Source organism: Streptomyces sp. P9-2B-2 (genome assembly GCF_030406865.1).
Taxonomy (GTDB): domain Bacteria; phylum Actinomycetota; class Actinomycetes; order Streptomycetales; family Streptomycetaceae; genus Streptomyces; species Streptomyces platensis.
The window spans coordinates 8519289-8575413 of the sequence record NZ_CP129126.1 but is presented as its reverse complement, the minus strand read 5'-3'; the positions used below and the strand labels follow the sequence as shown (position 1 = coordinate 8575413).

52 protein-coding genes (1 of these 52 running past the window's edge) are annotated in these 56125 nt (G+C 72.9%); 21 read left to right on the top strand and 31 right to left on the bottom strand.

Going from position 1 to position 56125, the window contains the following annotated elements:
* Positions 1 to 116 precede the first annotated feature (116 nt).
* Together QT196_RS37750 and QT196_RS39505 are read left to right on the top strand one after the other, a co-directional pair.
* On the top strand, positions 117 to 1151 hold the full coding sequence (locus QT196_RS37750) for a questin oxidase family protein (RefSeq protein ID WP_168483167.1): 1035 nt from the start codon (positions 117 to 119) through the stop codon (positions 1149 to 1151).
* A 79-nt stretch (positions 1152 to 1230) separates the two neighbouring features.
* A complete protein-coding gene (locus QT196_RS39505) occupies positions 1231 to 1368 on the top strand; it encodes an alpha-amylase family glycosyl hydrolase (RefSeq protein WP_356948508.1) in 138 nt (45 codons plus the stop codon).
* A gap of 352 nt (positions 1369 to 1720) precedes the next feature.
* Here the strand turns inward: QT196_RS39505 and QT196_RS37745 are convergent, their stop codons facing one another.
* The 3 genes from QT196_RS37745 to QT196_RS37735 form a co-directional block, all read right to left on the bottom strand.
* On the bottom strand, positions 1721 to 2710 hold the full coding sequence (locus tag QT196_RS37745) for an ornithine cyclodeaminase family protein (RefSeq protein WP_266737001.1): 990 nt from the start codon (positions 2708 to 2710) through the stop codon (positions 1721 to 1723).
* 161 nt (positions 2711 to 2871) lie between these two features.
* The gene (locus QT196_RS37740; protein WP_266736999.1) at positions 2872 to 3414 is read right to left on the bottom strand and encodes an AAA family ATPase; all 543 of its coding nucleotides are present in this window, start codon (positions 3412 to 3414) and stop codon (positions 2872 to 2874) included.
* Between the two features lie 154 nt (positions 3415 to 3568).
* The gene (locus tag QT196_RS37735) at positions 3569 to 4897 is read right to left on the bottom strand and encodes a serine hydrolase domain-containing protein (RefSeq protein ID WP_290356543.1); all 1329 of its coding nucleotides are present in this window, start codon (positions 4895 to 4897) and stop codon (positions 3569 to 3571) included.
* 341 nt (positions 4898 to 5238) lie between these two features.
* On the opposite strand from QT196_RS37735, the gene QT196_RS37730 reads away from it, so the two are divergent.
* The gene (locus QT196_RS37730; protein ID WP_168483161.1) at positions 5239 to 5496 is read left to right on the top strand and encodes a WhiB family transcriptional regulator; all 258 of its coding nucleotides are present in this window, start codon (positions 5239 to 5241) and stop codon (positions 5494 to 5496) included.
* Between the two features lie 147 nt (positions 5497 to 5643).
* On the opposite strand, the gene QT196_RS37725 is transcribed toward QT196_RS37730, so the two are convergent.
* The 4 genes from QT196_RS37725 to QT196_RS37710 are packed head-to-tail and all read right to left on the bottom strand — an operon-like array spanning position 5644 to position 10123.
* A complete protein-coding gene (locus tag QT196_RS37725) occupies positions 5644 to 6303 on the bottom strand; it encodes an NAD(P)H-dependent oxidoreductase (RefSeq protein ID WP_168483159.1) in 660 nt (219 codons plus the stop codon).
* Positions 6304 to 6340: 37 nt separating this feature from the next.
* Positions 6341 to 8590, bottom strand: coding sequence for a xanthine dehydrogenase family protein molybdopterin-binding subunit (locus QT196_RS37720; RefSeq protein WP_266736996.1), 2250 nt, complete (start codon positions 8588 to 8590; stop codon positions 6341 to 6343).
* Positions 8587 to 9585, bottom strand: a complete 999-nt coding sequence (locus QT196_RS37715) for a xanthine dehydrogenase family protein subunit M (RefSeq protein ID WP_168483155.1) — start codon at positions 9583 to 9585, stop codon at positions 8587 to 8589. The genes QT196_RS37720 and QT196_RS37715 overlap by 4 nt, the downstream gene beginning before the upstream one ends.
* 1 nt (position 9586) lies before the next feature.
* Positions 9587 to 10123 (bottom strand): (2Fe-2S)-binding protein, encoded by a 537-nt coding sequence (locus QT196_RS37710; protein ID WP_168483153.1) that lies wholly within the window; start codon positions 10121 to 10123, stop codon positions 9587 to 9589.
* Between the two features lie 177 nt (positions 10124 to 10300).
* Between QT196_RS37710 and QT196_RS37705 the strand changes: the two genes are divergently transcribed.
* The 3 genes from QT196_RS37705 (at position 10301) to QT196_RS37695 (ending at position 12959) form a co-directional block, all read left to right on the top strand.
* Positions 10301 to 10759 (top strand): Rrf2 family transcriptional regulator, encoded by a 459-nt coding sequence (locus QT196_RS37705; RefSeq protein ID WP_290356541.1) that lies wholly within the window; start codon positions 10301 to 10303, stop codon positions 10757 to 10759.
* 191 nt (positions 10760 to 10950) lie between these two features.
* Positions 10951 to 12306 (top strand): acyl-CoA dehydrogenase family protein, encoded by a 1356-nt coding sequence (locus tag QT196_RS37700; protein ID WP_290356540.1) that lies wholly within the window; start codon positions 10951 to 10953, stop codon positions 12304 to 12306.
* A 131-nt stretch (positions 12307 to 12437) separates the two neighbouring features.
* A complete protein-coding gene (locus QT196_RS37695; protein WP_248001525.1) occupies positions 12438 to 12959 on the top strand; it encodes a hypothetical protein in 522 nt (173 codons plus the stop codon).
* Positions 12960 to 13004: 45 nt separating this feature from the next.
* Here the strand turns inward: QT196_RS37695 and tgmB are convergent, their stop codons facing one another.
* The 10 genes from tgmB to sigK form a co-directional block, all read right to left on the bottom strand.
* Positions 13005 to 13928, bottom strand: coding sequence for an ATP-grasp ribosomal peptide maturase (gene tgmB, locus QT196_RS37690; RefSeq protein WP_168483150.1), 924 nt, complete (start codon positions 13926 to 13928; stop codon positions 13005 to 13007).
* A 3-nt stretch (positions 13929 to 13931) separates the two neighbouring features.
* Positions 13932 to 14123, bottom strand: coding sequence for a putative ATP-grasp-modified RiPP (tgmA, locus tag QT196_RS37685; protein ID WP_026169961.1), 192 nt, complete (start codon positions 14121 to 14123; stop codon positions 13932 to 13934).
* A 275-nt stretch (positions 14124 to 14398) separates the two neighbouring features.
* Entirely contained in the window at positions 14399 to 15109 is a 711-nt protein-coding gene (locus QT196_RS37680) for an alpha/beta fold hydrolase (protein WP_168483148.1), read from the bottom strand.
* Positions 15106 to 15933, bottom strand: coding sequence for a DUF1295 domain-containing protein (locus tag QT196_RS37675; protein WP_266736984.1), 828 nt, complete (start codon positions 15931 to 15933; stop codon positions 15106 to 15108). Before QT196_RS37675 ends, QT196_RS37680 begins: the two co-directional genes overlap by 4 nt.
* Entirely contained in the window at positions 15930 to 17225 is a 1296-nt protein-coding gene (locus QT196_RS37670; protein WP_290356538.1) for a cyclopropane-fatty-acyl-phospholipid synthase family protein, read from the bottom strand. Before QT196_RS37670 ends, QT196_RS37675 begins: the two co-directional genes overlap by 4 nt.
* Positions 17222 to 18538: a cyclopropane-fatty-acyl-phospholipid synthase family protein gene (locus QT196_RS37665; protein ID WP_290356537.1), complete on the bottom strand. Its 1317-nt coding sequence runs from the start codon at positions 18536 to 18538 to the stop codon at positions 17222 to 17224. The genes QT196_RS37670 and QT196_RS37665 overlap by 4 nt, the downstream gene beginning before the upstream one ends.
* The gene (locus tag QT196_RS37660; protein WP_290356536.1) at positions 18535 to 19302 is read right to left on the bottom strand and encodes a DUF1365 domain-containing protein; all 768 of its coding nucleotides are present in this window, start codon (positions 19300 to 19302) and stop codon (positions 18535 to 18537) included. The genes QT196_RS37665 and QT196_RS37660 overlap by 4 nt, the downstream gene beginning before the upstream one ends.
* Positions 19299 to 20570 carry an FAD-dependent oxidoreductase gene (locus QT196_RS37655; RefSeq protein WP_168483140.1) on the bottom strand — a complete coding sequence of 424 codons (1272 nt, stop codon included), beginning with the start codon at positions 20568 to 20570 and terminating at the stop codon, positions 19299 to 19301. The genes QT196_RS37660 and QT196_RS37655 overlap by 4 nt, the downstream gene beginning before the upstream one ends.
* A gap of 218 nt (positions 20571 to 20788) precedes the next feature.
* A complete protein-coding gene (locus QT196_RS37650) occupies positions 20789 to 21535 on the bottom strand; it encodes an anti-sigma factor (protein WP_168483139.1) in 747 nt (248 codons plus the stop codon).
* Positions 21532 to 22119 (bottom strand): ECF RNA polymerase sigma factor SigK, encoded by a 588-nt coding sequence (gene sigK, locus QT196_RS37645; RefSeq protein ID WP_085926039.1) that lies wholly within the window; start codon positions 22117 to 22119, stop codon positions 21532 to 21534. Before sigK ends, QT196_RS37650 begins: the two co-directional genes overlap by 4 nt.
* A 213-nt stretch (positions 22120 to 22332) precedes the next feature.
* On the opposite strand from sigK, the gene QT196_RS37640 reads away from it, so the two are divergent.
* The 3 genes from QT196_RS37640 to QT196_RS37630 all read left to right on the top strand — a co-directional run bounded on the left by QT196_RS37640 (position 22333) and on the right by QT196_RS37630 (position 25879).
* A complete protein-coding gene (locus QT196_RS37640) occupies positions 22333 to 23523 on the top strand; it encodes a lycopene cyclase family protein (protein ID WP_290356535.1) in 1191 nt (396 codons plus the stop codon).
* Between the two features lie 65 nt (positions 23524 to 23588).
* Positions 23589 to 24317 (top strand): class I SAM-dependent methyltransferase, encoded by a 729-nt coding sequence (locus QT196_RS37635; RefSeq protein ID WP_290356534.1) that lies wholly within the window; start codon positions 23589 to 23591, stop codon positions 24315 to 24317.
* Positions 24314 to 25879 carry an NAD(P)/FAD-dependent oxidoreductase gene (locus QT196_RS37630; RefSeq protein ID WP_168483137.1) on the top strand — a complete coding sequence of 522 codons (1566 nt, stop codon included), beginning with the start codon at positions 24314 to 24316 and terminating at the stop codon, positions 25877 to 25879. The genes QT196_RS37635 and QT196_RS37630 overlap by 4 nt, the downstream gene beginning before the upstream one ends.
* 79 nt (positions 25880 to 25958) lie before the next feature.
* Here QT196_RS37630 and QT196_RS37625 read toward each other — a convergent pair whose 3' ends face one another.
* The 10 genes from QT196_RS37625 to QT196_RS37580 form a co-directional block, all read right to left on the bottom strand.
* Positions 25959 to 26972 carry a DUF5914 domain-containing protein gene (locus tag QT196_RS37625; protein ID WP_290356533.1) on the bottom strand — a complete coding sequence of 338 codons (1014 nt, stop codon included), beginning with the start codon at positions 26970 to 26972 and terminating at the stop codon, positions 25959 to 25961.
* On the bottom strand, positions 26969 to 27958 hold the full coding sequence (locus QT196_RS37620; RefSeq protein WP_266736965.1) for a phytoene/squalene synthase family protein: 990 nt from the start codon (positions 27956 to 27958) through the stop codon (positions 26969 to 26971). Before QT196_RS37620 ends, QT196_RS37625 begins: the two co-directional genes overlap by 4 nt.
* Positions 27955 to 29490, bottom strand: coding sequence for a phytoene desaturase family protein (gene crtI / locus QT196_RS37615; RefSeq protein WP_290356532.1), 1536 nt, complete (start codon positions 29488 to 29490; stop codon positions 27955 to 27957). Before crtI ends, QT196_RS37620 begins: the two co-directional genes overlap by 4 nt.
* Positions 29487 to 30782, bottom strand: coding sequence for a polyprenyl synthetase family protein (locus tag QT196_RS37610; protein ID WP_266736961.1), 1296 nt, complete (start codon positions 30780 to 30782; stop codon positions 29487 to 29489). Before QT196_RS37610 ends, crtI begins: the two co-directional genes overlap by 4 nt.
* Positions 30783 to 30903: 121 nt before the next feature.
* Positions 30904 to 32133, bottom strand: coding sequence for a beta-ketoacyl-[acyl-carrier-protein] synthase family protein (locus QT196_RS37605; protein ID WP_266736959.1), 1230 nt, complete (start codon positions 32131 to 32133; stop codon positions 30904 to 30906).
* Positions 32133 to 32396 (bottom strand): acyl carrier protein, encoded by a 264-nt coding sequence (locus QT196_RS37600; protein ID WP_266736957.1) that lies wholly within the window; start codon positions 32394 to 32396, stop codon positions 32133 to 32135. Before QT196_RS37600 ends, QT196_RS37605 begins: the two co-directional genes overlap by 1 nt.
* Before the next feature lie 281 nt (positions 32397 to 32677).
* The gene (locus QT196_RS37595) at positions 32678 to 34288 is read right to left on the bottom strand and encodes an MFS transporter (protein WP_290356531.1); all 1611 of its coding nucleotides are present in this window, start codon (positions 34286 to 34288) and stop codon (positions 32678 to 32680) included.
* A complete protein-coding gene (locus tag QT196_RS37590; protein ID WP_085926049.1) occupies positions 34285 to 35070 on the bottom strand; it encodes an alpha/beta fold hydrolase in 786 nt (261 codons plus the stop codon). The genes QT196_RS37595 and QT196_RS37590 overlap by 4 nt, the downstream gene beginning before the upstream one ends.
* Before the next feature lie 283 nt (positions 35071 to 35353).
* Positions 35354 to 35983: a dihydrofolate reductase family protein gene (locus tag QT196_RS37585; protein WP_168483133.1), complete on the bottom strand. Its 630-nt coding sequence runs from the start codon at positions 35981 to 35983 to the stop codon at positions 35354 to 35356.
* 147 nt (positions 35984 to 36130) lie between these two features.
* Positions 36131 to 37546 (bottom strand): MFS transporter, encoded by a 1416-nt coding sequence (locus QT196_RS37580; protein WP_168483132.1) that lies wholly within the window; start codon positions 37544 to 37546, stop codon positions 36131 to 36133.
* Between the two features lie 287 nt (positions 37547 to 37833).
* Here QT196_RS37580 and QT196_RS37575 point away from each other — a divergent pair, with 287 nt between their 5' ends.
* The 5 genes from QT196_RS37575 (at position 37834) to QT196_RS37555 (ending at position 42816) form a co-directional block, all read left to right on the top strand.
* Positions 37834 to 38802: an alpha/beta hydrolase gene (locus tag QT196_RS37575; protein WP_168483131.1), complete on the top strand. Its 969-nt coding sequence runs from the start codon at positions 37834 to 37836 to the stop codon at positions 38800 to 38802.
* On the top strand, positions 38795 to 39958 hold the full coding sequence (locus tag QT196_RS37570) for an acyltransferase (protein WP_168483130.1): 1164 nt from the start codon (positions 38795 to 38797) through the stop codon (positions 39956 to 39958). Before QT196_RS37575 ends, QT196_RS37570 begins: the two co-directional genes overlap by 8 nt.
* 10 nt (positions 39959 to 39968) lie before the next feature.
* Positions 39969 to 41333 (top strand): sensor histidine kinase, encoded by a 1365-nt coding sequence (locus QT196_RS37565; protein ID WP_248001523.1) that lies wholly within the window; start codon positions 39969 to 39971, stop codon positions 41331 to 41333.
* Positions 41330 to 42001, top strand: a complete 672-nt coding sequence (locus QT196_RS37560) for a response regulator transcription factor (protein ID WP_168483128.1) — start codon at positions 41330 to 41332, stop codon at positions 41999 to 42001. The genes QT196_RS37565 and QT196_RS37560 overlap by 4 nt, the downstream gene beginning before the upstream one ends.
* A 227-nt stretch (positions 42002 to 42228) precedes the next feature.
* Complete coding sequence (locus tag QT196_RS37555) at positions 42229 to 42816, top strand: hypothetical protein (RefSeq protein WP_266736947.1); 588 nt, start codon at positions 42229 to 42231, stop codon at positions 42814 to 42816.
* A 94-nt stretch (positions 42817 to 42910) separates the two neighbouring features.
* Here QT196_RS37555 and QT196_RS37550 read toward each other — a convergent pair whose 3' ends face one another.
* Positions 42911 to 43621 carry a TetR/AcrR family transcriptional regulator gene (locus tag QT196_RS37550; RefSeq protein ID WP_266737167.1) on the bottom strand — a complete coding sequence of 237 codons (711 nt, stop codon included), beginning with the start codon at positions 43619 to 43621 and terminating at the stop codon, positions 42911 to 42913.
* 197 nt (positions 43622 to 43818) lie between these two features.
* Here QT196_RS37550 and QT196_RS37545 point away from each other — a divergent pair, with 197 nt between their 5' ends.
* The gene (locus QT196_RS37545) at positions 43819 to 44775 is read left to right on the top strand and encodes an NAD-dependent epimerase/dehydratase family protein (protein WP_266736945.1); all 957 of its coding nucleotides are present in this window, start codon (positions 43819 to 43821) and stop codon (positions 44773 to 44775) included.
* Positions 44776 to 44857: 82 nt separating this feature from the next.
* On the opposite strand, the gene QT196_RS37540 is transcribed toward QT196_RS37545, so the two are convergent.
* On the bottom strand, positions 44858 to 45394 hold the full coding sequence (locus tag QT196_RS37540; RefSeq protein ID WP_168483125.1) for a DUF4232 domain-containing protein: 537 nt from the start codon (positions 45392 to 45394) through the stop codon (positions 44858 to 44860).
* 470 nt (positions 45395 to 45864) lie between these two features.
* Between QT196_RS37540 and QT196_RS37535 the strand changes: the two genes are divergently transcribed.
* A complete protein-coding gene (locus QT196_RS37535; protein ID WP_248001714.1) occupies positions 45865 to 48051 on the top strand; it encodes an FUSC family protein in 2187 nt (728 codons plus the stop codon).
* Positions 48052 to 48097: 46 nt separating this feature from the next.
* On the opposite strand, the gene QT196_RS37530 is transcribed toward QT196_RS37535, so the two are convergent.
* On the bottom strand, positions 48098 to 49069 hold the full coding sequence (locus QT196_RS37530; RefSeq protein ID WP_290356530.1) for an NAD-dependent epimerase/dehydratase family protein: 972 nt from the start codon (positions 49067 to 49069) through the stop codon (positions 48098 to 48100).
* 92 nt (positions 49070 to 49161) lie between these two features.
* Between QT196_RS37530 and QT196_RS37525 the strand changes: the two genes are divergently transcribed.
* The 3 genes from QT196_RS37525 to QT196_RS37515 all read left to right on the top strand — a co-directional run bounded on the left by QT196_RS37525 (position 49162) and on the right by QT196_RS37515 (position 54122).
* Complete coding sequence (locus QT196_RS37525) at positions 49162 to 50388, top strand: GDSL-type esterase/lipase family protein (protein WP_290356529.1); 1227 nt, start codon at positions 49162 to 49164, stop codon at positions 50386 to 50388.
* 286 nt (positions 50389 to 50674) lie between these two features.
* Positions 50675 to 53074 (top strand): IPT/TIG domain-containing protein, encoded by a 2400-nt coding sequence (locus tag QT196_RS37520; RefSeq protein ID WP_290356528.1) that lies wholly within the window; start codon positions 50675 to 50677, stop codon positions 53072 to 53074.
* A gap of 166 nt (positions 53075 to 53240) precedes the next feature.
* Positions 53241 to 54122, top strand: coding sequence for a hypothetical protein (locus QT196_RS37515; RefSeq protein ID WP_168483120.1), 882 nt, complete (start codon positions 53241 to 53243; stop codon positions 54120 to 54122).
* A gap of 66 nt (positions 54123 to 54188) precedes the next feature.
* Here QT196_RS37515 and QT196_RS37510 read toward each other — a convergent pair whose 3' ends face one another.
* The gene (locus QT196_RS37510; RefSeq protein WP_168483119.1) at positions 54189 to 54920 is read right to left on the bottom strand and encodes a ribonuclease H; all 732 of its coding nucleotides are present in this window, start codon (positions 54918 to 54920) and stop codon (positions 54189 to 54191) included.
* Positions 54921 to 55129: 209 nt separating this feature from the next.
* Here QT196_RS37510 and QT196_RS37505 point away from each other — a divergent pair, with 209 nt between their 5' ends.
* Both QT196_RS37505 and QT196_RS37500 read left to right on the top strand, forming a co-directional pair.
* Positions 55130 to 55585 (top strand): hypothetical protein, encoded by a 456-nt coding sequence (locus tag QT196_RS37505; RefSeq protein ID WP_290356527.1) that lies wholly within the window; start codon positions 55130 to 55132, stop codon positions 55583 to 55585.
* 112 nt (positions 55586 to 55697) lie between these two features.
* Positions 55698 to 56125: the 5' portion of a hypothetical protein gene (locus QT196_RS37500; protein WP_290356526.1), read on the top strand. The gene runs 214 nt beyond the window's last position; only the first 428 of its 642 coding nucleotides appear in the window; its start codon is at positions 55698 to 55700; its stop codon lies off the right edge, out of view.

Genomic DNA, 56125 nt, shown 5'->3' with positions numbered 1-56125 from the left:
TACAATCCCGGACGACACACCTCGCACCCACTCCGGAATCCGGCCAATATGGCGGGCCATATTGCTGAACTGCCCGCCGCGTTCTTCCATGAAGAGGAATCGATCTAGGGGGCACAGTGAACGACCTGGACGGCGCACTGAAGTACCTCAGCAACTCGGGCCCCGAGTTCGGCCCCGGGGTGAGCAATCACGGCCCCATGGCGGCGGAGGCCCTGGGACAGCTCGGGCACACCGCGGCGATCGGGGCCTGGGTGAGTTCGTACCGGAAGGTGCTCTACGAGGACACCTACGGACGATTCCAAGAGATCACCCACGACAACTGGCGCCCCGCCCTGGGCAATATGCGGCTCCTAGGGGACTGGACCGAATTCTTCCGGCGGGAACTGGACGGCGCCGCCTGGACCGATGTGCTCGCCCGCTGGTGGCCCCGCCTGCTGCCGGGCTTCGCCGCGGGCGGCGGCCATGGCGTCATCCGCACCGGACACGCGGTACGGATGCTCAAGGAATCCACCGGCCCCTGGCGCATCGAAGAGCTCGCCCGTGGGCTCGGCTACTGGGCCGCCCGCTACCAGGAGCTCCCCGAGGAACCGTCCACCCCGCGCAAACGCGATCTGGCGCAGGCATGGGAAGCGGTCCCCAAGCTGCGCAGCGACCAGGGCATGGGCATGATCTTCCGGATCCGGCTCGAAACGATCTGGCTCGAACCGGACTTCGCCCCCGCCGTGGATTCCCTGCGCCCCGACGACAACGCCGACCGCGCACTCAGCCGGCTCACCAGGGCCGCCGCCGGAAGCTACCTCACCGACGACCACAAAACCCCGATGGCCTTCGTCCACGCCCTCACCACCCCCGCCGCCGTACGCCTCGTACTGCCGAGCCTGCCCACCGAACTCCACTGGCCCAGCGTCACCGCCGCCGTCCGCTTCTCGGCCGCCATCCGCAGCGCCTACGGCACGGGCCAACGCGAGCACCACCCCGAGGAACCGGCCCAGGACTACCTCACCCTCGCCGAACGCGCCCTGGCAACCGAGGACCCACACGCCATCAAGTACGTGGAGGCCTGCCGCCGGGAGGACCGGCTCAGCCCCGACCCGTCGTACGCGATCGCCGCAACCGACTGGGTCCGACGCTGCGAGACCGGATCCTTCTGAAGGCGAGCGGGCGAGGGCAGCACCCCGCCTGAGCGGCCTGGTGGCAGGACGCGGTCCCCCATGGAGAATTCGGTGACAACTGACTCACCTGATCGGCGAATCCGCCTGGACATGGGACGCCGGCCGCGGCCAGTACTCTCCGCATTCCTTCCTTTCCACCATGCCGGACCTGAATTGGCGGAACCAGGCAGTCATGGACGCCATCGGCCCCGAATGAAACCCCGGCGGCCAACGAAGACGGATTTGGCCGCGCCTCACCAGGCGGGTGAGAATGCCACAACGCCAGCCCCCACTCACCGTCACTCACTCCCCCAACGGGAGGGGACGGGCCGGAGGGGCCTGGTGTGTGGACGTAAAGCGAAGCAGTCCACACACCAGGCCCCGGAGGCCCGTCACCGCACCCGACAACCACCCAGCCCGCCGCAGGCGCAACGGCGAGGTCCCAGACGACGGGACGGCCGAAAACGTGGGCCGAAAGCAAAGCGCAGCGCTTGGCGCAACGGCGAGAAACCCCCACGGCGGGAAAGACGAACACGCGGGGAGGAAAAATCCACCTCTCACACCACCTCTCACTCCAGCCCGATCTCCGCCCCGACCGACCGCTCCTGGGCGGCCGCGACGACCAGGGCCGCGGCCGCGGCGTCCTGCACCGCCACCCCGACGGATTTGTAGAGGGTGATCTGCTGGTCCGAGGAGCGGCCCGGCTTGTCGCCGGCGAGGAGTTCGCCCAGCTCGGCGTGCACATGCTCTTCGGTGATGACGCCGTCGCGGAGGGGGCGCAGCAGATCGTTGCTGCCCGCGGGAAAGGGGGCCAGTGCCGCCTGCCGCGACTCGACGCACACCAGCGCTTCGGCGACGGTGGCATCGTCGATCTCCCGGCCGTCCGGGTTGAAGCCCACCGAGGTCACATGCACTCCTGGTGTCAGCCAGGAACGGCGGATGACGGGCTCGACGGAGTGGGTGGTCGCGGCGGCGATATCGGCCCCGTCGAGCGCCTCGGCCCAGGTGGCCGCCGCCTCGACGGGGATCTGGAGTGCGGCGGAGAGTTCGTCGGCCAGCGCGGCCGCCTTCGTCCGGTCGCGGCCGGCCACCCGGATCTGCCGGATCGGGCGCACCCGGCACATCGCCTCGGCATGCGACCGGGCCTGTGCGCCGGTGCCCAGAACGGCCAGCACCGAGGCGTCCTCACGGGCCAGCAGGCGCGCCGAGAGCGCCGAACCGGCGGCGGTCCGGGCCGCGGTGATCGCCGTACCGTCCAGCAGCGCGGTGGGCTCTCCGGTGTGCGGATCGAAGGCGACGATCAGCGCCTGGTGGGTCGGCACACGAGTGCCACCGTTGTGCGGGAAGACGGAGACCAGCTTGCTCATGAGCACTCCGGCCGACGGAACATGGCCGGGCATGGCCGCCAGGAAGCCGTCCCGTTCCGGTACCGTCACGGCGACGCGGTCCGGGGCGGAAGCACGGCCCGCGCTGAGATCCGTCATCGCCGACGCCAGCGCGTCGATCAGCGCATCCATTTCGAGCAGCGCCTCGACCTGCGAACGCCCCAGTACCAGCATCCGGCTCCACCTCCTGATCAGAGCTGCCCGACCGACTCCGCCGGGCCGAGCAACCGACCGTAGTCCCTCCGCGCGTTCCCGTCTGCGCGCAGGCCGCCCCGGGCTGCTGACCCGGTTCCGCGCGTGGAACCGCTCTACGTCAGCCCCAGCGACCAACTCCCTCAGCGGGTGGCCCTCAGAAGGGCCGCGAGGGCCGGGACATCGACGGGCCGGGTGGTGTCCACGCGGTGGACCGTGCCCAGGCCGAGCGGTTCGGCTCCGATAGCCCACACGTCCCAGTCGCCGTCGTGCGTGCCGGAGCTTTCGCGGTGCACCGGGTGGCGGTTCGCCGCCCGGGCGGCGAAGCGGGCACGGGCCACCTCCAGCGGTACGTCGCACCACACCTCGGTCACCGCCGTCACCCCCGCCCGCCGCAGACCGGCCCGGACGACGGGACGCAGCGGCGCCGGCCAGAGGGACTCCAGGACGGCCGCGCCCCGGGCGTCGGCGAGAAGCGTCCACAGGCTCTCGCCCGCGGCGGCGCCCAGGATCCGGCTCCACTCACGAGGGGTGCACACGTGGGGGCGTACCGCTGCGAGGGTGTCGGCCAGGGTCTCCTTGACCGCGTCCTTGCTGAAGAGCGGGAGCGTCAGGGCGTCCGCCAGTGCCCGCGCAAGCGTCGTCTTTCCGGCTCCGGGCAGGCCGTTGACGAGAACGGTGACCATGACGCAAACCTAGCGGCCCACACCGCGCCGCACCGGTGAGTCACCACCCGCCACCTGCCACCCGCCACCCAAAGCAACCCGGCCGACGGCCACCACCACCGGCACAAGGGGCACTACAGCCGCAATCGCTGAGGCGCCCTGCGGGGACGGCCGTTCAGGCCGGGGACAGGGTGCAGGGGTGGCTCAGGAAGTTGCCGAGCCGGCCCTCGGTGTCGCCGTTCTTGTAGGCGTGGGCCTCTCCGGTCAGCGTGCCGTCGGCGAGCCGGAGGGCCAGTCCCAGCTCCGGGCTGCCGATCCGGGCGTCGGCGGTCGGTAGCTGCAGCGGGAAGGAGGCGCGCAGGTCCCAGGCCGCCGTGGCGGTCGCCGGGACGGTGGCGGGCACGCCGTCCAGCCGGAGGGCGACCTGACGGTCCGGCAGCACGCGGAGGGTGAGCGGCACGTCCCGTTCGGGTGCGCTGATCCGGCCCCTCCAGTCGCCCTCCGGCAGCGTCATCGGGCGTGCCGGATCGGCGATCAGGGGCGTGATCGACTCGGGGGTGCAGTCCGGGGCCAGTTCATCCAGCACGCACCGGAGGATCGCGTCACGGGCCGCCTTGTGGGTGGAGTTGGTGAGCACCGCGACGGAGAGCTGCCGCTCGGGGATCGCGACGGCCATCGCGGCCACGCCGGGCCCGCCACCGCCGTGGCTCTGCACCAGCGGTCCGTCACCTGAGGACAGGCACCAGCCGAGCCCGTACCCCAGATGCTCGTTGACCGGCAGTGCGTGCCGTACGGCCGCCGCGGTCTCCGGCTTCAGCAGCCGGTCGTAGGACTGGGCGAAGAGCGCCAGCTCACCGGCCGGGGCCCAGCCGAGGGTGGCGCCCGGGTGGCTGCAACCGTAGTCGGGGTAGGCACGGCCGTCGGGCGTGTACCGCTGCGCCGACGGTGCCGGGCCCGGGTACAGCCGCGCGAGGTCGCAGGCGGTGAGCCCGAGCGGCGCGAAGACCCGTTCGCGGACGCAGGCGCCCAGTTCCTGGCCGGTGGCCTGTTCCAGCAGCCGGCCGAGGAGGCGGTAGCCGAGGTTGGCGTAGCCGAAGCCGGTGCCCGGCGCGCGGTAGGGCACGGCGTAGCGGTCCGGGTCGGGCATCCGCTCGCCGTCGCCGTAGTCCCAGTCGTAGTACGCGCCCAATCCGCCCCGGTGCTGGAGCAGTTGGCGTGCGGTGGGAGCCGGATGGCCGTCGGCGCCCGGGAGCGGCACGGGGGCGTCCAGGTCCAGGAGTCCTTCGTCGGCCGCGTGGCAGACGGCGGTCGCTGTCATCGGTTTGGTGATGGACGCCAGCCCGTACACCGTGTCCGGCGTGGCCGGGCGGCCGGTGGCGAGATCGGCCGTCCCGTAGGCGGCGGCGTGCACCACCTCGCCGCGGTCGGCCACCGCGACGGAGACCGACGGACACCCGTGCTCCGCCAGCGCCCCGGTACAGAACTCGCTCAGCCCGTCCAGCATGTCGCCCCTCCCCGTTGCAACTCCTCCACATCAGTTCACGGTTGTTCACGGGAGTCAAGAGACCTGGTCGCAGGGTGTCTTGACCACGCGCCCTGGCTGCTCCAGGCCGTTCGGGGGCGTGCCGGGTGCGGTCCCTGGCCGTGGCCGCGCCGGGCCGAAATGTGATCGATTCGGGGAGAAATGTGTTCGTTGAGGACGGAGGTGCATTGTGGGCGCGGGATCGGGCACGCGAGGACAGCAGGCGTCCGGGTAAGGAGGCTGCCGAAGCAGCCGGCCGACCCGGTGACGCCGTGCCGCACTGACCATCAACCGCGCCCCGCCGCGGAGAACGGAGGTTACTCATGGACTGGCGTCACGACGCGGTGTGCCGCGAAGCGGACCCGGAACTGTTCTTTCCGGTCGGCAACACCGGTCCCGCGCTGCTCCAGATCGAGGAGGCCAAGGCCGTCTGCCGGCGCTGCCCGGTGATGGGGCAGTGCCTTCAGTGGGCGATGGAATCCCGGCAGGACACGGGCGTCTGGGGCGGTATGAGCGAGGACGAGCGGCGCGCCATGCGGCGCCGGGCCGCTCGGCACCGGGCTCGGCTTGCCTCCGCCTAGGGAGGCCGTGGGGGCACTCGTTCCTACGGGCGCCACTCCGGTACGGCGTCCCCGTACGTGCCAGGGGGCGGTGGCGGCACGAGGTCCGCTGCCGCCCCTTGGTCACGGCACCGGCAAGGAGCAGGCGAGCCGCCGTCGGGCGTCCGCTCAGCACTCCGCCCGCTGGGTGACGGGGGCCCCGGTGAGGTCCCCCGGGAACTCGTACCACCGGCGCTGGAGACAGACATAGCGCGCATCGGCCTCGACGAGCCGGAGGAAGGCGGTGACGGTCTCCTCCAGGCGCGTTTGCAGTGCGGGATCGGCCAGCTGCCCGTCCTCGGTGAAGCCCTGGTGGGCCGAGGCCAGGCTGAACATGTCCGGGTAGACGCGGGTGCCGAGATGTTCCAGCGGAACCCGTAGCGCCCACAGTCCCCGGTTGCCGCCGACCAGGGACGGGGAGGCGGAGACGAGCAGCGCGTGCTTGGTCTTGAAGGGCTGCGGACGGACCCGGGAGACCCAGTCGATCGCGTTCTTCACCACTCCCGGCACGGAGGCGTTGTACTCGGGTGAGGAGAGCACGAAGGCGTCGCACCGCTCCAGCCGGTCGCGGAGCGCCAGTGCGCCGTCCGGCAGCCCCTGCGTCTCCTCCACATCGCCGTCGTACAGCGGCATGGCGAACTCCCGCATCCTGGCGAGATCCACCGTGGCGCCGGCCGCGGTCATCATCCCGGCCACGAGGGAGGCCAGGCGGGCGTTGCTCGATCCGGTGCGCATCGAGGCGCCGAGCACGAGTACGCGCAGCGGGCCGGGGTGTGCGTCCGTGGGCATGGTGACGTCCTTCCGTCGCCGGGGGGGGCGGTCTCCCCTACAGCAGGTGCTCGATCCTGATCGGCAGTTCCCGTGCCCGGTATCCGGTGGCGTGGAAGACGGCGTTGGCGATGGCCGCCGCGGCGCCGACCATGCCGACTTCGCCGAGGCCCTTGACGCCGAGCGGGTTGACGACGCTGTCCGGCACTTCCACAAACTCGACGGCGACGTCGGGGGCGTCGGCGTTGACCGGCACCAGGTACTCACCGAGGCTCGCGTTCGCCCAGCGGCCGTCGCGGGGGTCGACCATGCTGCCTTCGAGCAGCGCCTGGCCGAGGCCCCAGAGCATGCCGCCGACGACCTGGCTGTGGGCCGTCTTGGCGTTGAGGACCCGGCCGGGGGCGAAGGCACCGACCATGCGGCGCACCCGGACCGTACCGAGGTCCGGGTCGACGGCGACCTCGGCGAACTGCGCGCCGAAGGTGGCCAGCCCGTACGGGAGATCCTGCGGTGGCGGGCTCCAGCTGCCGAGTGCCTCCAGGTCGGTCATGAAGTGACGCTCCATCAGGGCACGGTAGTTCTCGCCGGTGTCGGGCCGGTCCCGGAGCTGCATCCGGCCCTCGCGGACGACGACGGTGGCGGGGTCCGCCTGGTGCAGCGGGGAGTTGGGGTCGGCGATCGCCTGCTCGATCATCTGGTCGCGGAGCGTGGTGGCGGCCGTGTACACCGCGGCGCTGATCATTCCGGCGCCGGCCGAGCCGACCGCGGCCGCGACGTTGGGCAGGTCGGTGTCGCCGTACTCGAACCGGACGTTCCGCAGCGCGATGCCCAGACCGTCGGCGGCGACCTGGGTCATGACGGTGCCCGCTCCGGTGCCGAACTCCTGGGTGCCGGCCTGCACCACCGCGGTGCCGTCGGCGTAGAGGCGGGCCCGGGCCCGCTGCGGCTGCATGGGGAAGAGCACGGGGTAGCCGGCGGTGGCCATGCCTTTGCCGATGAGCCGGTTGCCGTCCCGTTCGGAGCGGGGTTCGGGGTTGCGCGACTGCCAGTCGAAGCGGGCCGCGCCGCGCCGGTAGCACTCCTGCGCACCGTCGCTCGACCAGGGGTGGCCGGTGTGCGGGTCGGCCTCGGCGTGGTTGCGCAGCCGTAGCTGCACCGGGTCGACGCCGATGCGGTGGGCGAGTTCGTCCATCACGCATTCCATGGCGTACATGCCCGTGGTCTCGCCGGGTCCGCGGGTGAAGGTGGGGGTCATGGTGTTGCTGCGGATCAGCCGGTAGACGCCCTCGTAGTGGGGGCAGGCGTAGGCCTGTCCTGCCATGCCGAGCGAGGGTTCGGCCCATTCGTCGAAGGGCGAGGTCAGCGAGAGTTTGTGGTGGCGCAGGGCGGTGAGCCGGCCGTCGTCGGTCGCCCCGAGTTCGATGCGCTGTTCCTGCTCCTCGCGGTGGCCGCAGGAGGTGAACATCTGCTCCCGGGTGAGCGCCAGTTTGACGGGCCGGCCCACCTCCCGCGCGGCCAGCGCGGCCAGGGTGACATGCGGCCAGATCATGGCCTTGCAGCCGAATCCGCCGCCGACGAACGACGCCCGGACCCGCACCTTGGACGACGGGATGCCCAGCAGTGCGGCCACGGTGTTCTGGGTCGCCACGATGCCCTGGGTGGCGTCGTAGAGGGTGAGCCGGTCGCCGTCCCAGACGGCTGTGGTGGCCGATGGCTCGATGGGGTTGTGGTGGTTGGCCGCGAAATGGAAGGTGGCATCGAGGCGTTGGGTCGCGGCCTTGAATCCGGCCTCGACATCGCCGCGCACCGTGCGTGCGGGAACGAACCCGGCGAAGATCGCCTCGGGTTCATAGGCCTGGTCCCGGCCCTCGTCCAGGGTGGTGACGGACGGACGCCGGTCGTAGTCGACATGGAGCTGCCGGGCCGCGAAGTGGGCGCGTTCGAGCGAGTCCGCGATCACCACGGCGACGGGCTGGCCGAAGTAGTGGACGACATCGTCCTGAAGCGGGAAGAAGCTCTCGCCCGGGGCGGCATGTCCGGCCAGGGACGGCAGCAGATGGGGGTGCCCGGCGATCTTCGGCAGGTTCTGGTGGGTCAGCACGGCGAGCACACCGTCGGCGCGCTCCGCGGCGTCCGTGCGGATGCCGGTGATCCGCCCGCTGGCCGTACGGGCGCCGACCAGGGCGGCGTACGCGGTGTTGGGCAGCGTGATCTCCGCCGAGTAGCGGCCGTGGCCGGTGACTTTGGCGGGGCCGTCGACGCGATCGACGGGCCGGCCGATGGCTTCGAGGGTGGCGCCGGTGGTCATGCCGTCCCGCCTCCGGTCGTGGCAACGGTGCGCAGGGCGCGGACGAGGGTCCGCCGGGCGAGTTCCGCTTTGAACGCGTTCATCGGCCGGGTGGTGGCGGGGGCCAGTTCGGCGGTCGCGGCACGGGTGAACGCGGCGTCGTCGGCGCGCTCGCCCATGAGGACGTCCTCGGCCCGGCGGGCGCGCCACGGCTTGGTGGCCACCCCGCCGAGGGCGAGCCGGACCTCGCGGACCACTCCGTCCTCCAGGGCCAGCGCGGCCGCTGTGGAGGCGAGGGCGAACTCGTAGGACTCGCGGTCCCGCACCTTCAGATACAGCGATCGGCGTGCCATGGGGAGCGCGGGCACCTCGATCGCGGTGATGAGTTCGCCGGGCGTGAGCGGGTGTTCGCGCTCGGGCGTATCCCCGGGGAGCAGGAAGAAGTCGTCGACGGGGATGCTGCGGGCGCCGTCCATGCCTTCCACGTGCACCACGGCGTCCAGGGCGACAAGGGCGACGGCCAGGTCGGAGGGGTGGGTGGCGATGCAGTGCTCGCTGGTGCCGAGGATCGCATGACCGCGGTGGACGCCCTCCAGCGCGGAACAGCCGCTCCCCGGAACGCGTTTGTTGCAGGCCGATTCGGGGTCGCGGTAGTAGGCGCACCGCACCCGCTGCATCAGGTTCCCGCCCATGGAGGCCATCTGCCGCAACTGGGCGGAGGCCCCGAGCAGCAGTGCCTGGGACAGCATCGGGAAGCGCTCCACGACCGCTGGATGCTCGGCGACCTCGCTCATCCGGGCCAGCGCCCCGATGAGCAGTCCCCCGTCGGCACGCTCCTCGACACCGGTCAGCGGCAGCCGGTTGATGTCCACCAGGCGGTGCGGCCGCAGCACATCCAGCCGCAGCAGATCGACTTCCGTGGTGCCGCCCGCGAGAAAGGAACTGCCGGGGTCACTCGTCACCGCCTCGACGGCGCTGTGCACGTCCGTCGCGCGGGTGTAGCTGATGGCACGCACATCACTGTCCTGTCTTCCGGTCCCGCACCTCGCGGATGGCGGAGCGGATGAGGGGATAGGCCGCACAGCGGCAGATGTTGCCGCTCATCCACTCGGCGATCTCCCCGTCGGTCCCGGCATGTCCTTCGTTCAGCAGCGCGACGGCCGACATGATCTGTCCCGGCGTGCAGTAGCCGCACTGGAAGGCATCGTGTTCGAGGAAGGCGCGTTGCATCGGGTGCAGCTCATCGCCCTCGGCGAGGCCCTCGATGGTGGTCACCTCCCGGCCTTCGCAGCTGATGGCCAGGGTCAGACAGGACAGCACCCGGCGCCCGTCGACCCAGACCGTGCACGCCCCACAGGTTCCCTGGTCACAGCCCTTCTTGGAGCCGGTGAGGGCCATCTGCTCGCGCAGCGCGTCCAGCAGGCTCACCCGTGGTTCCAGATGTACGACCCGGGAGACGCCGTTGACGTCGAGGGCCACCTTCACGCTGCCCGGCCCGCGCGTCTCCAGAAGGGCAGGCTGGGTGACGGGTATCGGCGCGCCTTTGTCTGCCATGACACTCACCTCGGAGTCGATGCCGTGAGTCCATGCCGTATGTCGAGCGTCCGTCCGGTCGTCCGGGCTCGCAACCGGACGACCGGAGGGTTCCAGGAGGTGTTCCGGGCGGCGGGCGTCCGTGCACGCGCCGGGCCCGCTGCGGGATGCCGCGTCCGCTGCGGGATAATGCGGAGCATGCGGATCTCAGCCAGAGCGGACTATGCCGTGCGTGCCGCGCTGCAACTCACTGACGCGCGGGACGCGGGGCCGCTCAAGGCGGAGGCCATCGCCCAGGCCCAGGACATTCCGCACAAGTTCCTCGAAGGCATCCTGAACGATATGCGCCGGGGCGGGCTGGTGCAGAGCCGTCGTGGCGGCAACGGCGGCTACCGGCTGGCCAGGCCCGCGGAGGCGATCAGCATCGCGGATGTCATCCGGGTCGTGGACGGACCGCTGGTGTCGGTCCGCGGCGTCCGCCCGCCGGAACTGTCCTACACCGGTCCCGCCCGGTCCCTGCTGCCGCTGTGGATCGCCCTGCGGGCGAACGTCCGCGAGATCCTCGACGGCGTGACCCTGGCCGATGTCGCCTCCGCCGAGCTGCCGGCGCAGGTCGCGGAGCTGACCGAGAACCCCGAGTCCTGGACGAATCCCTGAGTGGTGTCGGTCGGCGCGAGGCGCGTCCGGGGCGCGGTACGACCGGAGCGCCCTCCCGGGTCATGGGTCATGTCCCGGATAGCAAGACGCACTTGTCCACCCCTTGAACGCCCCTTGATCCGTCCCCGGCCCGGAAGCGATCCTCTTCCCTACCAATCCAGTGGGAAAACTAGGGAAGCCAGGAGGTGGGCGTGCGCGCACCGATGCGTTCCGTCCCGTCGGCCGGTGGCCTGATCAGCCCGCCCGCACCGGACGCGACCGACCGGACGGGACAGGTCACCATGCCGGAGAAGTCCCCCGCCCGCCCCGCTTCCCCGCAGGTCACGTCCTGTGCCGACGACGAGATCTGGCTGCGTGTCACCCGGGAGGTCGCCGATGACCTCGCGGTCGACGCCCTGGTCCGCGACCGGGCCGGCAAGCCCCCGTTCGACGAGCTCGCCCGGCTGCGCGAGGCCGGTCTGCCGGCGCTGCTGACGCCCCCCGGCCCCGCCGGGCGGGGCACCGGCTGGCGCACCGCCTGCGCGGTCATCCGGGAGATCGCGGCGGCGGACGGTTCCATCGGCGAACTGCTGGGCCGGCACTATGTGTTGGCGTGGAGCGCACGGTTCTTCGGCACACCGGAACGGGCCGACGAGCTCGAACTCCGGGCGAGCGCGGAGCAGTGGCTCTGGGGCGGCGGCATCGACCTCCCGGACACCGAGCCGGAGACCGGGCACGGGCTCACCCTCACCCCGGCCGGGGGCGGTTACCTCCTCCACGGATGCCGGTCGTTCGCCGCGGGCGTGACCGTCGCCGACCGGCTGATGCTCGGCGCGGTGCGCACCGATACGGACGAGTCCCTCGTGGTCTGCGTCGATCCGGCCCACCCCGGCGTGGCGGCCGTCCCCGAGCACGACCGCCTCGGCCAGCGGCTCACCGCGGCCGGCCGGATCAGCTTCGACGGCGTCCCGGTCGCCGCGGACCAGGTACTCGGCGCCGTCCCGCGCGATGAGCACGCCCTCGCGCCGTTCGCCACGCTCGCCCCGCTGGCGCTCCGGCTCGCCCTCGTCCATGTCGGTCTGGGCATCGCCGAAGGAGCGCTGGCGGAGGCACGGGACATCACCAGAGCCGGAGCGCGCGAGCGGCCGGACGACGGGCGGGACGAGGGCGGGTACGCGGAGCGGCCGGGCGCGGACCCCTATCTCCTGCTCGCGTACGGGGAGTTGGTGACCGACACCCATACCGCCGCGACCGTGGTCGAGTCGGCGTCGGAGGCTCTGGCGCGGGGGCTCCTCGCGGGCCCGGAGCTCGGGGTCGACCAGCGGGCCGAGATCGCGGTGCTGGTCGCCGCCGCCGAGGCCGTCACCAGCCGCGCCGCGATGCGTCTGACCACCCGCGTCATGGAACTCACCCAGGGCGCCACCTCCGCTGCCGACCCTCTGGGTTTCGACAGGTTCTGGCGCAACGCCCGCGTCTTGACAGCGCGGGCCTCCCCCACCACCCGGCTCCGCGACATCGGTGACCACTATCTGAACGGGACGCATCCGCCGCTGACCCTGCACGACTGACCGGGGCGCGCCGCGCGGAGGGAATCGCCGGTGCCGTCGGCGCAGCTTCGGACGGATCGGCGCCGGGGGCTGCTACATCTCGGATGTTCATCCCGAAGCGGGGAAGCCCGTCGGTCCTGTGAGGTGGCGCCTTGTCAGAAAGCCGCAGCGTACCCCTACAGCGGCTCGACAGACGAGCGGAACAGCTCCAGCGCATGCTGTTCGGCGGGGTGTACGGATCGGTGCTGGCCAGCGCGCTGGCCGCCGCGCTGGGTAACGAGGGCACCCCGGCGGACCCCGGCCACGACACGCTGTGGGTGGCGGTGACGGCCGTGGCGTCGGCGGCTGCACACGGCTATGCGCACTCCATCTCGCACCGGACGAGCGGCGACAGAAAGGTCACCGCGAGCGCGCTGCGTTCCATCGTGACCGAATGGCCGCTGGTGGCCGCGATGGTGCCCACCATCGCCGCGCTGCTCGGCTCCTACTGGGGCTGGTGGGGCGAGGAGGGCGCGATCGATGTCGCCCTGACCGTCAATACGGTGGCACTGTTCGGCTGGGGGATCTGGGCGGCCCGGGTGGCGGGCCGGCGCTGGGCGGCATCCCTTCGGGTGGGTGGGGTGGATGTGCTGATCGGGCTGCTCATCGTGCTCGCGAACGTGTTGATCCATTAGCCGGAAGCGGCGGGGATACGGGGTGTGCCGTCCGCCGCTCCGGTCTCAGGGCTCCACGGCGAGCCAGGTGGCGATGGCCTGGGCGATGGGCTGGTCGGTCTCCAACTGGATGAAGCCGAACTGGCCGCCCTGGTTGCATTCGAGGAACCACCAGGCGCCGTCCGGGTCTTCGGCGAAATCAAAAGCACCGTAGGCAAGTTGCGCAGCACTCATATAGGAATTCACGGCCTGCTGGACGGCGTCGGGCACCTCGACGGGCTCCCAGGTGCCCTGGTGGGTGAAGCGGCTGTCGACCTCCTCCGGATCGGCTTTCTTACGGGCGGCGAAGAGATGCTCACCGACACACGTCAGCCGGATGTCCGCCTCCTTGGGGATGTGCTGCTGGAGCAGGGTCGGCCCGGCTGCCACCCCGGAGAAGTCGGTGTCCGGGCTGATCCGGGTGGTGGGCAGCACCATCGGAGGGTCTCCGGGGTGCTTTCCGCTCACCGATTTCACCACCAGGTCCCGGTGGGCGGCGGCGAACTGCCGGGCCATCGCCGGGAACGTGGTGAGCAGCGTGGCGGGCACGAGGAAGCCGCTGCGGTGGGCGAGCCGGAGCTGCCAGGGCTTGTAGCGCGCCTGCGCGGCCGCGACGGGATGGTTCATCCAGCGCGCCTGGGTGCTGGTCAGCATGCCGTAGAGCGCCTGTTCGGCCTCGGCCGCGATCCAGGCGGACTGTTCCGCGGTGCGGGCCCCGGGGGTACCGGGCCGGCGCACCCATACCGAACGCAGGCTGCCCAGGCTCACCATGCGTTCGCCGGATTTGAGATATCCGTGGAAGTCGTTCTCGGCGTACTCCGCCGACAGGGAGACCCTGCCGGGCAGGTCGGCGGGGTCGAGGCGGACGAGCGGGACACCGAGGTCCTGCAACGTCGCCACCACGATGTCCGCCGTCAAATCTTCCTCGCAGGTCAGGACCAGGACGGTCATGGCTCAGTCGTCGAAGTGGGTCTTGGAACCGGCGGTGGAGGCGGTGGTGCCGGTCGCCAGCAGTACCGCCCGGCTGCAGGTGGCCGGGCGTCCGTCCGGGAGGACGTTGAGTTGCCGCGTGGCGTCGTAGCTGTACGGCGTACTGGTCGATGACTTCGCCGCCGGACGGGCGTAGCTCAACGCAAACGGTCGCATTCCATCTCCTCAAAGACCGGTTTCCGAGCCCCTGGCGCGGGGCAGGGGTGGAAAGCCCCTACTTATGACTCTGCACGGAAGACGCGACAATCTGGTCAGTTAGTTGCCTCATTTGCTCGTTTCCAGCGTTCTACTTGACTGAAAAGCGGCGAGCACGTACGCACTGTCTCCGTCATGTGTCACCGAGTAGGCAAGAGGACCCAAAAACGCGTCAGGCCCCGCCCTGGCGGGCGAGGCTGACCGGCCGTCAAAGAACGGTGTACCCGTTCGGGGCGCTACTCCGGGTGCACCCCGCCGACCGCGTGGGGCACCGGGGTGCCGTCCAGAAGGGCGGTGACGAGGTCCACGGTCGTCCGATGCCAGTGAGACGCGTCACGCAGCATGGTGTGACCGCCGCGTGGCATGGCGACCGTATGGGCCCGGGCACCCGCCTGCCGGGCGCGGTCGGCCAGCAGCCAGGAACCCTCGGCGTCGGTGACCCGGTCATCCGCGTCGTGCAGCAGCACCACGGTCCGGTCCCGCAGATGGGCGACGGGTTCGCCGGGCGGGCACCACGGGGCGAGGGCGACGACGCCACGGACCGCCGGATGGCCGCCGGTGAGCAGGGCGGCCCGGCCGCCCATGGAGTGGCCGACGAGCACGACCGGGAGATCCGCGGCGTGTGCGGCCAGCTCGTCGAGGGCCTGCCGGGCGTCCCGGGCGGCGTCCGCGCGCGGTCCGTTCCAGCCCCGGCAGCGGTAGCGCACGGACGCCAGAAGCAGCTCCCGCCCGCGCGGGGCCCGGGACACCGCCGAGCGGAAGGGCCGCATCCGCAGCGCCGGGAGGTTGAGCCGCGGCGGCGGGCCGAGACCGTCCGCCCGCCCGCCGTGCAGCAGGAGCACCGCCGCCCGCGGGGTGTCCGGGCCGCGGTGGATCACCAGCGGCCGGTGCGGGACGCCCCGTGCGCCGCTGTCGGGGGCGGTGGGCCGGGCCGGTCCTGTCGTCATGCGCGTGGGTCCTCCGGGTGGGGGTGCCGACGGGGTGGCAGCGGGACGAAACCGCTGGTGCGGGCACGGTACGCGGCGTAGCCGGGGCGGTCGGACAGCTGGTTCTCCAGCAGCCGTTTACCACTGCCGTACGTCAGCAGCAAGGACATCACCAGCGGGGAGACCACGGCCAGCGCGGCGGTCTGCCCGTTGCCGCAGGCGAGCAGGAAGAGACCCCACCACACCAGGAAGTCGCCGAAGTAGTTGGGGTGCCGGGTCCAGCTCCACAATCCGCGGTCCATGATCCGGCCGCGGTTCGCCGGATCGGCCTTGAACCGGGCGAGCTGGAAGTCCCCGACGCTCTCGCAGACGAAGCCGGCCGCCCACAGCAGTGTGCCGGCGACGGCGCTCGCGCCCAGCGGCACCGGTACGTACTGCGCCACCTGCACCGGCAGGGAGATCAGCCACACCAGGGCGGCCTGGAGCAGATAGACCATGCGCAGGGCGTAGGCGTCGCGGCTGCCGGGGGCCCGGGCGAGCAGGCGGTCATAGCGGGGGTCCTCGCCGTGCCCGCGGCCGCGCCGGGCGATATGGGCGGACAGCCGCAGCCCCCACAGGACCGTGGCCCCGGTGACCAGGAGCCGCCGCCCGTCGTCGCCGTGGCCGGCGGACAGCCCGTAGCCGGCCAGGGCCACCGCGGCGAACGCCGCTCCCCAGGCGATGTCCACGAGCCGGTGCACGCCCTTGGCCCTGGCGACGGCGAAGGTGAGGAGCATGACGGCGCCCGCCGTCCCGGCAGCCACCGCGAGGTTGACGGCGAACGGCGCCCAGGGGAAGCCGGTCACCGCCGGACTCCTCCTACGGACCAGCCCTCCGGTGTCGGCGGCATCGCCGCCTCTCCTGCCGGGGTGGGGCGGACTGCGAGGATCTGGTCGACGCCCATCCGGCGCTCGGTGAACGCGAGTCCGCTGCCGGCCAGATACAGCCGCCACACCCGGGCGGTCGGTTCGCCCGCGAGCGCCACGAACTCCGCCCAGCGGGCCTCCAGGGTGCGGTACCAGGCGGCGATGGTCCATGCGTAGTGTTCCCGCAGCGCTTCGACGGACCGCACCTCCAGGCCGCCGGTTTCCAGCAGGCCGACGGTCTCGCCCCGCGGGCGCATATGCATGTCGGGGGCGATGTAGGACTCGATGAACGCGCCGCCACCGGGCGCGGCGGTGCCCCGTGACATCTGCTGGATCAGCGCCCGCCCCTGGGGCCGCAGCAGCGCGTGCAGCCGGGCGGCGAACGCCGGGTACTGGGCGTCGCCCACATGCTCACCCATCTCGATGGCGCACACCGCGTCATAGCCGCCGCCCCTGATCTGCCGGTAGTGCCGCAGTTCGACCTCGACCAGGTCGCCCAGGCCCTGTTCCCCGATCCGGTCGGTGACGAAGGCGTGCTGCTCGCTGGAGAGCGTGACCGCGGTGACCCGGGCCCCGAACTCGTGGGCCGCGTACAGCGACAGGCTCCCCCAGCCGCAGCCGATGTCCAGGAGGCGGGCACCCGGGCGCAGGCCCAGCTTGCGGCAGATCAGTGCCAGCTTGTCCCGCTGGGCGTCGGCGAGCCCGTAGGACGGGTCGTCGGGGCGGGTCCAGTAGCCGCAGGAGTAGGCCATGGATTCGTCCAGCAGCAGCGCGTACCAGTCGTTGGAGAGGTCGTAGTGGTGGCTGATGGCGGCGCGGTCGCGGGCGCTGCTGTGCGGGGTGCCCCGCAGCCGGGCCCGGGGGACGCCGGGCGCGGGCGGGCGCGGTCCCACTGCGCCGAGTCGCAGTGCGGTGAGGGCCATGCCGGTCAGCCGGAGCGGGCCGGGCGGGGTGGTGGCCGGGCCGGCCGCGCGCAGCGAGCGCCAGGCTCTGCTCAGGCCGTCGGCCAGATCGCCGTCGACGTCGAGATCGCCCGCGATGTAGGCCTGTGCCAGTCCGAGTTCACCGGGCTGCCAGAGCAGGCGGCGCAGCGCCCGGCTTGAGCGCAGGATCACCACCGGTGCGTCCGGCGGGCCGGTCTCGCTGCCGTCCCAGGCCCGCAGCCGCACCGGCAGACTCCCCGCGAACCGGTCGGCGAGCAGTGCGGCGAGACGGTCCGCGACCCGCGTCACCGGGGGCCTCCGTCCGGTGCCGTCATGGCGGCCCGGGTGAGGAGCAGTTGGCGGACGTCCAGGTAGCCGGCGCGGAATCCGGCCTCGGAGTAGGCGAGATAGAACTCCCACATCCGGCGGAACACCGGGTCGAAGCCCAATGTGCCGACCTCGGCGGCCCGTTGGGTGAAGCGCTCACGCCACAGCCGCAGGGTTTCGGCGTAGTGGCCGCCGTAGCCGTCGTTCTCCCGCACCCGCAGGCCGGCGGCTGCCGCGTGCTGCGCGATGGCCTCGGCGGAGGGGATGAGGCCGCCGGGGAAGATGTATTTGTGGATCCAGGTGTAGGTCGTGCGGGTGGCGAGCATCCGTGCGTGCGGCATGGTGATCGCCTGGAGGGCGATCCGGCCGCCCGGACGCAGCAGGCGTTCCAGGGTGTCGAAGTAGACGGGCCAGTAGTCCTCGCCGACGGCCTCGATCATCTCCACGCTCACCACGGCGTCGTAACGGCCGGTCACCTGCCGGTAGTCACACAGCTCGACCGAGACCCGGTCCGCGTGGCCGGCCTGCGCGATACGTGCGAGGGCGAGGTCGCGCTGCTCCTGTGACAGGGTCACCGAGACGACGCGGGCGCCCCGGGCGGCGGCGCGCAGGGCCAGTTCGCCCCAGCCGGTGCCGATTTCCAGCAGCTGGGTGCCGTCGCCGACACCGGCCAGGTCCAGCAGCCGGTCGATCTTGCGGTGCTGGGCGTCGGCCAGGTCGCCCCACACAGCGGGACCCTGCCGGAAGACGGCCGAGGAGTACGTCATGGTCGGGTCCAGGAAGAGCGCGAACAGGTCGTTCGACAGGTCGTAGTGCCGGTGGATGTTCTGCCGGGCGCCCTCCAGGGTGTTGCGCTGTGCGCTCGGGCGGCGGCGCGCCCAGGCGCCGCGCAGCCGCTGAAGCGGCGGGGGTACCAGCGAGGTGAGGTGGGCGGCGAGGACGGTCAGCGCGCCGACCAGGTCGTCCGCCTCCCACTCCCCCGCCATATAGGACTCGCCGAAGCCGATCAGCCCGTCGGTACCGATCCGCCGGAAGAACGCCTCCGGGTCGTGCACCCGCACCAGCGGCCCCTCGGCACCCGTGACGGGGGCGTCGCCGAGGGCGATCCGCAACGGCAGGGCGGCCAGCGCCCGTTGGACGAGCAGCCGGGTCACGGCGGTGCGCGCCGCCGAGCCGCGCGGGCCGCGCATCACATCGGGCCAGGTGGCCGCGTCCACCCTCGGGTGGGCCGGCGTGGGAGCGGCGGCCGGGACGACGGCGGCGGATTCGGTGCGGTCCGAGACGGAAGTCTTCACTTCATGCCTTCCTGGATGCGGTGGTGGGGACGGGGCCGGATGGGCAGCCGGCGCAGGAACAGGGCGATGCCGTGCCGTCGGATGCCGAGGGAGACGGCGGCCGTGGACCAGGGATGGCGCAGCGCCGCGGCCAGCAGCCGTCCGGCGGTCGCGGGCTGTCGGGTGCCGCGTACGGTCGCGGTGAACGGCCGGGCGGCGCCGCGGCGCAGCTGTACGGTCAGGTCGAGCCGGCCGGCCGGTGCGGGCAGCCGCATCCGGTAGGCGCCGTCGACCGGGAAGAACGGCGAGACATAGAAGTCCTTGGCGACCTCGGCGCGGCCCTGTGCGTCGGTGTGCAGCAGGTAGCAGTGGCGCTCGCCGTAGGTGTTGTGCACCTCGGCGACGACGCAGACGGGCACGCTGTGCCGGTCGTGGCACCAGTACAGCGTCAGCGGGTTGAAGACATGGCCCAAGACGCGGGCGTGCGCGAGCATCAGCACCCGCCCGCCGTCCAGCCGTACGCCCCGGCTGGTCAGGAACCGTTCCAGTCCGGCCCGGATCGACGGTGCGGTGCCGCCGAAGTGGTCGCGGGCATCGAACCGGGCCAGCGGCCGCAGCACGGCGGGCAGCCGCGGCGGATGGTCGAGGTCGATCAGCCACAGGTAGGTGCGGTGGCGCAGGGAGTACCGCAGCGGCGCCGTGCGGGCGTGGGAGACCAGGCACGCGTAGAGGGCGGGGGTGTGGGTGGCGGGGCCGGCGGCCGGTGCGGTCGTGCCGGGGGTCACCAGCGCACGCCCAGGGCCGCGGCCGCGTGGACGCCGGAGCGGCAGCCGTCCTCGTGGAAGCCCCAGCCGTGGTAGGCCCCGGCGAAGGCGGTGACCGCCGTGTTCAGCTGCGGCAGCCGCTGCTGGGCGGCGACCGACTCCGGGGTGTAGAGGGGGTGTTCGTACACCATCCGCGCCAGGACCCGGTCGCTGTCGATGCGGTCGGTGGCGTTGAGGGTGACGATGAAGTCCTCTGGGGTGTCCAGCCGTTGCAGACGGTTCATGTGGTAGCTGACCCGCACCTCGTCCGCCGGGGTGGTGCAGGAGGCCATCAGGTAGTTCCACGAGGCGCGGGCGCCGCGGGCCCGGGGCAGCAGCGCGGTGTCGCTGTGCAGCACGGTGGGGTTGCGTGAGTAGCGGAACGCGCCCAGGATCTGCCGTTCGTCGGCGGTGGGGTCGGCGAGTATCCGCAGCGCCTGGTCCGGGTGGACGGCCACCACCACCGCGTCGAAGCTCCGCTCGGTGCCGTCCTCGGTGACGATCCGGGCGCGGTCGGGTGCGCGGTGCACGGCACGGACCGGAGTGCCGGTGTGGACGGCCGGGAGCTGTTTGCCGATCCGGCTGACGTACTCCACCGAGCCGCCGGTGACCGTCTTCCACCGGGGTGAGCCGCCGACCGACAGCAGACCGTGGTGCGCGAGGAAGCGGAAGAGGTAGACGGCCGGGTACTGCATGGCGGTGGTGGGGGCGCAGGACCACACCGCGGAGACCAGCGGCGTGACGAAGTGGGTGACGAAGTACCGGGAGAAGCCGCAGCGGGTGAGGAACCGGCCGAGGGTCAGGGTGTCACCGCGGTCGGTGGCGAGCGTGGTGCGCGCGGCGCGGTGGAAGGCCCGGATCTCGGTCAGCATCCGCAGATAGCGGCCGCGCAGGGCGCTGCTCGGCCGGGCGAAGAGTCCGGCCGGCCCGCGGGCACCGGCGTACTCCAGGCCGCAGCCCTCGCACCGTACGGACATGCTCATCTCGGAGTCCTGGGTGGCCACCCCGAGTTCGCGGAACAGCCGCAGCAGCAGCGGGTAGGTGCGCTCGTTGTGGACGATGAAGCCGGTGTCGATCCGTAGGACCCGGCCGTCCGCCGAGGACCTGTCGTGGGTGTGGGCGTGGCCGCCGAGCCGGTCCTCCGCCTCGTACAGCGACACCTCACAGCCGCCCTGTTGAAGTACGTAGGCGGCGGTGAGTCCCGCCACTCCGCCGCCCACCACAGCGATTTGTCGACGCTCCACGGTCATCTGCCTCCTCGCCTCGGCGCGGGCCGCGTTCGGGGTGCGGCGGCCCGCTCATCGAGGGATTCGGCGCCCGGGGCGGCGCGGATTGGTCGGGATGTGTTCCGGACCGCAATGCCCGGCGGGCGGCGGTGCGGTGGGCTCCGCGCGCCGGGGCGGAACGAGCCGGCCGCCGGCCCGTGGTGGGGCCGGCGGCCGGGGTCAGATCCGGTGGGGGCCGGAGGTCACAGCCGGAGGACGGCCAGCGGTGCGGTGGTGGGCCGGCTGGAGCCGCCCTGGGGTTCCGCCGTGACGCCGACGCCGTCCGCGCCCTGGGGGCCGCCGGTCAGCAGCATCGCGCCGGAGGTGCTGCCGGTCCGCACGAGTCCGGCGGGCTCCATCGCGCCGTTGCGGCTGTACCAGAGTTCGTACACCCGCTGACCGGACAGCGCCGGCAGGCCGTGGTAGAGGAAGGCGGTCTGGCCCCTCCGCTGGGAGGCGACGACCGTTCCGCTGCCGCCGCCCTTGAGCGCGGTGGTGTGGAAGGTGGCGTCCGGGGCGGTCATCAGGGCGCTGACCGCGGCGGCCTGCTGCTCGGCGCGGACGCTGCGGTCCCGCTGCTCGTCGGCCTCGGTCTGCGCTTGGACGGCCAGCCCGCCGGCGAGCGCGGCGACGACCAGACAGGCGGCGGCCGCGAGGTACGGCAGCCGGTGCCGCATACCGCGGCGCAGTGGGACCACGGTCGCGTGGCGCCCCCTCGGCGGCAGCTGCCTGACCTCGGGCAGGGCGGCCATCACCCGGGTGCGCAGTCCGGCCGGGGGCACCTCGGCCACGGCCAGCGCGAGCCGGGCCGCGGTTTCCTGGAGTTCGCGCACTTCCTGGTAGCAGGCCGGGCACTGCGCCAGATGGCGGGTGAACTCGGCGGACTCCTGCTCGGACAGCGCGCCCAGTGCGTAGGCGCCGGTCAGTGTGTGCAGATCGACGGTGCTCATGCCGACACCCCCAGGCAGTCGCGGAGCCGGATGAGTCCGTCCCGCAGTCGTGTCTTGACCGTGCCCAGCGCGGCGCCCAACAGATCGGCGGTCTCCCGGTAGGTGTAGCCGCGGTAATAGGCGAGCGTCACCGACTCCCGCTGCAGATCGGTGAGTTGCTGGAGGCAGCGGCGCACCTGCTCCCGCTCCAGCCGCCGCTCGACCTGCTCGCTGACCTCGTCGAAGGGCGCGGTGTAGGCACCCATGCCGGCCCGGTGGTCGCGGTCGGCCGCCGCCTGGACGGAGCGCACCCGGTCCACCGCGCGGCGGTGCGCCAGTGTCATGATCCAGGCCATGGCACTGCCCTGCCGTGCGTCGAAGCGGGCCGCGGACCGCCATACCTCGATCAGCACCTCCTGGGCGACCTCCTCGGACTGCGCCGGATCCCGTACCACCCGGCGCACCAGGCCCAGTACGGAGCCGGCCACCGCCGTGTAGAGCTGCTCGAACGCGTACTGGTCGCCGCGGGAGACGCGGGTGAGCAGGGATTCCAGGGCACCGGTATGCGGTGCGGGGGATCGGTCGCCGCGGGCTGCGACGGGCATGGACACCTCCGGACGTGACGTGGTCACGAGTGATTCGGCGCCGGGCGGCACCCGGATTGGTCGGGAGAGGATTCTTGCGGACGGCCGCCAAGTGGCCGCACCCGGGGCGGCGGCCACCACCCGCCCCCGGATTGCCGCGCGTCGGATGCCGCCTCCCGGCCCGGGACTGCGGAAGGATCGCCGCGGGGGCATCGGGCGGCGAGAGGACCGGGCGTGCAGGACGCGGATGCCGTCATCGTGGGCGCGGGAGCGGCCGGGCTGTCGCTCGCCCACCGGCTGTGCGCACCGGCGGCCGGTGGCCGGCCGCTGCGGGTGGTGCTGGTGGACGCACCACGGGGGCCGCTCACCCCGCCGGAGCGGACCTGGTGTTACTGGGAGGCGCCGGGCGGCGCGTTCGACCAGGCCCTGACCGCGTCGTGGGAACGGCTGCGGGTGCACGGGCCGGGCGGCGAGGCGACGGCGGGGCGGCCCGAGCCCTTCCGGTACAAGATGCTGCGGTCGCGTGACTTCGAGGCCCTGGTGGCCGCCCGGCTCGCCGGGCAAGAGGCCGTGGTCCGGGCCGAGGCGACGGTGGAGTCCGTACAGGACGTCACCGGCGGGGCCGAGGTACGGGGGCGCGACGCGGCCGGGCGGCCGGTGACCCTCCGGGCCCGGTGGGCCTTCGACTCCCGGCCGGCCGGGCGGCTCCCGCCGGCGCGGACCACTCTCCAGCAGCACTTCCGGGGCTGGTTCGTCCGCACCCGGCGTCCGGCGTTCGACCCCACCACCGCGGATCTGATGGACTTCCGTACCCCGCAGCCCGGCCACGGTCTGTCCTTCGGGTATGTGCTGCCGCTCAACGACTGTGCGGCACTGGTGGAGTACACGGAGTTCTCCCGCCGGGCCATGGCCACCGCCGACTACGAGCGGGCCCTGCGCCACTACACCGGGCAGGTGCTGCGGCTGGGCGCCTTCCGTGTCACGGGCGTCGAGCAGGGCGCGATCCCGATGACCGACGGCCGCTTTCCGCGCCGGGCGGGCCGGGCGGTGTTCCGTATCGGCACGGCGGGCGGCGCCACCCGTCCGTCGACCGGGTACACCTTCGCTTCCGTGCAGCGGCAGACGGCACTGATCGCGGCCGCGCTGCTGGCCGGCCGCCCTCCGGCGCCCCCTCCCCCGCACACCGCCTGGCACCGGGCCATGGACGCCGTGCTGCTGCGGGCGCTGGACAGCGGCCGGGTGGACGGCGCCGAGTTCTTCACCGGGCTGTTCCGCGATGTGCCGATGGAGCGGCTGCTGCGGTTTCTCGACGGCCGCTCGCGGCTGTGGGAGGACGTCAGCATCGGCCTGCGCACCCCGGTGCTGCCCATGCTCCGCACCGTCGCCGAACTCCCGCTGCTCCCCCGCCGCACCACCGTGCGGTGACCCCGCTGCCCGCCGAACGGCGCGTCGGCGCCCGCGCTTGCCCCCGTACCGGAGGAGAGACATCCATGGCCCTGCTGCACGACGGCGAACTGACCGCCGCCTTCGACCATGCGTCCCGCAGCTATGACCGGCTGGTCGCGGTGAATCCCGGCTACCACGGCCAACTGCGGCGTTCCGCACGGCGGTTGGGGCTGCCGGACGCAGGCCGTGGACTGCGGGTGCTGGATCTGGGGTGCGGCACCGGCGCCTCGACGGCGGCACTGCTCGCCGTCGCCCCGTATGCCGAGATCACCGCCGTCGACGCCTCGGCCGGGATGCTGGCGCGGGCCGCCGGCAAACCCTGGCCGCCCGGGGTCTCCTTCGTGCACGCACCGGTGGAACGCCTGGCCGACGCCGGGGTGGCCGGTGGCTTCGACGCCGTCTTCGCCGCGTACCTCTTCCGCAATGTCACGGACCCGGACGTGGTCCTCGGGGCGGTTCGGGAGGCGCTGGTGCCGGGCGGGCGGCTGGCCGTTCACGAGTACACGCTGACCGGCGGAGCGGTGCCCCGCGCCGTGTGGACGGCGGTGTGCACCGGCATCCTGCGGCCGGCCGGGCGGCTCGCGGGGGACGCCGGTCTGTATCGCCATCTGTGGCGCAGCGTCCTCGCGTTCGACACCGCAGCGGAGTTCACCGGGCGGCTGCGCCGGGCGGGCTTCGGTCAGGTGCGGGCGCTGCCGCTGCCCGGCTGGCAGACCGGCATCACGCACACCTTCGTCGCCGCCACGGCCGGGGCCCGCGAGGAGGGGGCGTGACACCTCGACAGGACGACGGCGGGGCCGCGCGGCGCGGACGGGACCGGCGGGCCCGGACGGTGCCGGGGCCGCCGGGGCGTGACCGGGCGGCGGACGGCGGCCCGGAGGTGGCGGTGATCGGCGGCGGGATCGCGGGCCTCGCCGCCGCGACCGCGCTGGCCGAGCGCGGGGTGCGGGTGACGCTGTACGAGCGTGCCGGGGTCCTCGGCGGACGGCTGGCGGGCTGGCCGGTGCGGCTCGCCGACGGCTCGGTGGCGACCATGAGCCGAGGCTTCCACGCGTTCTTTCCCCAGTACTACAACCTGCGGGGGCTGTTGCGCCGGGTCGACCCGGGGCTGGGGATGCTCAGACGGCTGCCGGACTATCCGCTGCACCACCGGTCGGGCCTGCGGGACAGCTTCGCCCGGGTGCCCCGGACACCGCCCTGGAGCGCCCTGGGCTTTGTGGCGCTCAGCCCCAGCTTCACCTGGCGGGACCTGGTACGGATACGCCCCGGTGCCGCGCTGCCGCTGCTGGACGTACGGGTGCCGCAGATCTATCAGCAGCTGGACCGGGTCAGCGCCGCGGACTTCCTCGCCCGTATCCGGTTTCCCGAGGCCGCGCGCCATCTGGCGTTCGAGGTGTTCTCCCGGAGCTTCTTCGCGGACCCGCGGGAACTGTCGGCCGCGGAGCTGGTGTTGATGTTCCACATCTACTTCCTCGGCTCCAGTGAGGGGCTGCTGTTCGATGTGCCCGGTGAGCCGTTTCCGCAGGCGCTGTGGCAGCCCCTCGGCCGGTATCTGGAAGGGCACGGCGTCCGGCTGTGTACGGGCACGGAGGTGACGCGGGTCGCGCCCGTAAAGGCGGGCGGTGGGGTGCTGGTCGCCGACGGGGAGGGCGCGGAACGCCGGTTCGACGCGGTGGTGCTGGCGCTGGACCCGGGCGGGCTGCGCCGGCTCGTCGCCACCTCACCCGAGGTGGCGGACGCCGCCTGGCGGGCGCGGATCGGGCGGCTGCGGACCGCGCCGCCGTTTCTGGTGTCGCGGCTGTGGCTGGAGCGGCGGGTGGCCGCCGACCGGCCCGGTTTCCTGGGCACCAGCGGCTTCGGCTCCCTGGACAATGTCAGCGTGCTGGAGCGCTGGGAAGGCGAGGCGGCCCGGTGGTCCGCCCGTACTGGCGGCTCGGTGCTCGAACTGCACGCCTACGCCGTCGCCCCGGGAGCCGACCGGGAACGTGCACAGCGCCGTCTGGTGGAGCAGTTGCACGCCGTCTACCCGGAGACCCGCGGCGTCCGGATCATCGACCGCCGTCATGAGTGGCGCGCGGACTGCCCGCTGTTCCCGGTGGGCGGCTTCCACGACCGGCCCACCGTGCACACCCCCGACCCCCGGGTGGTGGTCGCGGGCGACACGGTGCGGACCGGGTTCCCGGTGGCGCTGATGGAGCGGGCCGCGACGACCGGATTCCTCGCGGCGAACGCGCTGTTGGCACGCTGGGGCCTGCGCGGCCAGACCCTGTGGACCGTCCCGGACCGGGGGCGGTCGGCGGCGCTGCGGTGGGCGGCCCGGCGGGCAGGGCGGTGACCGGGGCGCGCTACGGGCCAGGCGGCGGGCCTGCGGGCGGGCGGCTCGACGGGGCCGGTTGGCGCCCCGCCGGCCTGGGTCAGCCCGGGTGGCGGCCGCTGGTGCGCAGCTGCCACCGGCGTTCCGCGTAGGCCAGATCGTCCCGCCACAGCCGGCCCGCGGCGGCCCGCATCAGCGGACGCAGGGCGGGTGCGGCCGCGCGGGCCAGGGCGAAGCCGGGGCGCCGGGAGGTGGCGACGATCGCCTCGATGACCGCGGTGCGCGGACGTCCCAGCTCGTCCGGGCCCAGGGGCGTGGCATGGGTCTCCACCACGGATCCCTGCCCTTCGCCCTCCAGGATGCGCATCACCACCGTACGGGGCCCGGGGGCGGTGAACAGCGCGGTGACCGGCACCACCGCGCGTCCGGCGACCTTGAAGGAGACCTGGACGGTGAGGCCGTCGGGCCGTTCCGCGCCGTGCTCAGCGGGGGTGTCGAGCACGGTGAGGTCGACGAAGGAGTAGGGGTGGAACCAGGCACCGTGCCAGGGGTCGAGGCGGTTGGCGACCACGTCCTCGGGTTCGCAGCGGCCGGTGCCGGTGTAGACGGCGGCGACGGCGCCCGCCGGGCGGGGCCGGTCGGGCAGCTCGGGCTGTGCCAGCGGGCGTTCGCCGCCCGCCTCGTCGAGCCGTACCCAGGCCAGCAGTCCGTCGTCATGGGCGGGGAACGGCTCCCAGCCGGCGAACGGGGCGCCGTCCAGGGCGAGTCCGTGCCACCGGCAGCGGAGGATGCCGCAGCGTACGGGCCCTTGCGCGAGGGGCGCGCCGAGGTGCGGGCAGGCCCCGGGGCCGGCGATCAGGCGGCCGCCGGCGTCCCGCCAGGCGACCACCTCGACCCCGGCGACGGTGCGGCCGAAGGCTCGGTGCGCGCCGATGTCGCGGGCCGCGCCGAGGACGAACCAGTTGCCGGACGGGCGGGCGAGGGCGGCCTTGACGGCGTCGGCGATGCTCGCGGGTTTGGCGTCGCGCCAGGTGGGGTGCTGCTGTTCCCACAGCTCGGGCCGGCGGCGCAGCCGGAGCGGGAGGCGCGGGGCCCGGCGGGCCTCCTGGGTCATGGGGTTTCCTCCTGCGCGTAGTGCGGCACCCGGCCGGGCCGCACCACGGGCGGCCGGGCGGTGACGCGGGTGGCGGCGAGTCGGGCCAGACCGCCGAGGGCGGTGGCCGCGCGGCGTCGGCGGGAGACCACGGCGCGGCGGTGCAGCACGGCGTATCCGTCGTCGCGCACGGCATCGAGGATGCCGCCGTAGAGGACGAACGCGGTGCGGATACAGGGGCGGGAGACCGGGTCGAGCAGGGCGAGGCCGGGCTGCGCCTCGCGGTAGACACCGCGGGTGAGTGCGGTGGCCGCCTGCAGGGCCGCGGTGATCCGCGGGTCCGGGCGGCCGGTGTCCCGGCTCCACCGGAGCAGTGCGCGGTCCACGCCGTGTGCCGCGAGCAGGTCGGTGGGGAGGTAGACGCGGCCGCGGTCGAGGTCCTCGCCGACATCGCGCAGGAAGTTGGTGAGCTGGAAGGCGATGCCGAGGGCCGCGGCGTGCGGCGCGGCCTCCTCCTGCGGTACGACGGTGCCGAGCACCGGCAGCATCTGGAGCCCCATCACCGCGGCGGAGCCGTGCATATAGCGCCGCAGATCGGCGTACGTCGGATAGTCCGTCACCGTCAGATCGCTGCGCATCGAGGCCATGAAGTCCGCGAAGTGGCGGTGGTCGATGCCGTACACCGCAGCGGTGTGCGCCACCGCGCGCACCACCGGTTCGCTGCTCCCGCCGCCCCGCAGACCGTCGTCGAGGCAGCGGTGGAGGGCGTCGAGCGCCTGGGCGCGGTCCGCGGGGGTGTGGCCGGTGGCGGGGTCGTCGACGATGTCGTCGGCCCAGCGGGCGAAGCCGTAGAGGGCGTGTACGGCCGGGCGGCGGGCCGCGGGCAGCAGCCGGGTGGCGAGGAAGTAGGTCTTGCCGTGCCGGGCGTTGAGCCGGCGGCAGTGCGCGTAGGCCTCACGGAGGCCGGGGTCGGTGACGCCTGCGGCGTCCAGTTCGCGTGCGGTCATGCCGGGATGCCTCTCGTGGCGGGGCGGGACGAACCGGCGGTGGGACGTGGGGGCCGCAGGCCGGTGATCCGGGCCGCGGCGAGCTTGCCGGAGATCAGGACGGTGGGGACGCCGACCCCCGGGGTGGTGCCGCAGCCCGCCAGTACCGCGTTGGCCGTGCCGCGTACGAGGTTGCGGGGGCGGAAGGGGCCGGTCTGCGCGAAGGTGTGGGCGGCGGAGAACGGCGTTCCGGCGGCGAGGCCCTGGGCCGTCCAGTCGGCCGGGGTGACCATGCGGTACTCCTCGATGGCGGAGTCGATGCCGGTGAGTCCCCGGCGTTCGAGGACGGCGAGCAGGCTGTCGCGGTACCGGGGGGCGAGGTCGCGCCACTCCCCGGCGCCGGGGCCGGTGTCGGTGTTGGGGCAGGGCGCCAGGATGTAGTGCACGTGCCGCCCCGGCGGGGCGAGTTGCGGGTCGGTGGCGGTGGGGCGGGTGAGCAGCAGCGAGGGGTCGCTCATCAGCCGGCCGGTGCGGGTGAGTTCGTCGAAGGTCCGCTCCCAGGCGGCGCCGAAGGAGAGCGTGTGGTGCGCCAGTCGCGGCCAGGTCCGGTCGGTGCCGGCGTGCAGGATCACCGCGGACGGTGCGTGGCGGAGCCGGACCGGGCGGCGGGGGCGGCGGCCGAGCAGCCGGTGGACGACCGGCAGATCGGGGGTGAGGACCACCGCGTCGCAGGGGATGCGCTCGTGTGCGGTGACCACCGCCGTGATCCGGTCGCCGGTGCGTTCCAGCCGGGTGACGGGGTGTCCGTAGCGGAACGCGGCACCGGCGTCGGCGGCCGCGTCCGCCATGGCCCGGGGCAGGGCGTACATCCCGCCGCGGGGGAAGTACACCCCGGCGACGGTGTCCATGTAGGCGATGACGGCGTAGGCGGCCAGGGCGCGCGCGGGCGGTACCCCGGCGTACAGCGCCTGGAAGGAGAAGACCCTGCGCAGCCGCTCGTCGGGCAGGAAGCGGCCGATGCGGTCGTCGAGCCGGCCGAAGCCGCCGAGTGCGGCGAGGCGGGCCAGGTCCGGGTGCAGCAGCTGGAGGGGTGAGTCGAAGTTGGTGTCGATGAAGCGGTGGCGCTGGACGTCGTACAGCTGCTGGAGCCAGCGGCGCAGCCGGCGATAGCCGTCGGCCGCCCGGGGCCCGGCGAACCGTGCGACCTCGGCCGTCATGGCCTCCGCGTCCGTGTGGACGTCCAGTTCGCTGCCGTCGGCGAACCGGGCGCGGTACGCGGGGTGCAGGGCCCGTAGCTCCATCCGGTCGGTGAGGCGCTCGCCGACCGCGGCGAACGCCTCGTCGATGAGGTCCGGCATGGTCAGCACGGTCGGCCCGGTGTCGAAGTGGTAGCCACGGCTTTCGATCCGGCCGGCCCGGCCGCCGGGCAGCGCCGCCCGCTCGACGACCGTCACCCGCCGTCCGGCGCCGAGCAGATGCAGCGCGGCGGCCAGTCCGGAGAGCCCGGCACCGACCACCACCACATGGTCGGTGGGGCCCTTGACGGTTCTCATACGGTGCCCCTTTCGGCCACCCGGGCGGGAACGGGTGCGGATGCGCCGCCGGTTCGTGCTGCCGGGCGCGGGTGGCCGGTGGCGGTGCGGAGCCCGGCGACCGATGCGAAGAGGCCGCGCAGCCGGGCGGCCGCGGCGGGTTCCGGGGCGGCCTCGTCCAGATGACGGATGCTGCGGGCCACCAGCCGGTGGATACGCCGTTCGACGAGGCCGGGGGCGCCGGTGGCGACGAGGACGGCGCGCACCCGCTCCAGGTCGGCGGCGTCCAGCCCGCTGTCACCGACACAGCGGTCGAGGAGCGCGAGGGCCGCCCGGTCGCGGCGCTGCACGGCGCGCGCCCGGCCGACCGCGAGCAGATAGGTGTGCTTGCCTTCCCGGATGTCGCCGCCGGACGGTTTGCCGGTCCGCTCCTGGTCCCCGAACACCCCCATCAGATCGTCCTGGAACTGGAAGGCCACCCCGGCACAGCGGCCGGCGGCACTCAGCGCGCGGGTGGTGGGCTCATCGGCCCCGGCCAGCGCCGCGCCGAGGGCCAGCGGCCGCTCCACCGAGTACCGCGCGCTCTTGAGGTACGCGGTGCGGACGGCCAGCGCGACGGAGCGGGAGCCGGTGATCTGGCCGTAGAGGTCGAGGTACTGGCCGGCCACCGTTTCCATCCGCATCGCCCGCCAGAGGTGCCGCACCCGCGGACCGGCCTCCGCGCCGAGTTCGGCACCGGCGACCGTGTCATCCGCCCAGACGAGGGCGAGATCGCCGGCGAGTACGGCGGCGGCGGTGCCGAACCGCCCGGCCGCTTCCGCGGTGTCCGGCGTCGCGTACTGGCCGGCGAACGCGGCGTGGACCGCGGGCCGGCCGCGGCGCAGCGGTGACCGGTCCATGGCGTCGTCGTGGATGAGCGCACACGTCTGAAGGAGTTCGACGGCGGCGGCCACCCGGAGTGCCGTCTCCACGTCACCGGCGCCCGGCCGGTCCTGGCAGGACCGCAGCCCCCACCACAGAAACTGGGAGCGGGTGCGCTTGCCGCCGTCCAGGGTGAAGCGGGCGACCCGGGCAGCGACATCCCGGGCGAAGGTGCGCTCGATCCCGGCCGCCCGCGCGACCTGCTCATCGAGGACGCCGACGAGCATCCGTCCCACGGCGGCCGGCACATCCGCGTCGACGGTGTCCGGCCCGAGACCGGCTGAGCCGGTGTCAGCACGGTGCGGTACGGCCGTCCCGGGGCGTGGACCGGGCGGCGGCGGGCCGGTCTCGCACGGCGTGCGGGACGCGGTGGCCCCGGTACGACGGCGCATCGTGGTTCCTCTCGGCGCGTCGGTCGGCGGAGGTCGGCGGCGGGCCGCGCACCGGTTCCGGGAGCGCGCCGCCGGGTGCGACGGGGTGGGGCAGGTGGCCGTGCGCGGCCCGGTCAGCGGGTCAGGCGGACCGGAAGACGAGGGCGGCGTTCTGGCCGCCGAAGCCGAAGGACGTGCTGGCGGCGGCGGACAGGGGCGTACGGCGAGGCGCCTTGGCCACGATGTCCAGGTCGATATCGAGGTCGGGGTCCTCGTGGTTGGCGGTGGGCGGGATGGTGTCCTGTTGGAGGCTCATGACCGTGACGGCCGCCTCGATGGCGCCCGCCGCTCCGATGGCGTGGCCGAGCGCGCCCTTGAGGGAGGTGACGGCGGGCGGCTCGGGGAAGACGGCGCGCAGCGCCCTGGCTTCGGCCAGGTCGTTCAGGCGGGTGCCGGTGCCGTGCGCATTGACGTGATCGATGTCCCGGGGCGCCAGACCGGCGTCGGCCAGGGCCGCGGTCAGGGCCGCCACGGCGCCCCGGCCCTCGGGGTCCGGAGCCGCGTAGTGGTAGGCGTCGCAGCTCGCCCCGTAGCCGACCAGCTGCGCCCGCGCTCGCGCACCGCGGGCGGCGGCGTGCTCCGGGTGTTCCAGCACCAGCACCGCGGCGCCTTCGGAGAGGACGAAACCGTCGCGTGCGGCGTCGAAGGGGCGGCAGGCGCCCGCGGGGTCGTCCGTACGCCGGGACAGCGCGCCCATCCGGTGGAAGCAGGCCGCGGGGATGGGGTGGCGGGCGGATTCCGCGCCGCCGGCCAGCACCAGGTCGCAGGTCCCGGCGCGCAGCAGGTCGCGGGCGATGCCGAGGGCGCTGCTGCCGGACGCGCAGGCGGTGGAGACGGCGAAGTTGGGCCCGGTGGCCGTCAGGTCGAGGGCGATCTCGGCGGCTGCCATGTTGGGCACGCTGCGGGTGATGGCGAGGGGCGAGATGTCCAGCGGGCGGCCGGCCGCGAGCTTGGCGAACTCGGTGACATAGCGCTCCATGCTCCCGGTGCCGGTGCCCATGACCACGCCGACCCGCGAGGCGTCCCACTCGGTGGGGTCGAGACCGGCGTCGGCGACGGCGTGCCGGGCGGCGAGCAGCGCCATGGCCACGAAGCGGTCCAGCCGCCAGGCGGCTTTCCGGCCGACCAGGCGCGCGGTGTCGAAGTCGGGCACCTGGCAGGAGATGTCCACCGGCAGCCCCGCCAGCCCCGGGTCCCGGGCGGCGGTGGACCGGCCGGTGAGCAGGGAGTCCCAGGTGGCCCGGGCGCCGGTCCCGGCCGGGCTGATGACGCCCAGACCGGTGACGGCGACGTCACGGCACTGACCGGGCATCAGCTGCCGCTGTTCGGCGCGGTGGTCAGGGCCTGGCCGGCCGTACCGCTGTCCATCAGCGCGGCGAGTTCGCCGAGGGTCGTCCGCAGCGGCACGTCGTCCAGCGAGATCCCGGTGCGCTCCTGAAGCATCAGGCCCATCTCGACCAGCGCGAGGGAGTCCAGGCCGAGGTCCTCGAAGGTGCGCTCGGGCATGACCTCGGCCGGGTCGAGGTCAAAGGTCTCGGTGAGGGTGCTGGTGATCAGCTCTGCACTGGTGGGCACGGGTGGCTCCTTCGGTTGGGGTGGTGGTGCCGGCCGCCGTGAGCGGGGCGCTGTCCGGAGGCGGGAGGTCGTTTCCGACAGGCACCGCGAGGCCGCGTGGAAGGAGCCCGGGGCACCGTGGTGAGTGCGGGTGCGGACGGGGTGTGCATCGTGGCTCCAGGCGGGCGGGGGCGGCCGGCACCGGGGGCCGGTGCGCAGGGGTCGGGCTCGCGCTCTACTGTCGCCGACCGTCTCCTCCGGCCCGGTTCATGAAGGCACCTCTGAACGAGTGACTTATCGCTCTATAGCGCCGGACGCTCCTCTTCCCTGGGCGCCGGCTGCGGTCCGTGCAGCCGGGCGCCGGCGGGCCGGGGCGCGCCGTCCTGGCGGTCCGGGTGGCCGAGCCAGCGGGCGGCGGCCGCGGCGGTGAGCAGGGTGACGGCTCCGGCGACGACGGCGGTCAGCGTCATGGCGTCCGTGAAGGCGCGTCGCGCGGCGGACAGCACACTGCTGCGCAGCGGGCCGGGCAGCCGCATCGCCTGTGCGGGGACCGACAGCATGCTGTGCCGGGCCGCGGCGGCCACCGGCGCGGGGGCGTGCAGATCGGTGAGGGAGGCGGTGAGCCGGGAGGTGAAGACGGCAGCGAGCAGGGAGCCCTGGACGGCCACCCCGAGGGCGGAACCGACCTGGCGGGTGGCGTCGTTGATGGCCGAGCCGAGTCCGGCTCGTTCGGTGGCGACCGAGCCCATCACCGATTCGGTGGCCGCGGCCGCCACCAGCCCGGCGCCGAAGCCCGCCACCAGCTGGAAGGCCGCGCAGTGCGGGTAGTCGGAGTCCGGGGTGGTGGTCGCCAGGATGGCGAAGCCGACCGTCACCAGGGCCAGTCCGCCCACGACGGGGACCCGGCCGCCCAGCCGGGCCCGTACCGGCACCGCGCACACCGCACCGAGTGCCAGCCCGGCGGGCAGCGGCAGCGTCCGCAGCCCGGCCTGCCAGGGGCTGAAGCCCAGTACGCCCTGGAGGTAGAGGGTCAGCACGAACAGCGCGCCGAACATCGCGAAGGACATCAGCGCCAGGGCCGCCGCGGCCACCCCGATGGCCGGCACCCGCAGCAGGGACAGCGGGAGCATGGGTGCGGGGGCGTGCAGCTGGCGGCGGACGAACGCGGCCAGCAGCAGCGCGGCGGCGGCGAATCCGGTCAGCGCGGCCGGGCTGGTCCAGCCGCGGTGCGGGCTCTCGGTGATGGACCACACCAGGACCAGCAGCCCCGCGGCGGACAGCGCGGCACCGGGCACATCGAAGCCGGCCCGCCGCCGCGTATGGGACTCGGGTACCAGGAGCAGGGCCAGCACGATGATGACGGCGGCGAGGGGCAGGTTGATCCAGAAGGCGGCGCGCCAGGAGAAGTGCTCCACCAGCCCGCCGCCGATGACCGGACCGCACAGGCCGCCCATACCGCCGACCGCGGCCCAGGCGGCGATCGCCCGGCTGCGCAACCGGGGCTCTGGGAAAAGGTGGTGAAGGACCGCCAGCGTCGCCGGCATCAGCAGCGCGGCCCCGGCTCCCATGGTGCAGCGCGCGGCGATCACCTGCCACGGCTGGGCGGCCAGCGCACCGCCCAGCGAGGCGCCTCCGCAGACCGCCACCCCGCAGACGAAGGAACGCCGCCGGCCCCAGGCGTCGGTGAAGGCGCCCACGGCCAGCACCGTGCCGCCCAGGACCAGGGCGAAGCCGTCGACGATCCACTGGACCTGCGCGGTGGAGGTTTCCAGGCCGCCCTGAAGGTCGGGCACCGCGACATTGAGGACCGTCAGATCCAGGCCCAGCATGAAGAGTCCGAGGCACACCACGGCGGCCGCTGCCGCCCGGCGTACGGGTGGGGCCGGGGTGCGGGCCGGCACGGCGGCCGTCATGCCGTCGCCACGGGGCGGGCGTACCGGGCCGGGTCGAGGGTCTCGGTGAGCCGGTCCACCAGGGCTTTGGTCTCCGTCTGGAGGTAGGTGTGCCCGCCGGGGAAGAGCTGGACCGGGGCCGGTGTGGTGACCAGGTCGTTCCAGGCCTGGAGGTCCGGGACGCTGGTGACGGGGTCGTGTTCCCCGCCGTAGAGGGCCAGCGGTACGTCGAGCGGCGGTTCGGGGCGGTGCCGGTAGTGCAGCAGCAGCAGACAGTCGGCCAGCAGCGGGGTGCAGGCCGCGGCCATCAGGCGGGCGTCGGCGAGCAGTTGGTCGGGGATCGGGCCGACGAGTTCGCGGATGCCTTCCAGTCCGGCGGTCAACCGGGGCGGCAGGCCGGCGCTGTAGGCGTCGATATGCGGCGCGGACAGTGAGGACACCGCCAGCAGCGACGGCAGCCGGCCGTGGGTGCGCCGCAGATGGCGGGTCGCCTCGTAGGCCAGCAGGGCGCCCGCGCTGTGTCCGAAGACCGCGAACGGCCGGGGGTCGGTCCAGTCGTCCAGCACCGCGGCGAGCCGGGCGCTCAGATACGCGGGGTCGGTCAGCGAGGGTTCCGCGGCGCGGGTGCCGCGGCCGGGCAGCGCCACGGAGCACGGCTCGATCCAGGGCGGCAGCAGCGGCGCCCAGCGCAGATAGCAGTCCGGGCCGGCCCCGGCGGGCGGCACGCAATACAGGCGCAGCGCCGCCTGCGGACGGGCGGCCAGCACGACACGCTCCGGCACCGCCGACGCCGCTACCGTCACCGACGTCGACTCTTCTGCGAAACCGACACCCACGACACACGCCCTTCGCCTCGCGCTCCACTGGTCCGGGCTCCGCCCGTGCACCGCCGGCCGCCCCACGGACCGGCCGCGCGGCCCGCCGCCCTGCGGGGTCCGGAGACCTCCGGCCGGACCCCGGACCGGTGCCCACGCCGACCCTGCCCTCCCCCGCCCCCGCACTCCACACACCACGCAAGGCGCCGTCCCCCTCTGACACCAACGGCGGCAGCCGGGCCCGGCCGCCGCGCGGGAGCCGGCCGGGTCCTCAGTCCTGCTCGTCGAGCTCGAAGGTGCCGTACTCGGGCTTCCCGGCCCGCTGGTAGACGCAGTACTGAACGCCCGCGCCGGTGGTGCGGGATTCCGTGAGCCGCCAGGCGGTGGGGGCGGCGCCGTCGGCGAACAGCCGCTTGCCGGTGCCGAGGATCACCGGGTTGATCAGCAGCCGGTACTCGTCGACGAGGTCGTGCTGCTGGAGGGTGCGGATGAGGTCGCTGCTGCCCTGGGTCATGAGCACACCGTCGAGTTCCTGCTTGAGCCGGGCGACCGCCTCGGCGGCGTCGCCCTCCAGCAGCTGGGAGTTGTTCCACTCCAGGCTGTTCCGGGTGCGTGAGGCGACGTACTTGGGCATGCTGTTGAGCTTCACCGCGATCGGGTTGTCCGGGTCGGTGACGCGCGGCCAGTAGGTGGCGAAGATGTCGTAGGTCTTCCGGCCGAGCAGGAGATGGTCGGCGGTGTGCTCGAAGACCCCGGTCATGAGGCCCATGAAGTCGTCGTCGACATACGGGACCTGCCAGCCGCCGTGTGTGAAGCCGGAGTCGACGTCCTCGTCCGGGCCGCCGGGGGCCTGCATGACGCCGTCCAGGGTGACGAACGCGGTGACGATCAGTGTGCTCATGGTGCTGCCCTTCGGGTGCGGAAATCTGCCGGTACAGGGGGTGGACTCCCAGGACGGCGAGAACTCATCGCTCGCCGGGCGACCGGCCGGTCCTGGGTACATACCACGGCATATCACCGCAGGCTGTACGCCGCGGCCCGCCGCCCGTCAGCCGGCGGCCCGGCTTTTGTGCCCCTTCGGCGGGACGCAGAGGACCGCGAGCACGGCAGCCATCAGATACGCGGCCGCGCCGATGGCCATGCTCGTCCGCAGCCCGGCCGGGAAGCCGGCCGCCGCGGCCAGCAGGGAGCCGCCCAGCGCGACGCCTGCCGCGCTGCCGATCTGGCGGGTGGTGTTGAACAGTGCGGAGGCGGTACCGGAGTACGCGTCCGGGGCGGCCGACATCACCGTGGCGGTCGCTCCGGTGAGGGCGAAGGACGTGCCGAAGCCCGCCGCCATCATCGGCCCCACGAGCAGCAGGTAGTCCGGATCCGGTCCGGCGGCCGCCCAGCCGGCCAGACCTGCCGCGCCCAGCAGCATGCCGGTGACCACGAGCGGGCGGTGTCCGGTACGGCGGGCCAGCCGCCCGGACAGGACGGAGGCGAACATGGTCATGGCCACCGCCGGGAAGAGGGCGAGCCCGGTGCGCAGCGCGGTCAGGCCGCGGTGGTGCTGGAAGTACAGGCTGGCGGTGAAGATCATGCCGTAGAAGGCGAAGTTGAAGAGGAGTCCGATGGCCGCGGCCCCGCTCATCGGGCGGGAGCGCAGCAGCCGCAGCGGCAGCACGGGGGTGCGTGCCAGGCGCTCGCGCAGCACGAACGCGGCGGCCGACAGCAGACACAGGCCGGCTCCGGTGAGGATCAGCGGGTCCGTCCAGCCCCGGCGTCCGGCCTCGTTGAGGACGGTGGTGAGCAGGGCGACCGTGGCGATGAGCGCGCACTGGGCGGGCCAGTCCAGGGGGCGGTCCGTACGCCGGGCCGAAGCGGAGACATGACGCAGCGTCAGCAGCAGGCAGGCGCATCCGACGGGCAGGTTGATGAAGAACACCCAGCGCCAGCCCACGGTGGTGACCAGGAGGCCGCCCAGCAGGGGTCCGGCGGAGGCCGCGATCCCCGCCATGGAGCCCCACAGGCCGAAGGCCCGGGAGCGCTCGGCGGGTGCCGGATACGCCTGTTGGAGGAGGGCGAGCGAGCCGGGGACGATCAGGGCCGCGCCGAGTCCTTCCACCAGCCGGGCGGCGATCAGGGCCCCGCTGGTCGGTGCCAGGCCGCAGGCGGCCGAGGCGAGCGTGAAGACCACCACGCCGGTGCAGAAGATCCGGCGGTTGCCCAGCCGGTCCCCCAGCGCGCCGCCGGTGAGCAGCAGACCGGCGAAGACCAGGGTGTAGCCGTCGGTGATCCACTGGATCCCGGTGAGCGAGGCGGACAGTTCCCGCCCCACCACCGGGACGGCGACGTTGATGACGGTCACGTCCAGGATGACCATGAAGTAGCCCGCGCAGACCGCCAGAAGCGGAGCCGGCGGCCGGCCCGGCGCCGCAGGTCTGCCCGGTCGGTCGGCCCGGGGCCGGTCGGCACGCACCATGGCGACACGGTAGGGCCGGGACGAACGCCTTGCGCGCACGTGAGGGGTCCGGCGGCGCGCCGGGCCCGCACGCGGGACCGCGTCGTCCACGCCGGACGCACCACCGGGGATACCGGCGCACAGCCGAGGCGCTCTTCCGCGAGGTCGAGCACCGCCGCCCCCTACCCCTGATACCTGAGAGCTACCACCGAAGTACGCTCCCTGGCGGGACGTCGACCAAGTGCCCTGCTCCATAGCTTCGGTACCGGAAGCCACGACCGGCTTCCGGTACGGAAGGACCATCCATCATGGCGTCCCGCCCGCGCGGCAGCCGTCCGCTGCGCACTCTGCTCGCCGCTTTCGTCGTCACCGCGGTGGTGGTGCCCGTCTCGGGTGCGGCCCGCCCCGCGGCCGTCCCGGCACCCGCCCCCAAGGCCCTCGCTCCGCTGCGGTCCGCCGCCCCCGGTGCGCTCGCCGAGCGCTACGCCGTAAACCGCGAGGGGATCCGCGCGGCGGAGCGGATGGCCGAGGGCCACGGCGACCGGGCGCGGGCCGGGGTACTGCGCGGGATGGCCGGCCCGGAGCGGCAGTTCCTGTTCTTCGACGGCCGCGACGGAGGCCGCACCACCGAGGTCTTCGGCGACCTGGCACGGGCCGACCGGATCACCGTACTGGTGCCGGGCTCGGACACCCACCTCGACCGGTACGCACGTCTGCGGTCCGGCGCGCTGGCGCTCCAGCGGGAGTTGGGCGGCCGGTCCGCGGTCCTCGCCTGGGTCGGGTACCGGACGCCGAGCACGGTGAGTCCCGATGTCCTCACCCCCGGCCGCGCGGCGGAGGCCGCTCCCGGACTCCGCGCCTTCGTCGGTGCCGTGGCGAAGCTCCGTCCCACGGCGCGGCTCTCCGTGCTCTGCCATTCGTACGGGGCCGTGGTCTGTGGCCGGGCGGCGCCGGGGCTGGATGTCGCGGACCTGGTGCTGTTCGGCAGCCCCGGCGCGGGCGCCGAAAACGTCGCGGCGCTGCACACCCCGGCGACGGTGTGGGCCGGCCGGGGCGACGACGACTGGATCGCCGATGTGCCGCACGGACAGCTGCAACTCCCCTTCGGGACCCTCGGGTTGGGAGCCGATCCGGTCGCGCCGGAGTTCGGCGCCCGGGTCTTCGCGGCGGGTCCTGGCGGCCACAGCGACTACCTCACGCCCGGTTCCGTGTCCCTGCGGAACCTCGCCCGGATCGTGTCCGGCCAGGCCCCTTCCGAGGAGAGCAGCGATGCGTGAACTCATCCGGCGGATCGACGCCGCGACACCGGCCGACCGTGACCGCGGTGTCGACGCCCTGCGTGCGCTCGCCATTCTCGGGGTGATGCTCGGACACTGGCTGGTGACCGCGCTGGTCGCCGACAGCGGCACGGTGCGGGTCGTCAGCCCCCTCCACGAGCTGCCGCACCTCACCCCGGTCTCCTGGCTTCTCCAGACCCTGGCGGTCTTCTTTCTGGTGGGTGGTCAGATGGCGGCGACGAGCTATGCCGCCACCCGCGCCCGGGGCGGGACCTACCGTGGGTGGCTCGGCGCCCGGATGGCCCGGCTGTTCCGGCCCGTGGCGGCCATGCTGGTCGTCTGGAGCGTCGTGGCGGGCGGGCTGCTCGTCGCGGGGGCCGGTCTGGACACCGTCCACACCCTCGGCAAACTGGCGCTGTCCCCGCTCTGGTTCCTGCTGGTGTTCGCCGCGCTGACGGCGGCGACTCCGGTGGCCGCCCGGCTGCATCCGCTGTGGCCGCTCGCCGTCGTCCTGCACATCGATCTGCTCCGGTTCGGGCTCGGCGGCCCGGCCTGGCTCGGCTGGACCAATGTGGCGGCCGGCTGGCTGGTGCCGTACTGCCTGGGCGCGGCCTGGGCCCGGGGCGGGCTGCGGAGCCGGGCGACGGCATGGGTGCTGCTGCTCGGCGGCGCCGCCACCACCGCCGGACTCGTCCTGTGGGCCGGCTACCCGGCCGCCATGGTCGGGGTGCCCGGCGCCGTGATATCCAACCTCAACCCGCCCACCCTCGCGGCGGTCACCTTCGGTCTCGCGCAGTGCGGGGCGGCCCTGCTGCTGCTCGGCCCCCTGCAGCGGCTGCTCCAACGCCCCGCCGTCTGGGCGGCGGTGGCGCTGATGAACCTCTCGGCGATGACGCTCTTCCTGTGGCACCAGACCGCGATGATGGCGGTCACCGCGGTCGGTCTGCTCACCGGCGGGTTCCTGCCCGGTCTGCACACCCTTCCCGACGGTGCCGGCTGGGTCCTCGCCCGGCTGGGCTGGCTGCCGGTGTTCGCGCTGGCGCTGCTGGTGTGCTGGTCCGCGTTCCGCACGTACGAGCAGGGGCGGCGCCGCGGCAGCAGCATGGTGGTCCGGGCGGGGCGTCCCGCTGAGGTCGGGGCGGTGCGGCGTGCTTAGGATGCACCGTGTGAGCCAGGGGGGTTGGAAGAGCAGCGGGCCGCGGCTGTGGGCGGCCGTGCGGGGGCTGCCGCATACCCTGCGCGCGGATCTGTGGACCGTGGCGCGCGATCCACTGCCCCGGATGCGCTGGCTGGGCCGGCTGCCGCATGGCCATGTGGTGCTGGCCGCGGTGCTCATGGGCTGGCTCAACGCCGACCGGTACAAGGTGGATTTCGGGCCGTTCGCGGTGACCACCGTGGTGACGCTGGCGGTGCTCCAATCGGGCGCCGTAGTCCTCGCGCTGTCCCGCCCGGTGCCCGCCTGGTGGCTGTCGACGATCGCGCTCTTCCTGGTCAGGAATGTCGGCGGGGTCAAGACCAGCCATGACGCCCTGTGGTCCTGGAGCATCCCGGGCATCGCCCTGCACGCCCTGGTGCTGTTCCTTCTGGCGCTGCGGGTCCGGCCCCGTATCGCGGCCGAGGCGCTGGGGTTCTCGCTTCTGGCGGCGGTGGCCGCACTGGCCTTCTTGGGGCCGGTACCGGACCCGAGCCTTCTGCCGGGTGCGGCCCCGCCGGTCCTCGCGTCCTCCGCCCAGGACGTGACGGTCCTCCAGGATGCGGTGACCTTCACGGCAGCGGTGGTGCTGGGCGCCGCGCTGCGCGGCCGCCGGGTGGCCCGTCACCAGCTCGTCGAGCAGGAGGTTCTCACCGCCGGGGAGCGGGCCCGGCGCACCCTGCTGGAGGAGCGCAACCGGATCGCCCGTGAACTGCACGACGTGGTCGCCCATCACATGTCGGTGATCTCGATCCAGGCGCAGGTCGCCCCGCATCTGGTCAAGGACCCCACCGACGAACTCAAGGAGAACCTCGCGGGCATCCGCGGGAGCGCCGTCGAGGCGCTGACCGAACTCCGGCGGGTGCTGGGCGTGCTGCGCTCGGAGGAAGCCCTGGCGGACGGGGTCCGGCACACCCCGCAGCCCACTCTCGGCCGGCTGGACGAGCTGGTCGGCGCGGTGCGCGGAGCCGGGCTCAGGGTCACCACCGAGATCACCGGTGAGCCGCGCCCGCTGTCCCCGGGTGTCGAGCTGTCGGCGTTCCGTATCGTCCAGGAGGCGCTCAGCAACGCGCTCCGGCACGCGCCCGGCGCGGAGGTGCGGGTGGCCCTCGGGTACCGGTCCGGCGGTCTCACCATCCGCGTCGCCAACACCGCGCCGGACCGGCCCGCCCCGCCCTCGCAGGGCGCCGGCCACGGCCTGCTGGGGATGCATGAGCGCACCACCATGCTCGGCGGCGAACTCGCCACCGGCCCCACCCCCGACGGCGGTTACGAAGTGACCGCGATCCTGCCCGCCCAGGCCGCACAGCCTGCCGACCCCCGTGAGCCTGCCCCATGACGACCATCCGCGTGCTGATCGCCGACGACCAGATGATGGTCCGTCAGGGCTTCACGGTGCTGCTCAACGCCGAACCCGATATCGAGGTCATCGGCCAGGCCGTCGACGGCCTCGACGCCCTGGCCCAGGTCGAACAGCTCGCCCCGGACGTCGTCCTGATGGACGTCCGGATGCCCCGGCTCGGCGGAATCGAGGCGACCCGTCGTCTCACCGAACCGGCCGGGGCCACCGTCAAGGTCCTCGTCCTGACCACCTTCGACCTCGATGAGTATGTGTACGAGGCGCTGCGCGCGGGCGCCTCCGGTTTCCTGCTGAAGGACGCCTCGGCGGCTGAACTCGCCCAGGCCGTACGGGTTGTGGCGGCCGGTGACGCGCTGCTCGCACCGAACCTCACCAAGCGCCTCATCGCCGAGTTCTCCCGGGTCACCAGCGCACCGCGGGCCCCGCTCAAGGAGCGCGTCGGCGACCTCACGGAACGCGAGACCGAGGTCCTGTCCCTGATCGCCCAGGGCCTGGCGAACGGCGAGATAGCGGAGCGGCTGGTGCTGGCGGAACAGACCGTGAAGAGCCATGTGGGCCGGATCCTGAGCAAGTTGGGCCTGCGAGACCGGACTCAGGCCGCCGTCTTCGCGTATGAGACAGGGGTGGTCCGCCCGACCGGGTATTGAGCGGCCGGGGGGACGGGGCGCGGACGGGCGGGGAACCGGCCGCTGCGGCAGACGGCGCGGCTCAGGCATCGGCCTCGGGTACTCCCTTCGGCTCCGCCGCGGGGCGGAGTGCCACCCACCTGTGGAGCGATGCCCGGCGGCCCGGCGGACGGGACCGTGGTGATCAGCGGGGAATCGACGCCCCGCCGCACCGAGTCCGGTGCCGCTCTCATCCGCAGGAGTACGCCATGCCCCGAATGCGCCGCCCGTTGCTCGTGGCCGGTACCGCCCTCGCCGTCTGCACGGCGCTCGTGCTGCCCCTGGCCACGACCGAACCGGCCGCGGCGGCCGGGCCCGAGGTGCGGGCCGCCCGGCACACCGCCGACGCACCGTCACTGACGGGCGACGTCAAGCTCGCCCGGCAGCCCGGCGACAACGTCCACTTCCGCATCGACGCCCATGGCTTCGCCGATCAGGCGCGCGGCACCTTCCACGTCAGCCACCACTTCGGCAAGACCTGGGGCGGCTACTTCAAGGGCCGGATCGACTGCCTGCTGACCGGCGGCCCGGTGGCCGTCGCCACCGGCATCGTGACCGAGTCGCACTTCACCGGCGCACCGGGCCTGCCGGAGATCGGGGACCTCAGGGGCAAGCGGTTCGGCTTCACCGTCCTGGACAGCGGCAAGAAGGACCGGCTGGGCTACAGCTGGGCGATGGACGGCGTCCCGAAGAACAGCGTCGGCAAGTGCCTGGGCTCGGCCCCGTTCGAGACCCTGGAGAAGGGTGACTTGAAGGTCCACCACTGGATGCCGCCGCGCGGGGCCGCCAAGCGGTGATCCACCGCCGTCCAACCGTCCCGGGTGCCGTGCGCCGACGCGCGCGGCACCCGCGGTCATGCCCGCCGGGCGCGTGCCCCGGCGCGGCCTGCGGTTACAGCTGGAAGGAGTCGGCCAGGGTGTCCATCTGCGCGGTGAGCAGAGTCGGCGTCCGGTGCCCCATCCCGGCGTACTGACCGGACACCTCCAGGCTGACCGTGCCGTGCAGTTGGGACCAGGCCAGCACCGTGCCGGCGAGGGCGGTGGCCGCCGCCGCGTCCTCCGGAGCCCGCCCGGTGTGCTCCGCCACCCAGTCCGCGACGCCCTTCTCCTCGCGTGCCCATACGGCCATCTCCTCGGCGACCGGCCGCAGCGCCGCCGTGGGCTCACCGGCGGCGAACACCTTCAGGAACGGCCCGAGGACGGCCCGCGCACGCAGCAGGGTGTCGGGCGGCGCCGCGTATCCGGGCAGCGGGGTTCCCTGGATCAGCAGATAGCGGTGCGGCTGGGCGACGGCCCAGTCCCGGTAGGCGCCGGCGAGGGCGTGCAGGGTGGCGCGGGCATCGCCGTCGGGCGCGGCGCCGACCCGGCCGACGACCTGCGCCACGTCGTCGTAGGCGTCCCGGATCAGCTCGCTCAGCAGATCGTCCCGGCCGGCGAAGTAGCGGTAGAGGGCGGGTCCTGACAGCCCCATGTCCTTGGCGATACGGGTGAGCGCGACGGCCTGGATGCCGCCCTCGGCGAGCTGCTGGAGCGCGGCCGTCTTGATCTCCGCGCGGTTCTGTTCGCGGTAGCGCGCCCGGGGGCTCCGTGCCTCGGCAGCCATGTTCTCCTCCGGTGTTCGCGACGACATGAAGCAGGCGTGAGTGGTCATTGCCAATCGTAGCCAACACATCAGTTGCCATGACCCATCGCAAGAGTTATGGTCTCTAACAGAAGCGAGAGGGCGGAACGAGAGAATCGCTCGATCCGCTCGCCACTCCCCCGCCTTTCGGCCCCCCGGCCCGGAGAGAAGGAACTGCCATGCCTGCTGCCACCGAACCGCTGCACGTCGTCCTGGGCGCCGGCCCCGCCGGCACCACGCTCGCCGGTGAGCTGGTGCGCCGCGGCCACGCCGTACGACTGGTCAGCCGCTCGGCGCCGGAGAACACCGTCGAGGGCGTCCAGCCCTTCGCCGCCGATGTGAGCACGGCCGACGGGGCGCTGGCCGCCGTCTCGGGCGCCTCGGTCATCTACCACTGCGTGAATGTCCCGTATCACCTCCAGGTCGAGGTGATGCCCCGGATCCAGTGCGCGGTACTGGCGGCAGCCGAGGTCACGGGGGCGCGGCTGGTCGTCCTGGACACGCTGTACCCCTACGGGCAGACCCGCGGTGAGGTGATGACGGAGGACACCCCGTGGCGGGCGACAAGCCGTAAGGGGCGGATGCGGGCGCAGCTGGACGAGCGCTATCTCGAAGCCCACCGGGCGGGGCGGGCCCGTGTCGTCCTCGGCCGGTCGGCCGACTTCGTCGGTCCCGGGGTGCTCAACTCGACGCTCGGCGGAGCGGTCTTCCCGGCCGCCCTGGGCGGCGGCGAGATCCTCGCCCTGGGCGACATCGACCTGCCGCACAGCTACACGGACATCCGGGATGTGGCGGCCGGGCTCGCCACGCTCGGCACCCGTCCGGAAGGCGACGGCCGGGTCTGGCACCTGCCGACCGCGCCAGCCGTCACCACCCGCGAGATCCACGCGATGATCGAGGAGCGGGTGGGCCACCAGCTCCAGCGGGTGGTCCTCACCGAACCCCGCCCCTTCGGGCCGTTCGACGCGGAGTTCATGGACGAGTACGCGGAGATGTTCTATCAGCACACCGAGCCGCAGATCGTGGACTCCACGGCCTTCGAGCGGACCTTCGGCATCCGCCCGACACCGCTGGACGCGACCCTGGACGCCACCGTCGAGTGGTTCCGCGCCCTGCTGGCCGGCTCCCGGAGCTGACCCGGCCGCGCGACCGCTAGCGGGCCACACGGACGCCGAGGGCCGACGCAGCGTGCGTCGGCCCTCGGTCTGCCGGTACGGGTCAGGAAGCGCTCGGCGGCGTCGCCGACCAGGCGGTCACCGACAGCGCGCCGCCGTCGACGGCCTTGTCGAAGCCCACGACACTGTGCGAGTTGCTCCCCGTCGGCGAGACCTGGAGGTACTTGGCCTGCGCGGACGACGGACCGGCGTGCGTCCAGACCAGGTCCGCGTAGCCGCTCCTGCCCGGCTTCAGGGTGACCTGGTGCACGCCCGGGTCCTGGGCGAAGTAGGTGTCACCGTGGTGCGCGGTGGTCTTGATGGCCGTGTGTCCGGCGCCCTCCAGCGCCAGCCCCGGGTAGCCGCTTATCGCGCAGGTGCTGCTGCCGGTGTTGGTCACCTTGAGATAGGTGCCCTCGTGGTTCATCCCGGCCTGACCCGAACCCGCGTCGGTGGTCGTGACCTTCAGCGTCCCCGGCTGGCACGCACCGGCCGCCGACGCGCCCGATCCTGCCGCGGAGGCCATCCCGGCGCCCGCGCCCGCGCACAGCGCGACGGCGGCGGCGACGGTGGCGGCGGTGCGCAGACCACGCATCGTCATCAGTCATCAACTCCCTCTTCTCCGGCGACCGGAGAACCTCGGTGGCACGCCGCCCGACCCGACCGCCCGGCTCCGCCCCGCACCCCCGCGAAGGGAGCCGGGAGCGAACGAGCCGGGCCTCAAGGACAGTCGGCGCGTCCTCGTTCGTTTACGCACCACCCACCCTGCGCGTCCCCACTGTTGCTCGACTAACGCCTCACTAACACCCGATAGGACCGGAATGAGTGGAGCGCTACTTATGCGTGCTATGCGAAGAGCAGGCGTAATGCCGGGAGTTGGACGAACAGCGAGGCCGCGGCACCGCTGAGGGCAGTGCGGCGGAAGCCGGTCCGAGCACGCGTGCGATGCTGGTGCACAGCGGATCATGGCAAAAATGGGGAGTGTACGGCAGCGTGCGGGCAGCGATACGGCGGACTGGGACGCACAGCTGGGACCGCTTCGCGGCATCCGACCCAGGGCTCTTGCGGCTGATGGCAGGCCTGCGCACGGTCGGCGCGATCGTGCTCACCCTCATCGTCCTGGCGCTGCTGGACACCGACGTCACACTGATGGTCGCGGGCGCCATGACCGCCATGGTGTCCACCTTCGCGATCAAGGAGAAGGAGGTGCGCGGCCAGGCGGTCACGCTCGCACTGGGCCTGCCGGTCGCGCTCACCGCGATGTCGCTGGGGGCGCTGCTGCACACCCTGGTCGTCGCCGGCGATCTGTTCTTCGTCCTGCTGATCTTCGGCGCCGTCTACTGCCGGCGGTTCGGTGACCGTGGCACCGCGCTCGGACTGATCGGCTTTCAGGTCTACTTCGTCTCGCTGTTCGTGCACGCCACCGGCCCGGCCCTGCCCGAGCTGTATCTGACGCTGGGCATCGCCTTCGTATGCAGCGCGATCGTCCGGTTCGCCGTCGTCCCGGAAACCCCCACCCGCACCCTGCCGCGGCTGCGCGAGGCCTTCCGGGCCCGTCTCGCCCAGCTGATGGCGACCCAGCTGGAGCTCCTGGACGCCGGACCCGATGACCTCGACGGGGTCCTCGACGACCTGCGGCGGCACACCGCCCGGCTGCACGAGGCGGCCCTGATGATCCAGGGGCACCTGGAGGAGGGCACCCGGGACGCGGCCACGGCGGGGCTGGTGGAACGCCGTGTCGCGGAGGCCGAGATCGCCGCGGAACGACTGGGGATGCTGATCCTCAACGCCCGCAGCGCCGACCGCGCGGACACCATCACCATGCATCTGCCGGACGCCCCCGTACCGGCCACGGGGACCCGGCTGGGCACCGAGGAGGAGGCGCTAGCCACCCTGCGCCGGGATCTGCGCGCGCTGCTGCTGCTGGTCGCCCGGCGCGCGCCCGACGACCGCGGCACCGCACTGGCCCTCGTCCGCAACCGGCTGCTCGGCTACCGGGAAGAGGACGATCTGCCGCGCGCCTCGGCTGCCATCCAGGACGTCTTCCGCGGGCTCGGCGAGGCCGCCCGTGCCGTCCTGGGCCTGCGGCTGGCACTGGACGGTCCGCAGGACGAGTCGGACGACTCCCCCGCCACCACTCGCTCGCGTGAGGAGTTCGACGCCGAGGATCTCTCGATCGTCGGCGCCGACGAGACCGAGGAGCCGGCGGACGACCGCACCGGGCTCGACCGGCCCACCACGCGGGCCGCGTTCCAGGTCGCGGTGGGCTCGACGCTGGCCATCATCGGCGGTGAGTTCCTGTCCAGCCAACGCTGGTACTGGGCGGTGCTGACCTGCTGGGTAGTCTTCCTCAACACCGCGTCCACGGGCGAGATCCTGGTGAAGGGCTATCGCCGGCTGGTCGGCACGGTCCTCGGCGTGGTCGCCGGGGTCGCGCTGGCCGGGCTGGTCGGCAACCACACCTGGAGCGCGTTCGCGCTGGTGCTGCTCTGCATCTTCGGGATGTGGTTCACCGCGCCGCTGTCGTACGCGCTGATGTCCTTCTTCACCACCGCGATGCTCGGGCTGCTCTACACCCTGCTCAACACCTACAGCCTCGACGTGCTGGTGCTGCGCATCGAGGAGACCGCGCTGGGCGCCGCGTGCGGGATCATCGGCGCCGTCCTGGTACTGCCGGTGCACACCGACCGCCGTACGGACGAGCTGCTGGGCACGGTGCTGGTCCGGCTGCGGGACGTGGTGTCCGCGGCGGTGGAGCAGCTCAGCGGCGGGCCCGCCGTCGACCTGCTGGGCATGGCACGCGATCTGGACACCGCGCTGGACGAGCTGCGCGCCTCCATCCAGCCGCTGACGCACCCGATCACCCCGCTGCGGGTCCGCCGGCGGACCGCCCGCTATCTGGTGGCGCTGCTGGAGACCTGCGCGTATCACGCCCGTTCGCTGGCGGCGACGGCGGAACTCGTGCCGTACAGCAAGACCATCGCGGCCGACCCGCGGCTCGCCCGGGCGGGCCGGCGCATCGGCCAGAACATCGATCTCCTCGTCGCCCGGGTGCTGGAGGAGAGCACCGAGGGCGAGGTCGACTCCGGTTTCAGCATCGCCGCGATGCTGGAGGCGGCCGGGGCGGGGGCGCTTCAGTCGGGCACGGTCACCTTCCGCGTGCTGCGGCATCTCCAGCGGCTCGACGAGGGAGTGGTGGGTCTCGCCCGGCCGCTCGACATACCGGTTTCCGGACCCAAGGGGAGCAAGGCCGGCTGAGCGGCGGCCAGTCAGTGACCGGCGGCTTCTCCCGGGCCGTTGCCGGTCATCCGCCGAAGGCCCCGGCGTCGTGCCGCGCGAGCACCGCTCGCTCCTCCTCGAGGGAGTAACCGGCCCGCAGCGGCGGCTCACCGCGCCCGCGGTCCCAGGCGAGGACATCGGCCAGGGTCACCGCCAGCGGGGTCGCGGTCAGCCCCGCCGCCCGGGCGCGCGCCGGACTGCGCTGCTGTGTCGTCCACTGCGGCCGGACGAGCGGGAACATCGGCGGCCGTCCGGCGGGCGACACCGGAACGATCTCGGTCTCGGCGCCCGCCACCCGCGCACAGGTCTCGATGAGCCCGCCGAGGGTGGTCGGCTCGTCCGGCCCCACCGCGTGGAACGCACCGGGACGCGCGTCGACGAGCAACCGCACCACCAGACGGGCCAGATCACGCGAGTCGATGAGCTGCACCGGCTGCCCGGGGTCGGCGGGCAGTGCCACCCGTCCGCCGCGGGCGGCCCGGCGTACCCAGTAGGGGACGGCGTCCGCCGAGTCGTACGGTCCGGCCACCCTTCCCGGCCGCACGATCGTCGCCCGTGCGCCGTACCGGGCCACCACATCGTCCTCGCAGGCCACCTTGAGCGGACCGTAGGTGTCCTCGCTGAGCTCCTCGGTGTCCCGTACGGGCGGCCGGCGCGGGGTGTCCTCGGTCGACCCCGGCCCCACCCCCTCGCGCTGGTACACCGCATGGCTGGAAACGAACAGATACCGCCCGGCCCGGTCCCCCAGCGCGTCCATCGCCTGCCCGACATGCCGTGGCACATAGCCGCTGACATCCACGACCGCGTCCCAACTGCCGTCGCGCAGTGCCCGGTAGTCGCCGGTGTCCCGGTCCCCGAGGAGCCGGGGCACCCCGGGGAACAGCTCCGTCCCGGTCTTCCCCCGGCCGAACAACGTCACCTCGGCGCCGGTGCGCAGCGCCTCGTCCACAAGGGCGCGGCCCACGAAGAATGTCCCGCCCAGTACCAGAATCCGCATGGTCCCCGACGCTACCGACCATGACGGCACGGCGCGGGCAAGGGGCCGGAAATTGATGTGCGTATCCGGTATCCGGTTGACAGGCTGGGATCATGAGTCCTGAGTCTGTCTCCGCCCCCCACACCACCGGTACGCCCCCGGCAACTGGCTGGATCACCACGCCCGTTACCGGGGACCTGCTGCGCGGTGCGCTCGATCTGGAGCACACCGAGCACGGGGTGCTGCCGCACCGGCTGCCCGCCCGGGCCCGCGCCCAGTGCGCCGACGACCTGCTGGCCATGGCGGAGGCCCAGCCCTCGGGGGTACGACTGGTGTTCCGCACCCGGGCCACCGCCGTCGAGCTGGACGCGCTGCGCACCAAGAACGCCTACGTGGGCGCCCCGCCCCGCCCGGACGGCGTGTACGACCTGTTCGTCGACGGGCAGCTCGCCGGGCAGGACGGTGTGACCGGCGGCAATGTTGCCCTGGTGAACATGACCACCGGGACCACGGAAATCCAGCCCGGCCCGGCCGGCACGGTCCGGTTCAGCGGTCTCCCCGACGGCGTCAAGGATGTCGAGATCTGGCTGCCGCACAACGAGATCACCGAGTTGATCGCGCTGCGCACCGATGCCCCCGTCGAGCCCCTCCCGGAGAGGGGCCGCAAGAGGTGGCTGCACCACGGCAGTTCGATCAGTCACGGCTCCGACGCCGCGAGCCCCAGCACCACCTGGCCGGCGCTGGCCGCCACCCTCGGCGGCGTGGAACTGACCAACCTGGGCCTGAGCGGCAGCGCCCTGCTCGACCCGTTCACCGCCCGCGCCCTGCGGGACACCCCCGCGGACCTGATCAGCATCAAGATCGGCATCAATCTGGTCAACGCCGACCTGATGCGGCTGCGCGCCTTCGGCCCGGCGGTACACGGCTTCCTCGACACCGTCCGCGAGGGCCACCCCACCACTCCGCTGCTGCTCGTCTCCCCCCTCCTGTGCCCCATCCACGAGGACGCCCCCGGCCCCACCGCCCCGGACTTCAGCAACCTCAGCGCGGGAAAGCTCCAGTTCAAGGCCGCGGGCGACCCCGCGGAACGGGCCATGGGCAAGCTGACACTCAACGTCATCCGGGGCGAACTGACCCGCATCGTCAAGCAGCGGGCGGCCGACGATCCGAACCTGCACCTCCTCGACGGGCGCGACCTCTACGGCGAGGCGGACTTCGCCGAACTCCCGCTGCCCGACCAGCTCCACCCGGACGCCGCCACCCACCGCCGCATCGGCGAACGCTTCGCCGCACTGGCCTTCGGCGCCGAGGGGCCGTTCGCGGCCGGGGTGCCCTCCTGACCATGCAGGACACCGTCCAAGCGACGGCTCCGCACGCTCCGCCATACGGGTCAAATTCATTCGGCTGCGTAGACGCGGTTTGCTGACAGTGTCTTACTGCTGTGAGTGAATTCCGGCGGGCCGCCCATCCCTCACCGGGGGTGGACGGCCGCGCCGGGGACGAACCTGAGCCCTCGGTATGGCTGCCATGTGAGCGCCCCCGCTGAGGAGACTTCACCACCCGCTGAGCCGTGGCGAACATGGCGGCCACAGGTGGTTGACGGCCCCTGACTCGAAGGAGGCTGTCATGGATACGACAGGTATGTGGACCACCCCGCAATCGTTCCCGCCGCACACCGCCGCTATGGGGGCGACGCCGACGAGCCCCACGGGACAAGAGATGTCGGCGGCAATTGTCGCCGCGATGCTTTCCCAGGGGGCCGTCCGGCCCGGCACAACGCTCCCGTTTGCAGGCGGACTTGCCGCGATGGCGTCGCCGTCCCTGGCGATGCTGCTCGCCAATGCGCTGGTACCCGTGGGGACCGGGCCGATCGGCGTGGCGATCACCCCGAACGGCGCCTTCGCCTACGTGGCGAACAACGGCGGCAACACCGTCAGCGTCATCGACACCGCCACGAACACGGTGACCGCCACTGTCCCGGGCCTGAACGGGCCGATCGATGTGGCGATCACGCCGAACGGCAGCTTCGTCTACGTCACCAATGGCAGCGGCAACACGGTGAGCGTCATCGACACCGCCACCAACACGATCACCGGTTCCCCCATCACCGTCGGCTCCAACCCGTTCGAGATCGACATCACCCCGGACGGTGCCTTCGCCTACGTCGCCAATCACGGCAGCGGCACGGTCAGCGTCATCGACACCAGCACCAACCTGTCGGTGGCCACCATCACCGTCGGCAGCTTGCCGAACGGTGTGGCGGTGAGCCCTGACGGCCTGACCGTCTACGTCAGCAACTCCGGCAGCGGCACGGTCAGCGTCATCGACACCGCCACGAACCTGGTGACGGCCACCGTCGCGGTCGGCGGCACTCCGATCGGAGTGGCGTTCACCCCTGACGGCAACTTCGCCTACGTGGCGAACAACGGCTCCAGCACCGTCAGCGTCATCGACACCACCACCGGCCCCCCGAGCGTCGTCACCACCATCCCCGGCTTCGGGACCCCGGCCGGTGTGGCGGTGAACCCGGACGGCACCCGGGTGTTCGTGGTGAACTTCGGCACCAACAACGTCAGTGTGATCGACACCGCCACCAACACGATCCTCACCACACTGCCCGTGGGCACCCAGCCCTCCCGCGATGCGGTGACCCCGGACGGCAACTTCCTCTACGTCACCAACAACGGAAGCAACAACGTCAGCGTCCTCCAGATCCGGCCGATCGTCACCAACATCACCCCGGCGTCCGGCTCGACCCTCGGCGGCGATCCGATCACGATCACCGGCAGTGGCTTCACCGGCGCGACCGCCGTCACGCTCAACTCCACCCCCGTCGCCAGTTTCATCGTGGTCGACGACAACACCATCACGGCGACCACGCCCGCGCATGCCGCGGGAACCGTGCAGGCAAGCGTGACCGTGCCCCTGGGGACCGGAACGGGCGGCAGCTTCACCTTCGTCCCTCCCGCACCCACGATCACCAGCATCAGCCCGGCCTCGGGCACCACCTCCGGCGGCACCCTGGTCACCATCACCGGCACCAACTTCACCGGTGCGACCGCCGTGAGCATCGCCGGGACCCCGGTCACCAGCTTCATGGTCGTCGACGACACCCACATCTCCGCGATCACCGCGCCGCACGCCCCTGGTACCGGTCCGGTGTCCGTCACCACTCCCGGCGGCACCGCCACCGGACCGGTGACCTACACCTACGTCACCCCGGCCCCCACCATCAGCGGCTTCACCCCCGCCTCCGGCAGCACCACGGGCGGCACACAAGTCACCATCACCGGAACCGGGTTCACCGGCGCGACCGCGGTCAGCATCGTCGGGACCCCCGCCGCGAGCTTCCAGGTGCTCAACGACACGACCATCGTCGCCATCACGGCGCCGCACGCACCTGGGAGCGGCCCGATCACCGTCACCACCCCGGGCGGAACGGCCGTCAGCGGCACCAACTACACGTACGTCACGCAGGCTCCGACCGTCACCGGCATCTTCCCCACCAGCGGCCCGGCCGGCGCCAGTACGCAGGTCGTCCTCAGCGGCACCGGCCTGACCGGCGCGACCAGCGTCACCGTCAACGGCAGCCCGGTGCCCTTCACCGTCGTCTCCGACAACCAGATCACGGCGACCCTGCCCCCGCACGCGGCCGGAACCGTCACCGTGACCGTCACCACCCCCGGCGGCAGCGCGAGCATCCCGTTCACCTACACCCGTGACCGCACCCAGCTGACCGCCACCCCCGCGATCGTCCAGGTCTTCCCGCCCCACCCCTACGCCGGGGTGCTGACCGCGACGCTGACCGACCTCGACACCGGACAGCCCATCGCCGGACAGCCCATCACCTTCTCCACCGGCAGCACCACGCTGTGCACCTCTGTCACCAACGCGCAGGGAGTGGCGACCTGCCCGGCGATCCTGGCGCTGCCGCTGATCATCCTCAACGGCGGATACACCGCCACCTACGCGGGCAACTCCGGCCACCAGCCCGCCACCGCCCACGGGGCCGTCATCACCATCTGACGAGCGGACGGCGGTCCGGTCAAAAGGCGCACCAGAACCTGAAATGCGACGCCCATGCGCCTGCCTGACGGCCCCTTCTTCGGGCGCCGAATCGAACCCGCAACCGTTCCCGGGCGCACCGGAAAAGGCCCGTGAACTCTCCCTTCCACACAATCAAGGAGCAGCGATGAAACTCCGCACAACGGCAGTCCGCGCACTCGCCACCGTGGCCGGCACCACCCTCGTGGCCACCGGTCTGGCTGTCACCCCGGCAGCCGCACAGACGTTGGTCCCGTGTTCTCCCGCGGCACTGGCGAGCGCCATCACCGCAGCAAACGCCACGGGCGGCACGCTCATCCTGGCACCGGGCTGTGTCTACGCCCTGTCCACCCCCCTGCCGTCCATCCAGAACAGCATCAACATCCTGGGCAACGGCGCCACCCTCACCCGTGCAGGATCGGCCCCCGCATTCCGCATCCTCACGGTGGACGCCTCCGGAAAGCTGAGCTTGCACCTGGCCACCGTCAGCAACGGTGACGCAACGGGAGACTTCGGCGGCGGCATCCGCAACGACGGCACCCTCAATGTCGTGCATTCCGCCATCCGGAACAACCGGGCCGACTTCTCCGGTGGAATCGGCGGCAATACCGGTTCCACCACCCGCATCATCCAGAGCATCATCTCCGGCAATTCCGTGACTCGTAACGGAGGCGGCCTGGCCAACGACGGCGATATGACCATCGCCCAGAGCTCCATCACCCACAACAAGGCGCTGGAAAAGGGCGGCGGAGTGGCCAACGACGCGACGCTGAAGATCCTGCAAAGCGAAATCCGGAACAACGAGGCATCCGGGCCGTCGGGTGTCGGGGGTGGAGTCGCCAACTTCGGCGGTGCCGGGGCCGTGACGACTCTCGCCGAGAGCCGGGTGTCCGACAACACCGCCACCAACGCTCCCGGCGGAATCTACAACGACAGCGGAAGCGTCGCGCTCCTCCTCAGCGCCGTCAACAACAACCAACCGACCAACTGCGCCGGCAGCCCCACCCCGGTCCCCGGCTGCCTGGGCTGACCCTCCTACCGCACCATCGCGACAGCCTGGCGGCGGCCGAACACCGGCCGCCGCCAGCTCTGGCGTCTAAGACAGGTCGTCGCCCGCCCCGGAGCGGCAGGCGGGGTGGCCCCAGCCGTCGGGGTTCTTGGTGATGGGCTCGCCCGCAGCGTAGGAGCGCCCGCAGCGGCAGCGGCCGGGGAATTTGGCGTTCAGGGTCCGCGTCTTCCCCGAGGTGCGCCGCTGCGGTGCGGAGGCGGTCTGCGCCGCCGGACCGGAGGCCCGTCGACGGGTACCGGCGGGCCGCACGGTGTCCGGGGCTGCCGGTGGCTCCGGGGAGCCGAGGGCGCTGCCGGCGGCCTCCTGGACGATCGCCGCCTGGCTCGCCGCCCGGTCGGCGAAGTCGTTGAGCGGATCGCCGTCCACCTGGTGCGCGGGGACATAGCGGAACTCCACGGAGCGGTCCGTGAGCAGCGCGTCGATACCGGCGACCAGTTCCTGGTTGGCGACCGGCTTGCCCGCGGCCGTCTTCCACCCCTTGCGCTTCCAGCCGGGCAGCCAGGTGGTGACGGCCTTCATCGCGTACTGGGAGTCCATCCGGATCTCGATCGGGACGGCCGGATCGGTGGCTGTCAGCAGACGTTCCAGAGCCGTGAGTTCCGCGACGTTATTGGTCGCGGTGCCCAGCGGCCCGGCCTCCCACCGCACGACGGTTCCGGCACCGTCGGCGATGACCCAGGCCCAGCCGGCGGGCCCGGGGTTTCCTTTCGAAGCGCCGTCACAGGCGGCGATCACGCGTTCAGCCATGTGCGCGATCATGCCAGGCAGCGGCGCACCACGCGAAGCCGCCTCCGCGAGCCCACGGCGCGCGACCGCTCGGCGCCGGGCGGTCCGGCGTGCGCATCCGCAGGGGCCTCCTACGCTGGAACGGAGACCCGTGCCCGGAGCCGGGACGGGGAGGCCCGTACGGCGTGCCCGGAGTCGTGTGTCTGGAGTCGCGTGCCCGGAGTCGAGTGCCCGGAGTCGCCATGAGGTACCGGTTCAGCGAGAACGAGCAGTTCAACTACGAGATCCTGCTCGCCCTGGGGGCCACGTGGCAGCAGGGCGCCGATGTGGGCGAGGTGCTCACCGCCGCGTCCGCCGCCACGGACGGCGATGCCGAGACCTGGGTGTCGACCTGGGCCACGCTCGCCCGCGCGGTCCGCGCCCGGGCCGAGAAGTGCGCCGCACACGGGCGGACGGTCAGCGCCCGGGACGCGTATCTGCGGGCGGCCGGCTACTTCGGTACCGCCCTGGTGGCCGTCGACGGATGCGCCGATCCGGAGGCGCGGCTGGCTGAGCTCTTCCCGGCCGCGACTGCTTCGACCGCTTCGCGGCGGCCTGGGACCCGCCCGCCGAGCGAGTCGCCATCCCCTACGAAGGCATCACGCTGCCGGGCTACCTCATCAGCCCGCCGGGCCGTTCCGGAGCGGTGCCCACCGTGATCGTCAACAACGGCAGCGACGGCCCGCTGTCCGCCGCCTGGACGCTGCTGGGCGCGCCGGCGGTGGCCCGGGGCTACCGTGCGCCGCTCTTCGACGGCCCCGCCAGCAGTCCATGCTCTTCGAGCACGGCGTCACCTTCCGTCCCGACTGGGAACACGTCATCACCCCCGTCGTGGACTTTCTGACCGCCCGCGACGAGGTCGACGACCGGCGCCTCGTCCTGGCCGGCATCAGCCAGGCCGGCTACTGGGTGCCGCGGGCGCTCGCGTTCGAGCACCGGATCGCGGCCGCGGTCGCCGATCCGGGTGTCGTCGATGTCGCGGAGAGCTGGTGGCGCAATCTCGGCCCGGAACTGCGGGAGTTGTGGGACTCCGGGGACCGGGAGACCTTCGACCGCATCATGAACGAGGCCCTGGAGGGGGATCCGGCGCTGGGCGCCATGTGGCGCTGGCGGGCCAAGCCGTACGGCGTCGCCTCCCCCTTCGCGCTACTCACCGAGGTCGCCGCGTACACGGTCGCGCACCTGACGGACCGGATCAC

Excerpts from the sequence above, each read along its gene's own strand:
- QT196_RS37620 (WP_266736965.1), bottom strand. The coding sequence starts at position 27,958 with ATGACCGCACGCGAACTGGACGCCGCAGGCGTCACCGACCCCGGCCTC.
- QT196_RS37730 (WP_168483161.1), top strand. The coding sequence starts at position 5,239 with ATGGACTGGCGTCACGACGCGGTGTGCCGCGAAGCGGACCCGGAACTG.
- QT196_RS37745 (WP_266737001.1), bottom strand. The coding sequence starts at position 2,710 with ATGCTGGTACTGGGGCGTTCGCAGGTCGAGGCGCTGCTCGAAATGGAT.
- QT196_RS37520 (WP_290356528.1), top strand. The coding sequence starts at position 50,675 with ATGGATACGACAGGTATGTGGACCACCCCGCAATCGTTCCCGCCGCAC.
- QT196_RS37610 (WP_266736961.1), bottom strand. The coding sequence starts at position 30,782 with ATGCGCCGTCGTACCGGGGCCACCGCGTCCCGCACGCCGTGCGAGACC.
- QT196_RS37505 (WP_290356527.1), top strand. The coding sequence starts at position 55,130 with ATGAGGTACCGGTTCAGCGAGAACGAGCAGTTCAACTACGAGATCCTG.
- QT196_RS37555 (WP_266736947.1), top strand. The coding sequence starts at position 42,229 with ATGCCCCGAATGCGCCGCCCGTTGCTCGTGGCCGGTACCGCCCTCGCC.
- QT196_RS37560 (WP_168483128.1), top strand. The coding sequence starts at position 41,330 with ATGACGACCATCCGCGTGCTGATCGCCGACGACCAGATGATGGTCCGT.
- QT196_RS37735 (WP_290356543.1), bottom strand. The coding sequence starts at position 4,897 with ATGCTGGACGGGCTGAGCGAGTTCTGTACCGGGGCGCTGGCGGAGCAC.
- QT196_RS37550 (WP_266737167.1), bottom strand. The coding sequence starts at position 43,621 with ATGGCTGCCGAGGCACGGAGCCCCCGGGCGCGCTACCGCGAACAGAAC.
- QT196_RS37605 (WP_266736959.1), bottom strand. The coding sequence starts at position 32,133 with ATGCCCGGTCAGTGCCGTGACGTCGCCGTCACCGGTCTGGGCGTCATC.
- tgmA (WP_026169961.1), bottom strand. The coding sequence starts at position 14,123 with ATGCGACCGTTTGCGTTGAGCTACGCCCGTCCGGCGGCGAAGTCATCG.
- QT196_RS37680 (WP_168483148.1), bottom strand. The coding sequence starts at position 15,109 with ATGACGACAGGACCGGCCCGGCCCACCGCCCCCGACAGCGGCGCACGG.
- QT196_RS37585 (WP_168483133.1), bottom strand. The coding sequence starts at position 35,983 with ATGAGCACACTGATCGTCACCGCGTTCGTCACCCTGGACGGCGTCATG.
- QT196_RS37515 (WP_168483120.1), top strand. The coding sequence starts at position 53,241 with ATGAAACTCCGCACAACGGCAGTCCGCGCACTCGCCACCGTGGCCGGC.
- QT196_RS37655 (WP_168483140.1), bottom strand. The coding sequence starts at position 20,570 with ATGACCGTGGAGCGTCGACAAATCGCTGTGGTGGGCGGCGGAGTGGCG.
- QT196_RS37635 (WP_290356534.1), top strand. The coding sequence starts at position 23,589 with ATGGCCCTGCTGCACGACGGCGAACTGACCGCCGCCTTCGACCATGCG.
- QT196_RS37545 (WP_266736945.1), top strand. The coding sequence starts at position 43,819 with ATGCCTGCTGCCACCGAACCGCTGCACGTCGTCCTGGGCGCCGGCCCC.
- QT196_RS37540 (WP_168483125.1), bottom strand. The coding sequence starts at position 45,394 with ATGACGATGCGTGGTCTGCGCACCGCCGCCACCGTCGCCGCCGCCGTC.
- QT196_RS37725 (WP_168483159.1), bottom strand. The coding sequence starts at position 6,303 with ATGCCCACGGACGCACACCCCGGCCCGCTGCGCGTACTCGTGCTCGGC.
- tgmB (WP_168483150.1), bottom strand. The coding sequence starts at position 13,928 with ATGACCGTCCTGGTCCTGACCTGCGAGGAAGATTTGACGGCGGACATC.
- QT196_RS37625 (WP_290356533.1), bottom strand. The coding sequence starts at position 26,972 with ATGACCCAGGAGGCCCGCCGGGCCCCGCGCCTCCCGCTCCGGCTGCGC.
- QT196_RS37570 (WP_168483130.1), top strand. The coding sequence starts at position 38,795 with ATGCGTGAACTCATCCGGCGGATCGACGCCGCGACACCGGCCGACCGT.
- QT196_RS37710 (WP_168483153.1), bottom strand. The coding sequence starts at position 10,123 with ATGGCAGACAAAGGCGCGCCGATACCCGTCACCCAGCCTGCCCTTCTG.
- QT196_RS37705 (WP_290356541.1), top strand. The coding sequence starts at position 10,301 with ATGCGGATCTCAGCCAGAGCGGACTATGCCGTGCGTGCCGCGCTGCAA.
- QT196_RS37525 (WP_290356529.1), top strand. The coding sequence starts at position 49,162 with ATGAGTCCTGAGTCTGTCTCCGCCCCCCACACCACCGGTACGCCCCCG.
- QT196_RS37740 (WP_266736999.1), bottom strand. The coding sequence starts at position 3,414 with ATGGTCACCGTTCTCGTCAACGGCCTGCCCGGAGCCGGAAAGACGACG.
- QT196_RS37595 (WP_290356531.1), bottom strand. The coding sequence starts at position 34,288 with ATGACGGCCGCCGTGCCGGCCCGCACCCCGGCCCCACCCGTACGCCGG.
- sigK (WP_085926039.1), bottom strand. The coding sequence starts at position 22,119 with ATGCCCGTCGCAGCCCGCGGCGACCGATCCCCCGCACCGCATACCGGT.
- QT196_RS37720 (WP_266736996.1), bottom strand. The coding sequence starts at position 8,590 with ATGACCACCGGCGCCACCCTCGAAGCCATCGGCCGGCCCGTCGATCGC.
- QT196_RS37575 (WP_168483131.1), top strand. The coding sequence starts at position 37,834 with ATGGCGTCCCGCCCGCGCGGCAGCCGTCCGCTGCGCACTCTGCTCGCC.
- crtI (WP_290356532.1), bottom strand. The coding sequence starts at position 29,490 with ATGAGAACCGTCAAGGGCCCCACCGACCATGTGGTGGTGGTCGGTGCC.
- QT196_RS37535 (WP_248001714.1), top strand. The coding sequence starts at position 45,865 with ATGGCAGGCCTGCGCACGGTCGGCGCGATCGTGCTCACCCTCATCGTC.
- QT196_RS37530 (WP_290356530.1), bottom strand. The coding sequence starts at position 49,069 with ATGCGGATTCTGGTACTGGGCGGGACATTCTTCGTGGGCCGCGCCCTT.
- QT196_RS37580 (WP_168483132.1), bottom strand. The coding sequence starts at position 37,546 with ATGGTGCGTGCCGACCGGCCCCGGGCCGACCGACCGGGCAGACCTGCG.
- QT196_RS37510 (WP_168483119.1), bottom strand. The coding sequence starts at position 54,920 with ATGATCGCGCACATGGCTGAACGCGTGATCGCCGCCTGTGACGGCGCT.
- QT196_RS37650 (WP_168483139.1), bottom strand. The coding sequence starts at position 21,535 with ATGAGCACCGTCGATCTGCACACACTGACCGGCGCCTACGCACTGGGC.